66 protein-coding genes (2 of these 66 only partly in view) are annotated in these 56,683 nt (G+C 44.2%); 5 read left to right on the forward strand and 61 right to left on the reverse strand.

The features are described 5' to 3' along the window. The 22 genes from ODZ53_RS00550 to ODZ53_RS00655 all read right to left on the reverse strand — a co-directional run. Positions 1 to 92, reverse strand: partial view of a FliH/SctL family protein gene (locus ODZ53_RS00550; RefSeq protein WP_142496626.1) — the 5' end (the start) only. It extends 727 nt beyond the left edge of the window; the window shows 92 of its 819 coding nt (coding positions 1-92); its start codon is at positions 90 to 92; its stop codon lies off the left edge, out of view. Next, the gene (gene fliG, locus ODZ53_RS00555; protein ID WP_007719331.1) at positions 76 to 1,089 is read right to left on the reverse strand and encodes a flagellar motor switch protein FliG; all 1,014 of its coding nucleotides are present in this window, start codon (positions 1,087 to 1,089) and stop codon (positions 76 to 78) included. Before fliG ends, ODZ53_RS00550 begins: the two co-directional genes overlap by 17 nt. Before the next feature lie 12 nt (positions 1,090 to 1,101). Beyond that, complete coding sequence (gene fliF, locus ODZ53_RS00560) at positions 1,102 to 2,691, reverse strand: flagellar basal-body MS-ring/collar protein FliF (protein ID WP_372675547.1); 1,590 nt, start codon at positions 2,689 to 2,691, stop codon at positions 1,102 to 1,104. Positions 2,692 to 2,721: 30 nt separating this feature from the next. Continuing rightward, entirely contained in the window at positions 2,722 to 3,018 is a 297-nt protein-coding gene (gene fliE, locus ODZ53_RS00565) for a flagellar hook-basal body complex protein FliE (RefSeq protein ID WP_015891759.1), read from the reverse strand. 18 nt (positions 3,019 to 3,036) lie between these two features. Beyond that, on the reverse strand, positions 3,037 to 3,495 hold the full coding sequence (gene flgC, locus ODZ53_RS00570) for a flagellar basal body rod protein FlgC (protein WP_087346853.1): 459 nt from the start codon (positions 3,493 to 3,495) through the stop codon (positions 3,037 to 3,039). Positions 3,496 to 3,497: 2 nt separating this feature from the next. Continuing rightward, positions 3,498 to 3,908, reverse strand: coding sequence for a flagellar basal body rod protein FlgB (flgB, locus tag ODZ53_RS00575; protein ID WP_372675548.1), 411 nt, complete (start codon positions 3,906 to 3,908; stop codon positions 3,498 to 3,500). Positions 3,909 to 4,280: 372 nt separating this feature from the next. Further along, positions 4,281 to 5,060, reverse strand: a complete 780-nt coding sequence (gene codY / locus ODZ53_RS00580) for a GTP-sensing pleiotropic transcriptional regulator CodY (protein WP_015891762.1) — start codon at positions 5,058 to 5,060, stop codon at positions 4,281 to 4,283. Between the two features lie 39 nt (positions 5,061 to 5,099). Continuing rightward, positions 5,100 to 6,497 (reverse strand): ATP-dependent protease ATPase subunit HslU, encoded by a 1,398-nt coding sequence (gene hslU / locus ODZ53_RS00585; protein ID WP_269446203.1) that lies wholly within the window; start codon positions 6,495 to 6,497, stop codon positions 5,100 to 5,102. Between the two features lie 20 nt (positions 6,498 to 6,517). Beyond that, positions 6,518 to 7,060 carry an ATP-dependent protease subunit HslV gene (gene hslV, locus ODZ53_RS00590; RefSeq protein ID WP_015891764.1) on the reverse strand — a complete coding sequence of 181 codons (543 nt, stop codon included), beginning with the start codon at positions 7,058 to 7,060 and terminating at the stop codon, positions 6,518 to 6,520. A gap of 15 nt (positions 7,061 to 7,075) precedes the next feature. Next, entirely contained in the window at positions 7,076 to 8,020 is a 945-nt protein-coding gene (gene xerC / locus ODZ53_RS00595) for a tyrosine recombinase XerC (RefSeq protein WP_172140486.1), read from the reverse strand. A 61-nt stretch (positions 8,021 to 8,081) separates the two neighbouring features. Further along, on the reverse strand, positions 8,082 to 9,395 hold the full coding sequence (gene trmFO / locus ODZ53_RS00600) for an FADH(2)-oxidizing methylenetetrahydrofolate--tRNA-(uracil(54)-C(5))-methyltransferase TrmFO (protein ID WP_015891766.1): 1,314 nt from the start codon (positions 9,393 to 9,395) through the stop codon (positions 8,082 to 8,084). Positions 9,396 to 9,434: 39 nt separating this feature from the next. After that, entirely contained in the window at positions 9,435 to 11,513 is a 2,079-nt protein-coding gene (gene topA / locus ODZ53_RS00605) for a type I DNA topoisomerase (protein ID WP_372675549.1), read from the reverse strand. A gap of 106 nt (positions 11,514 to 11,619) precedes the next feature. Next, complete coding sequence (gene dprA, locus ODZ53_RS00610; protein WP_372675550.1) at positions 11,620 to 12,738, reverse strand: DNA-processing protein DprA; 1,119 nt, start codon at positions 12,736 to 12,738, stop codon at positions 11,620 to 11,622. Positions 12,739 to 12,861: 123 nt separating this feature from the next. Then, positions 12,862 to 13,764: a succinate--CoA ligase subunit alpha gene (gene sucD / locus ODZ53_RS00615; RefSeq protein WP_015891769.1), complete on the reverse strand. Its 903-nt coding sequence runs from the start codon at positions 13,762 to 13,764 to the stop codon at positions 12,862 to 12,864. Between the two features lie 152 nt (positions 13,765 to 13,916). Continuing rightward, entirely contained in the window at positions 13,917 to 15,077 is a 1,161-nt protein-coding gene (sucC, locus tag ODZ53_RS00620; RefSeq protein ID WP_016743310.1) for an ADP-forming succinate--CoA ligase subunit beta, read from the reverse strand. Positions 15,078 to 15,263: 186 nt separating this feature from the next. Continuing rightward, complete coding sequence (locus tag ODZ53_RS00625; RefSeq protein WP_372675551.1) at positions 15,264 to 16,319, reverse strand: hypothetical protein; 1,056 nt, start codon at positions 16,317 to 16,319, stop codon at positions 15,264 to 15,266. A gap of 36 nt (positions 16,320 to 16,355) precedes the next feature. Then, positions 16,356 to 17,249: an AlbA family DNA-binding domain-containing protein gene (locus ODZ53_RS00630; RefSeq protein WP_015891771.1), complete on the reverse strand. Its 894-nt coding sequence runs from the start codon at positions 17,247 to 17,249 to the stop codon at positions 16,356 to 16,358. Positions 17,250 to 17,333: 84 nt separating this feature from the next. Further along, entirely contained in the window at positions 17,334 to 17,672 is a 339-nt protein-coding gene (locus tag ODZ53_RS00635; protein WP_372675552.1) for an SCP2 sterol-binding domain-containing protein, read from the reverse strand. 71 nt (positions 17,673 to 17,743) lie between these two features. Then, on the reverse strand, positions 17,744 to 18,058 hold the full coding sequence (locus ODZ53_RS00640) for a YbjQ family protein (protein WP_372675553.1): 315 nt from the start codon (positions 18,056 to 18,058) through the stop codon (positions 17,744 to 17,746). Between the two features lie 123 nt (positions 18,059 to 18,181). After that, entirely contained in the window at positions 18,182 to 18,994 is an 813-nt protein-coding gene (locus ODZ53_RS00645; protein WP_372675554.1) for a CBS domain-containing protein, read from the reverse strand. Further along, a complete protein-coding gene (locus ODZ53_RS00650; RefSeq protein WP_015891775.1) occupies positions 18,991 to 19,347 on the reverse strand; it encodes a hypothetical protein in 357 nt (118 codons plus the stop codon). Before ODZ53_RS00650 ends, ODZ53_RS00645 begins: the two co-directional genes overlap by 4 nt. Before the next feature lie 29 nt (positions 19,348 to 19,376). Continuing rightward, positions 19,377 to 20,099 (reverse strand): EAL domain-containing protein, encoded by a 723-nt coding sequence (locus ODZ53_RS00655; RefSeq protein WP_173624810.1) that lies wholly within the window; start codon positions 20,097 to 20,099, stop codon positions 19,377 to 19,379. A gap of 491 nt (positions 20,100 to 20,590) precedes the next feature. Here ODZ53_RS00655 and ODZ53_RS00660 point away from each other — a divergent pair, with 491 nt between their 5' ends. Beyond that, positions 20,591 to 20,899 (forward strand): protease inhibitor I42 family protein, encoded by a 309-nt coding sequence (locus ODZ53_RS00660; RefSeq protein WP_015891778.1) that lies wholly within the window; start codon positions 20,591 to 20,593, stop codon positions 20,897 to 20,899. An 876-nt stretch (positions 20,900 to 21,775) separates the two neighbouring features. Here the strand turns inward: ODZ53_RS00660 and ODZ53_RS00665 are convergent. Next, positions 21,776 to 22,339 carry a magnesium chelatase subunit ChlI family protein gene (locus tag ODZ53_RS00665; protein ID WP_373260539.1) on the reverse strand — a complete coding sequence of 188 codons (564 nt, stop codon included), beginning with the start codon at positions 22,337 to 22,339 and terminating at the stop codon, positions 21,776 to 21,778. Here ODZ53_RS00665 and ODZ53_RS29390 point away from each other — a divergent pair. Next, complete coding sequence (locus ODZ53_RS29390) at positions 22,231 to 22,773, forward strand: helix-turn-helix domain-containing protein (protein ID WP_373260538.1); 543 nt, start codon at positions 22,231 to 22,233, stop codon at positions 22,771 to 22,773. The genes ODZ53_RS00665 and ODZ53_RS29390 overlap by 109 nt on opposite strands. A 686-nt stretch (positions 22,774 to 23,459) precedes the next feature. On the opposite strand, the gene ODZ53_RS00680 is transcribed toward ODZ53_RS29390, so the two are convergent. From ODZ53_RS00680 to ODZ53_RS00690, 3 genes are all read right to left on the reverse strand, one after another. Beyond that, positions 23,460 to 24,245: a hypothetical protein gene (locus tag ODZ53_RS00680; protein ID WP_372675555.1), complete on the reverse strand. Its 786-nt coding sequence runs from the start codon at positions 24,243 to 24,245 to the stop codon at positions 23,460 to 23,462. Between the two features lie 504 nt (positions 24,246 to 24,749). Next, positions 24,750 to 25,424, reverse strand: a complete 675-nt coding sequence (locus ODZ53_RS00685; RefSeq protein WP_372675969.1) for an IS3 family transposase — start codon at positions 25,422 to 25,424, stop codon at positions 24,750 to 24,752. A 204-nt stretch (positions 25,425 to 25,628) separates the two neighbouring features. After that, positions 25,629 to 25,925 (reverse strand): transposase, encoded by a 297-nt coding sequence (locus ODZ53_RS00690; protein WP_372675556.1) that lies wholly within the window; start codon positions 25,923 to 25,925, stop codon positions 25,629 to 25,631. A gap of 105 nt (positions 25,926 to 26,030) precedes the next feature. Here ODZ53_RS00690 and ODZ53_RS00695 point away from each other — a divergent pair. Then, a protein-coding gene (locus ODZ53_RS00695; protein ID WP_372675557.1) for an IS3 family transposase occupies positions 26,031 to 27,193 on the forward strand; the annotation gives its coding sequence in 2 pieces (ribosomal slippage) (positions 26,031 to 26,304 and positions 26,304 to 27,193; 1,164 coding nt in all). A gap of 266 nt (positions 27,194 to 27,459) precedes the next feature. Here the strand turns inward: ODZ53_RS00695 and ODZ53_RS00700 are convergent. From ODZ53_RS00700 to ODZ53_RS00710, 3 genes are all read right to left on the reverse strand, one after another. Continuing rightward, the gene (locus tag ODZ53_RS00700) at positions 27,460 to 28,020 is read right to left on the reverse strand and encodes a PsbP-related protein (RefSeq protein ID WP_372675558.1); all 561 of its coding nucleotides are present in this window, start codon (positions 28,018 to 28,020) and stop codon (positions 27,460 to 27,462) included. Positions 28,021 to 28,091: 71 nt separating this feature from the next. Further along, positions 28,092 to 29,591 carry a hypothetical protein gene (locus ODZ53_RS00705; RefSeq protein ID WP_372675559.1) on the reverse strand — a complete coding sequence of 500 codons (1,500 nt, stop codon included), beginning with the start codon at positions 29,589 to 29,591 and terminating at the stop codon, positions 28,092 to 28,094. Between the two features lie 653 nt (positions 29,592 to 30,244). After that, entirely contained in the window at positions 30,245 to 30,760 is a 516-nt protein-coding gene (locus ODZ53_RS00710; RefSeq protein ID WP_372675560.1) for a magnesium chelatase subunit ChlI family protein, read from the reverse strand. Between ODZ53_RS00710 and ODZ53_RS00715 the strand changes: the two genes are divergently transcribed. After that, complete coding sequence (locus tag ODZ53_RS00715) at positions 30,652 to 31,194, forward strand: helix-turn-helix domain-containing protein (RefSeq protein ID WP_372675561.1); 543 nt, start codon at positions 30,652 to 30,654, stop codon at positions 31,192 to 31,194. The two genes, ODZ53_RS00710 and ODZ53_RS00715, sit on opposite strands and share 109 nt — an antisense overlap. Before the next feature lie 178 nt (positions 31,195 to 31,372). Here the strand turns inward: ODZ53_RS00715 and ODZ53_RS00720 are convergent, their stop codons facing one another. The 30 genes from ODZ53_RS00720 to ODZ53_RS00865 all read right to left on the reverse strand — a co-directional run bounded on the left by ODZ53_RS00720 (position 31,373) and on the right by ODZ53_RS00865 (position 55,181). Beyond that, positions 31,373 to 32,047 carry an SOS response-associated peptidase gene (locus ODZ53_RS00720; protein ID WP_372675562.1) on the reverse strand — a complete coding sequence of 225 codons (675 nt, stop codon included), beginning with the start codon at positions 32,045 to 32,047 and terminating at the stop codon, positions 31,373 to 31,375. Positions 32,048 to 32,278: 231 nt separating this feature from the next. Further along, on the reverse strand, positions 32,279 to 33,241 hold the full coding sequence (locus tag ODZ53_RS00725; RefSeq protein ID WP_372675563.1) for a thermonuclease family protein: 963 nt from the start codon (positions 33,239 to 33,241) through the stop codon (positions 32,279 to 32,281). A gap of 34 nt (positions 33,242 to 33,275) precedes the next feature. Beyond that, the gene (locus ODZ53_RS00730) at positions 33,276 to 33,992 is read right to left on the reverse strand and encodes a restriction endonuclease (RefSeq protein ID WP_372675564.1); all 717 of its coding nucleotides are present in this window, start codon (positions 33,990 to 33,992) and stop codon (positions 33,276 to 33,278) included. Between the two features lie 1,045 nt (positions 33,993 to 35,037). Next, a complete protein-coding gene (locus tag ODZ53_RS00735; protein WP_372675565.1) occupies positions 35,038 to 35,655 on the reverse strand; it encodes a hypothetical protein in 618 nt (205 codons plus the stop codon). Between the two features lie 367 nt (positions 35,656 to 36,022). Further along, the gene (locus tag ODZ53_RS00740; RefSeq protein WP_372675566.1) at positions 36,023 to 36,325 is read right to left on the reverse strand and encodes a hypothetical protein; all 303 of its coding nucleotides are present in this window, start codon (positions 36,323 to 36,325) and stop codon (positions 36,023 to 36,025) included. Next, complete coding sequence (locus ODZ53_RS00745) at positions 36,322 to 37,143, reverse strand: N-acetylmuramoyl-L-alanine amidase (protein WP_372675567.1); 822 nt, start codon at positions 37,141 to 37,143, stop codon at positions 36,322 to 36,324. Before ODZ53_RS00745 ends, ODZ53_RS00740 begins: the two co-directional genes overlap by 4 nt. Positions 37,144 to 37,145: 2 nt before the next feature. After that, positions 37,146 to 37,604 carry a phage holin family protein gene (locus tag ODZ53_RS00750; protein WP_372675568.1) on the reverse strand — a complete coding sequence of 153 codons (459 nt, stop codon included), beginning with the start codon at positions 37,602 to 37,604 and terminating at the stop codon, positions 37,146 to 37,148. Between the two features lie 95 nt (positions 37,605 to 37,699). Continuing rightward, the gene (locus tag ODZ53_RS00755; protein WP_372675569.1) at positions 37,700 to 37,837 is read right to left on the reverse strand and encodes an XkdX family protein; all 138 of its coding nucleotides are present in this window, start codon (positions 37,835 to 37,837) and stop codon (positions 37,700 to 37,702) included. Then, positions 37,837 to 38,001 carry an XkdW family protein gene (locus ODZ53_RS00760; protein WP_372675570.1) on the reverse strand — a complete coding sequence of 55 codons (165 nt, stop codon included), beginning with the start codon at positions 37,999 to 38,001 and terminating at the stop codon, positions 37,837 to 37,839. Before ODZ53_RS00760 ends, ODZ53_RS00755 begins: the two co-directional genes overlap by 1 nt. A 29-nt stretch (positions 38,002 to 38,030) precedes the next feature. Next, on the reverse strand, positions 38,031 to 40,310 hold the full coding sequence (locus tag ODZ53_RS00765) for a glycine rich domain-containing protein (protein WP_372675571.1): 2,280 nt from the start codon (positions 40,308 to 40,310) through the stop codon (positions 38,031 to 38,033). Positions 40,311 to 40,365: 55 nt separating this feature from the next. Beyond that, positions 40,366 to 40,638 carry a hypothetical protein gene (locus ODZ53_RS00770; protein WP_372675572.1) on the reverse strand — a complete coding sequence of 91 codons (273 nt, stop codon included), beginning with the start codon at positions 40,636 to 40,638 and terminating at the stop codon, positions 40,366 to 40,368. After that, the gene (locus tag ODZ53_RS00775) at positions 40,639 to 40,956 is read right to left on the reverse strand and encodes a hypothetical protein (protein ID WP_372675573.1); all 318 of its coding nucleotides are present in this window, start codon (positions 40,954 to 40,956) and stop codon (positions 40,639 to 40,641) included. Next, the gene (locus ODZ53_RS00780; protein ID WP_372675574.1) at positions 40,953 to 41,525 is read right to left on the reverse strand and encodes a hypothetical protein; all 573 of its coding nucleotides are present in this window, start codon (positions 41,523 to 41,525) and stop codon (positions 40,953 to 40,955) included. Before ODZ53_RS00780 ends, ODZ53_RS00775 begins: the two co-directional genes overlap by 4 nt. Next, positions 41,522 to 42,337 (reverse strand): baseplate J/gp47 family protein, encoded by an 816-nt coding sequence (locus tag ODZ53_RS00785; RefSeq protein ID WP_372675575.1) that lies wholly within the window; start codon positions 42,335 to 42,337, stop codon positions 41,522 to 41,524. The genes ODZ53_RS00780 and ODZ53_RS00785 overlap by 4 nt, the downstream gene beginning before the upstream one ends. Continuing rightward, positions 42,325 to 42,759 carry a DUF2634 domain-containing protein gene (locus tag ODZ53_RS00790; RefSeq protein ID WP_188066592.1) on the reverse strand — a complete coding sequence of 145 codons (435 nt, stop codon included), beginning with the start codon at positions 42,757 to 42,759 and terminating at the stop codon, positions 42,325 to 42,327. The genes ODZ53_RS00785 and ODZ53_RS00790 overlap by 13 nt, the downstream gene beginning before the upstream one ends. Further along, positions 42,759 to 43,007: a hypothetical protein gene (locus ODZ53_RS00795; RefSeq protein WP_372675576.1), complete on the reverse strand. Its 249-nt coding sequence runs from the start codon at positions 43,005 to 43,007 to the stop codon at positions 42,759 to 42,761. Before ODZ53_RS00795 ends, ODZ53_RS00790 begins: the two co-directional genes overlap by 1 nt. 1 nt (position 43,008) lies before the next feature. Next, a complete protein-coding gene (locus ODZ53_RS00800) occupies positions 43,009 to 43,962 on the reverse strand; it encodes an XkdQ/YqbQ family protein (protein WP_372675577.1) in 954 nt (317 codons plus the stop codon). Positions 43,963 to 43,982: 20 nt separating this feature from the next. After that, on the reverse strand, positions 43,983 to 44,555 hold the full coding sequence (locus ODZ53_RS00805) for a hypothetical protein (protein ID WP_372675578.1): 573 nt from the start codon (positions 44,553 to 44,555) through the stop codon (positions 43,983 to 43,985). Further along, positions 44,552 to 48,241, reverse strand: a complete 3,690-nt coding sequence (locus ODZ53_RS00810) for a hypothetical protein (RefSeq protein ID WP_372675579.1) — start codon at positions 48,239 to 48,241, stop codon at positions 44,552 to 44,554. The genes ODZ53_RS00805 and ODZ53_RS00810 overlap by 4 nt, the downstream gene beginning before the upstream one ends. A gap of 488 nt (positions 48,242 to 48,729) precedes the next feature. Further along, on the reverse strand, positions 48,730 to 49,119 hold the full coding sequence (locus ODZ53_RS00815) for a hypothetical protein (protein WP_372675580.1): 390 nt from the start codon (positions 49,117 to 49,119) through the stop codon (positions 48,730 to 48,732). Positions 49,120 to 49,148: 29 nt separating this feature from the next. Continuing rightward, positions 49,149 to 49,598, reverse strand: a complete 450-nt coding sequence (locus ODZ53_RS00820; protein WP_017251907.1) for a hypothetical protein — start codon at positions 49,596 to 49,598, stop codon at positions 49,149 to 49,151. A 1-nt stretch (position 49,599) separates the two neighbouring features. Further along, a complete protein-coding gene (locus ODZ53_RS00825) occupies positions 49,600 to 50,937 on the reverse strand; it encodes a phage tail sheath subtilisin-like domain-containing protein (protein WP_372675581.1) in 1,338 nt (445 codons plus the stop codon). 2 nt (positions 50,938 to 50,939) lie between these two features. Continuing rightward, positions 50,940 to 51,143, reverse strand: coding sequence for a hypothetical protein (locus tag ODZ53_RS00830; RefSeq protein ID WP_372675582.1), 204 nt, complete (start codon positions 51,141 to 51,143; stop codon positions 50,940 to 50,942). Continuing rightward, a complete protein-coding gene (locus ODZ53_RS00835) occupies positions 51,140 to 51,607 on the reverse strand; it encodes a hypothetical protein (protein WP_372675583.1) in 468 nt (155 codons plus the stop codon). The genes ODZ53_RS00830 and ODZ53_RS00835 overlap by 4 nt, the downstream gene beginning before the upstream one ends. Further along, positions 51,607 to 52,089 carry an HK97 gp10 family phage protein gene (locus tag ODZ53_RS00840; RefSeq protein ID WP_372675584.1) on the reverse strand — a complete coding sequence of 161 codons (483 nt, stop codon included), beginning with the start codon at positions 52,087 to 52,089 and terminating at the stop codon, positions 51,607 to 51,609. Before ODZ53_RS00840 ends, ODZ53_RS00835 begins: the two co-directional genes overlap by 1 nt. Beyond that, entirely contained in the window at positions 52,089 to 52,415 is a 327-nt protein-coding gene (locus ODZ53_RS00845; protein WP_372675585.1) for a hypothetical protein, read from the reverse strand. Before ODZ53_RS00845 ends, ODZ53_RS00840 begins: the two co-directional genes overlap by 1 nt. Then, entirely contained in the window at positions 52,412 to 52,792 is a 381-nt protein-coding gene (locus ODZ53_RS00850; RefSeq protein WP_372675586.1) for a hypothetical protein, read from the reverse strand. Before ODZ53_RS00850 ends, ODZ53_RS00845 begins: the two co-directional genes overlap by 4 nt. Then, positions 52,758 to 52,997, reverse strand: coding sequence for a hypothetical protein (locus ODZ53_RS00855; protein WP_173607348.1), 240 nt, complete (start codon positions 52,995 to 52,997; stop codon positions 52,758 to 52,760). Before ODZ53_RS00855 ends, ODZ53_RS00850 begins: the two co-directional genes overlap by 35 nt. Next, positions 52,997 to 53,932, reverse strand: a complete 936-nt coding sequence (locus tag ODZ53_RS00860; protein ID WP_173607349.1) for a major capsid protein — start codon at positions 53,930 to 53,932, stop codon at positions 52,997 to 52,999. Before ODZ53_RS00860 ends, ODZ53_RS00855 begins: the two co-directional genes overlap by 1 nt. A 13-nt stretch (positions 53,933 to 53,945) precedes the next feature. Next, a complete protein-coding gene (locus ODZ53_RS00865; protein ID WP_372675587.1) occupies positions 53,946 to 55,181 on the reverse strand; it encodes an XkdF-like putative serine protease domain-containing protein in 1,236 nt (411 codons plus the stop codon). A 161-nt stretch (positions 55,182 to 55,342) separates the two neighbouring features. Between ODZ53_RS00865 and ODZ53_RS00870 the strand changes: the two genes are divergently transcribed. Then, the gene (locus tag ODZ53_RS00870; protein ID WP_372675588.1) at positions 55,343 to 55,621 is read left to right on the forward strand and encodes a hypothetical protein; all 279 of its coding nucleotides are present in this window, start codon (positions 55,343 to 55,345) and stop codon (positions 55,619 to 55,621) included. Between the two features lie 70 nt (positions 55,622 to 55,691). Here ODZ53_RS00870 and ODZ53_RS00875 read toward each other — a convergent pair whose 3' ends face one another. Together ODZ53_RS00875 and ODZ53_RS00880 are read right to left on the reverse strand one after the other, a co-directional pair. Then, positions 55,692 to 56,531 (reverse strand): phage minor head protein, encoded by an 840-nt coding sequence (locus ODZ53_RS00875; protein WP_372675589.1) that lies wholly within the window; start codon positions 56,529 to 56,531, stop codon positions 55,692 to 55,694. Beyond that, positions 56,524 to 56,683 carry the 3' portion of a phage portal protein gene (locus ODZ53_RS00880; RefSeq protein WP_372675590.1) on the reverse strand. Its footprint extends 1,271 nt past the window's final position, so 160 of the gene's 1,431 nt are visible here — the last part of the coding sequence; its start codon lies beyond the right edge, outside the window; its stop codon occupies positions 56,524 to 56,526. The genes ODZ53_RS00875 and ODZ53_RS00880 overlap by 8 nt, the downstream gene beginning before the upstream one ends.

Below are 56,683 nucleotides of genomic sequence, written 5' to 3' on the forward strand. Positions count from 1 at the left end.
GTCTTAAGTGGTACAGGCGTTACCGAGAGGAGAAAAGATTCCTCAGAAGGCCGATAATTGGCGCTTTTGATGATCCTAGACAATGATATCATCTCCTCCACCGCGGGCGATGATGATCTCACCAGCCTCCTCTAAGCGACGGATAATTGCAACGATGCGAGATTGTGCCTCTTCGACGTCGCGAAGGCGAACTGGGCCCATAAACTCCATTTCTTCTTTGAAGGTATCCGCCATCCGTTTGGACATGTTCCGGAAAATAACTTCCCGAACTTCTTCGCTGGATACTTTGAGAGAAAGTTGCAGATCGGCATTTTCCACATCGCGGATAACGCGCTGAATCGAACGGTTGTCGAGTGTAGCAATATCTTCGAAGACGAACATACGCTTCTTGATTTCTTCTGCCAGCTCTGGATCTTGAATTTCGAGGGAATCCAGAATCGTGCGTTCGGTTCCACGATCGACCCCGTTGAGTACAGCCACGATCGCTTCGATCCCGCCTGCCTGTGTGTAATCTTGGGTAACAGTGGCAGAGAGCTTTTGCTCCAATACTTGTTCTACTTGAGCGATTACTTCCGGTGAAGTACTATCCATAGTCGCAATTCTTTTCGCAACCTCTGCTTGACGTTCTTGCGGAAGAGCCGACAGGATCATGGCTGCTTGTTGAGCCTCCAGATAAGAAAGCACCAAGGCAATCGTCTGCGGATGCTCATTTTGGATAAAGTTGAGGATTTGACCTGGGTCAGCTTTTCTCGCAAAGTCAAACGGTCGAACTTGAAGGTTTGCCGTCAAGCGATTGATAATATCCATTGCTTTGGTCTCACCCAAAGCTTTTTGCAAGATTTCTTTGGCGTAAGTAATCCCGCCTTGTGCAATTACCTCTTTGGCAACCGCAATCTGGTGAAATTCAGATAAAATTTTATCTTTTTCATCCGTATCCACTTTTCGCACATTGGCGATTTCTAATGTCAGTTGCTCGATCTCATCCTCACGCAAATGCTTGAACACCTGGGCAGAAACTTCCGGCCCGAGTGAAATGAGGAGGATAGCTGCTTTTTGTCGTCCTGACAACTCTTTAGCGCCGCGAGCCATACCATTCACTCCTTAATCTTCTGCTAACCATGTACGAAGCAGAACAACAAACTCATCTGGTTTGCTTCGCGCCAATTTTTCAAGTTGCTTTCTGACCACTACCTGGTCTCCATCTTCTTGGTAAATCAAGTCTGGTATTTCGCCCGCGTTTAACGGTGTCAGCAAATCTGGCAATTCCTCTTCTTCTTGTTGCTGCTTCGCTTGACTGCGTCTGCGATAAACGAGGAAGGCAACAGCAGCAAGTGCCAAGACTGCAATAGCACCAACTGTCCAAAGAACAGCAGGACTCAGCGCACTGGAATCCTCAATCTCAGCTTTTCCTGAGAACTGACGAGGGAGTACAGAAATATGCTTGTCCAACTCAGCATCCGATAAATCAGTAACCTGATCACTTAAAGTGACACGAACAACATTGCGCAACACTTGTTTAATGCTCTCGAGCGTAGCAGCATCCAACGTTCCACCAGCTGGCGGTTCTACGCCAACGTTGATTGTGATGTCTTCGATCTTGTAAGGACTTGATGTAACATTTCGTGTGATGCGATTTACTTCACGGTTAATCGTATCATTCAACTCTTCGTACTGACTGTTACTTCCTTGTGGGTTAGCTCCCGGGTAGTTCGTAACTGCATTGTTATTGGTTCCTGCAATTCCCCCTGGAGGTTGACCTTGTCCAGAGAAGGCTTTTGATAATTTTTGAGAAGAAATGATAAGTCCTTCGTTATTCTCTTTGTCAGGGGCCTCAACGATGTTCTCTACGCGATTTTCTTTGTCAAAGTTCATTTTGAGGAACGTATGGACGATGACTTTATCGCGTCCCATGATTGTACCCAACAAGTTGTACAGGTTTTGTTGAATTTTCTTTTCAACATCTGCTTTGATTGTTTCCTGCTGTTTAAAGCTACTCAATGTTCCTTCGCTTTCATTACCTTCGGAACGTTCTAGTGGATTGGAATACTGGTCTGTAATCGCGATCGCTTCCATCGGCAATTTCGGAACGCTTCGGGAAACAAGCAGATAAAGCGAGTTAATTTGCTTTTGATCAAGCGTTGTTCCAGGTTCAACATCCACGATAACAGAAGCCGTCGCGGTATCTGGAGTCTCCGTTACCCAAACGCTTTCCTGCGGCAACGTAATCATCACTTGTGCTGACCGTACACCTTTTACACGTTCCAGCATCTTGCGTAGCTCTTGTTGCAATGCCTCTTTCTTCATGACATCAAATTGGCGATCCGTCACTCCAAGGGTACTGGAGAAAATTTCTGCATTAATTCCTGCTTGACTCGGAATACCTTGTGCAGCCAAATCGACAATGACATCCTGTGCCATTTTTTCTGGAACCTCGATACTTGTACCATTCCCCGTGATCTGGTATGGGATTTGTGAAGCTTCCAGCTCTTGCTTGATCGTCCCAATTTCTTGTTCACTCAATTTTTGATTGTAAAGTGGTTTGTACACCGGCTGAGAAGCGATGTATATGTATAGGCCTAGAGAGATCAAGAGGAAAAGCGAAATACCGAGAATCATCCATTTTTGTTTCTTGGAGAATTGGTTCCATTTTGACGTAAACCGGTCTTTGTATACTGCTAAACGTTCGTTCATGTTTCACCTCTCAAAGGATACCAACAACGATCAAATCGACATGCGCATGATTTCTTGATAAGACTCAATCATCTTGTTCCTGACCTGCATAGTCATTTGTAGCATCACGGAAGCTTTTTGACCTGCAACAGTCAATTGGTGCACGTCGGTAATTTCTCCCGCTGCAAACTTGTCGGCAAGATTCGACGATTCTACTTGCGCCTGATTCACCTTATCCATGGCATCCGATAGAAACGATGAGAATTCTTGGGAAACTTCAGCTGGGGTTGGCTTGTTCACGCTCGGTGTACGAATTGGCGTTAGTTGGGAGATTGCACTCATTTCCATTCCTTACTGTCACCCGCTTTACTTAATTTCCAATGCTTTTAGCATCATTGCTTTGGAAGCGTTCAGTGCTGTCACATTGGCTTCGTATGATCTTGATGCGGAGATCATGTCCACCATTTCTTTCATCGGGTCGACATTCGGCATCAACAGATATCCGTCTTGATCTGCATCTGGATGAGATGGATCATATACTCGCTTGAACGGAGTATTGTCTTCTTGAATCGCTGTGACCTTCACACCTTGTCCACCCTGACTTCCCGAGACCGTCCCTACGGCTGCTTGCAGGAAGTTATCAAATGTTCCATTTGTTTGAGGTGACAACTCCACCATTTTCCTGCGATATGGCTGCCAGGCCCCATCTACGAAGTTTGCTCGAGTGGTTTCCGCATTCGCAATATTGGAAGAAATCGTATCCAATCGCAAGCGGTTAGCTGTTAAGGCAGAAGCACTTGTGTTAATTCCCTGAAACAAGCTCATCTTTATTTACCTCCACCCTCAATTACACTGCGCAGTTTTTGAAAATGTCCTGCTGTCAATTGCGTTAATCCACTGTACCAAATTTGGTTTTTGGCCAATTCTGTTGTTTCTGCTTCCAAGTCAACATCATTGCCACTGTTCTGAATGAAGTTATTCGGATTGGACACTACCTGTGGTACTGCAACGCCTGCATTACCAAACGGAAGGTGTCTTTGATTGGTCCGATACGCTTCTAACCTGCCGTTTCCCGCTCTTGCGTTCAACTCATCTTGCAAAAAACTCTCGAAGATGACTTGCTGACTTTTGAATTGAGGGGTGTCTATGTTGGCAAGATTGTTTGCGATTGTTCTATGTCGCAATGTTGCAGCGTCGAGTGATCTCTCCAGGACCTGCAGATGGTAACTATCCAGCATTTTTCCTTCTCCCCCAATATGAGTCAATTCTTTTCCCTAAAACCACCTATATTTCCTGTATTTTCGACACCCTAATACGATTCAATCATAGCAAAATCAATTTGGACAAAAAAGCCCCTTTTCATGACGTTTTTCAAAATGATTCAATGGGACTAAATCCCTTATCCTTCCTGTTTTTTTACTGCATTTTACAAGGAAACCATATTCAAACCATTGCAATTGTCGAAGCATGCATTAAAAATCAATATATATTTTATGGTAATAATGTGTCGTTTTTTACTTTTACTAGGACTATAGTCCCATGAGAAAAGGTGCAGCAACCTGAGTTGCTACACCTTTTGTTTACTTTCTTGTAACTTTTCGCAAGGTATATTACGAGGTTTTGAGCTTCTCCAGCTCAGGCAACAGCTTTTCATTCAGTACCTTAATGAAGGTACCTTTCATTCCCAAAGAACGGGATTCGATAACACCCGCACTTTCCAGCTTGCGCAGTGCGTTTACAATGACGGAGCGGGTAATTCCTACGCGATCCGCGATTTTGGAGGCAACAAGCAAGCCTTCTTTGCCTTCGAGCTCTTCAAAAATATGTTCAACTGCTTCCAACTCACTATAAGAGAGGGAACCAATCGCCATTTGTACAACCGCTTTGCTACGCGCTTCTTCTTCGATTGCTTCAGAACGCTCACGCAAGATTTCCATGCCTACTACCGTTGCCCCTACTTCTGCAAGAATCAGGTCGTCATCGACAAATTGATCGTTAATACGACCCAAAATCAGCGTACCAAGACGATCTCCTCCACCCATGATTGGAACAAGCGTGGTCCAACCTGTGCGGAATACTTCTTTCATTTCAACAGGGAAAATCGTGTATGGGCTATCTACATCCAGGTTCGCAGATGTTTCATCTACTTTCAGTAACCCCATGCTGTACTCTTCTGGAAAACGACGATCTTCCAGCATTTTGCGCATACGGCTGTTATCCATCTCTTGGTGAATCGCAAAGCCGAGAAGTTTTCCTTTGCGGCTTACAACATAAGTATTTGCTTCAATAACGTCACTCAAAACTTGGGACATTTCATTGAAGTTCACGGCATGACCCGCGGATTTTTGCAACATGCGGTTAATTCTTCGTGTTTTTGACAGTAGATCCATCTGTATTTCCTCCTAATTATATGTGCTGCCTATCCAATTTTATAAAATATATTGACTCAAGTCTTTGTTCCCCACGATTGTTCCTAATTTCTGTTTAACATAATCGGGGGTAATCTGTACAACTTCCAGGTGGATTTCTGGGGCTTCAAAAGAGAGATCCTCCAGCAGCTTCTCCAATATAGTGTGCAATCGTCTAGCACCAATGTTATCTGTGCTCTGATTGACCTCAGCAGCGAGACGAGCGAGTTCCTGAATGGCTTCCGGTGTAAATTCAACTTGCACACCTTCCGTTTCCAAGAGGGCTACGTACTGCTTAAGCAACGCGTTTTTAGGCTCTGTCAAAATTCGGACAAAATCTTCAACGCGCAAGCTAGTCAGCTCCACCCGAATCGGAAAGCGACCTTGCAATTCTGGAATCAAATCCGATGGTTTTGCCATGTGAAAAGCACCAGCTGCAATAAACAGAACATAATCTGTTTTGACTGGACCATACTTGGTCATGACAGTTGAGCCTTCCACAATGGGTAAAATATCACGCTGGACTCCTTCACGGGATACATCCGGGCCACGCCCATCTTTACCCGCAATCTTGTCAATTTCGTCAATGAAGATAATCCCGTGTTGTTCAGCTCGACGAATTGACTCCTGCGTAACTTCGTCCATATCCACCAGTTTTTGCGCTTCCTGCTGAATTAATACCTTTCGCGCATCTTTTATTCGCAATTTTCGTTTCTTCATCCGCTTAGGCATCAGGCTACCGAGCATATCTTGCATTTGCATCCCCATTTGTTCTGTACCCGGAACCTGGAACATGTCAAACATCGAAGGTGATTGATCTTCGACTTCAATTTCAATCATTTGCTCTTCTAACTGGCCATTCGTCAATTGCCACATGACTTGTCTGCGTTGCTGCTCAATCGATACTTCTTCTTGATCAGTGGTATCTTGTTGCTGTTGCTGCTGTCCACCGAAGAACATCTCCAACGGATTTTTGAATGAGTTCGACTGCTTGCGAGATGGAACGAGTACGTTCACAATGGCTTCATTCGCAAGCTTTTCGGCTTTCTCTTTCACCGACTCTACTTTTTCCTGTTTGACCGTACGGATAGAAGCTTCCACCAGATCACGTACCATCGATTCCACATCTCGTCCTACATAACCGACTTCCGTAAACTTCGTTGCTTCTACCTTAATAAAAGGAGCACCTGTCAGTTTTGCAATCCGACGTGCAATTTCCGTTTTTCCAACACCAGTAGGTCCGATCATCAAGATGTTTTTTGGAACAACCTCGTCAATCATTTGCTCTGGCAAACGACTGCGACGGTAGCGGTTGCGAAGCGCAACAGCAATGGCTTTCTTGGCTTGTGCCTGCCCGACAATGTATTTATCCAAATGCTCTACGATCGTACGCGGGGTTAATTGCTCAAGATTCAGCACAGTAGGTTCCTCCCTTTCGCTCAATTCAACTCATCCACAACAAGATTGTTATTTGTGAACACGCAAATTTCAGCAGCGGTACGAAGCGATGCTTCCGCAATTTCACGTGCGCCGAGATGAGGCGCATATGTTTTCAATGCACGACCTGCTGCAAGGGCAAAGCTACCGCCAGAACCAATTGCAAGAATCCCATCATCAGGCTCAATGATTTCGCCATTTCCGGAAATAAGCAGCAAATGCTCCTTATTGGCAACAATCATCATAGCTTCCAAACGACGCAAAATTTTATCCATGCGCCACTCTTTCGCCAGCTCTACAGCAGCTCGCTGCAGATTGCCGTGATACTCCTCCAGCTTTCCTTCAAACTTCTCAAAAAGCGTAATGGCATCAGCAACAGAGCCAGCGAATCCTGCTAAAACTTCGCCGCGATATAGACGTCTTACTTTTTTGGCACCGTGCTTCATTACCATGCTGTTGCCAAAAGTAACCTGACCATCTCCGGCCATCGCTACAGACCCATTGTGCTGTACAGCAAATATGGTTGTTGCGTGAAACTGTTCCATCACTGATTCCTCCCGTTATGTCGTCCGATTGGCGGAACCTGTATTGCCCGGGTTTGCTCGTGGGTGAGCGGTGTCATATACATGCCGAAGTCGCTCTTTGGTCACATGCGTGTACACCTGTGTCGTCGAAACATTAACGTGCCCCAGTAATTCTTGCACGGTACGCAGATCCGCGCCGCCATTCAACATATGGGTCGCAAACGTATGACGAAAGGTATGAGGTGAAACCCGCAATTGAAGAGCGTACGTTTCTACGTATTTGTCTACAATCCGCCGAACACTACGGTCGGATAACGGTTCTCCCCGATAGTTAACCAGCAAATTGCCGTGTTCTACTTTTCCAGCCAACAGTTTTTCTCTTCCATGTTCTAGGTATTGCCGAAGAACGTCGCAGGCATAACTTCCAACCGGCACATATCGTTCTTTCGCTCCTTTTCCATAAACCAAGGCGACTCCCATGCTCGGATTCACATCACTCACAGATAAAGTGGTGAGCTCCGTAACACGCATGCCGCTTGCATACAACAGTTCAAAAATCAGCCGATCACGAATTCCTAATGGAGTGGTTGTATCAGGCAGATCGAAAAAAGCTTGAACTTCTTGCGGATATAAAAAGGAAGGAAGTTTCTTCTCCATTTTGGGAGTGGAGACTAGTTGAAATGGGTTCTGTTCCAGTTGACCTTCACGCAACAGAAATCGGTACAAGCTACGCAAACTAGATAGCTTGCGGGCAATACTTCGCCGGGAAAGCCCCCTACCAGCCAATTGCGCGAGAAAGGAGCGACCATGCAAATAAGAAACAGCAGCAAATACGGTGATTTGGTGCTGTTCCATAAAGGAGACAAATTCGCTGATATCTGCCACATACTGCTTCACCGTATGAGGAGAGGCGTTTTTTTCAACTCGCAAATAGCGGGTAAACATCTCAATATCCGCAGAATTTTGTTGCGAAAAGTCCATACGGGATGCACCCTCCTCGAAGCACCTATATAGTAACACAGACGAAAATCGGATATCAATGTTAATTGTGTCGTTCTTGTGTAAAATTCTGAATTGTATCTAGCGCCCGCTCAGCGAGCTTTTCATTTTTCAAACGCTTGTCTCGGATTCTTTCTGGCCATTCCGGTACAAGCCCGAAGTTTGCGTTCATCGGTTGGAAATGCTTTGGATCTGCCGTTGTAATATAACGAGCCATACTGCCCATAATTGTTTCTGGCGGAAGCTCGATCAATTCTTCCCCTTTTGCGAGTCGTGCTGCATTTATCCCCGCAAGCAAGCCAGATGCTGCTGACTCTACATATCCTTCTACACCAGTCATTTGACCAGCAAAGAAAAGTGTTTCCCGATCTTTATACTGATACGTAGGCTTCAACAGCTTTGGCGAATTGATAAAGGTGTTTCGGTGCATGACACCATAACGAACGATTTCACAGTTTTCTAACCCAGGAATGAGTGAAAAGACTCTTTTTTGATCCGGCCATTTCAGATGGGTCTGGAAGCCTACGATGTTATACAATGTCGCCGCACTATTGTCCTGACGAAGTTGAACAACTGCATAAGACTTTTTACCTGTCCGTGGATCAACCAAACCCACAGGCTTCATGGGACCAAATGTCATGGTTTTGTGCCCACGCTTTGCCAATACTTCAATCGGCATGCAGCCTTCGAAGAAGATCTCCTTTTCAAACTCCTTCAATGGAACAGTTTCCGCAGAGATCAACGCATCATAGAAGCGATTGAACTCCTCTTCTGTCATCGGGCAGTTCAGATAGGCTGCTTCACCTTTATCATATCTGGAAGCAACAAATACCTTGTTCATATCGATCGAGTCTTTCTCGATAATGGGTGCTGCTGCATCATAGAAGTACAGATATTCTTCACCCGTCAGCTCTTTTAACTTTGTAGACAAAGCTGGAGAAGTAAGTGGCCCGGTGGCAATTACGACAATCCCATCAGGAATTTCGGTAATCTCTTCCGAAACGACCTCAACTAAGGGATGATTACGAACGGCATCTGTAACATGAGCAGCGAATTCGTGTCTGTCTACGGCAAGCGCGCCTCCAGCTGGAACCGCGCAACGATCTGCCGAATCGATAATGACAGAGTTCAGTCGACGCATTTCTTCCTTTAATACACCCACTGCATTCGTCAACGTGTTAGCACGCAATGAATTACTGCATACCAACTCTGCAAATTTATCAGTATGATGTGCAGGCGTTTGTGTCTTCGGTCTCATTTCATACAGCTTTACTTTTACACCCGCCTGCGCGATTTGCCATGCTGCCTCACTACCAGCGAGACCAGCGCCCACTACTGTAATTGTTGGTTGTGACATGCTGTTAATCCTCCAAACTACAAAATCGAATCAGGCTGCTTAGGAGTCTGCCTCTTCTTGGTAATCACACTTGGTGCAAACTATGCTAACTCCTTGCTTCTTGCGCTTTTTCTCCACGAGCATGCTGGAGCATTTTGGACAAGGTCTGGCAATCGGTTTGTCCCACGATACAAAATCGCATTCCGGATATTGATTGCAACCGTAAAAAATACGGCTCTTTTTAGATTTACGTTCGATAATCTCTCCGGTTTCACACTGCGGACATTTTACGCCGATTTCTTTTACAATCGGCTTCGTATTACGGCAATCCGGGAATCCGGAACAAGCTAAAAACTTGCCAAATCGACCAAGCTTATAAACCATCACACGGCCACAATGCTCACATGTTTCATCCGATTCTTCGACTTTCAGCTCTACTTCCTTCATTTCTTCTTCTGCAACAACTACGCGCTTCGCAAAGTCTTGATAAAAATCGTCCAGCACCTGCACCCAATTGGTGGTTCCTGCTTCGATGTTATCCAAGCCCGATTCCATATGCGCAGTGAATTCTACGTTGAGAATCTCCGGGAAGAACTCCTCGACAAGCGTGATCACAATCTCGCCCAACTCGGTTGGGACAAACCGCTTCTCCTCTAATGCCACGTAGCCCCGCTTTTGAATGGTCTCTAAAGTAGGCGCATAGGTAGATGGACGTCCAATCCCCATCTCTTCCATCGATTTAAGCATGCGCGCTTCGGAGAATCGTGGTGGTGGCTGTGTAAAGTGCTGACTCGGCTCGATTTCTTTCTGATCGAGGATTTGTCCTTCTTCAATGGGCGGAAGGAAGCCTTCTTCCTCTGTGCCATCATCGTTTCCTTCAATATATACCTTCATAAATCCAGGGAACTTCACTTTTGATCCCGTTGCTCTGAAGGTAACTCCACCTGCGTCAATATCTACGCTCATCGTATCAAGAACAGCAGATGACATTTGACTGGCAAGGAAACGCTCCCAGATTAATCGATACAAACGCAACTGATCTCTTGACAAGTATTCCTTTATTTCATCCGGTGTACGCATCACACCAGTTGGACGGATTGCTTCGTGAGCATCTTGAGCATTTTCGTTTTTCGCCTGATTGCGTGGCTCAGATAACACATAGTCTGGACCGTATTTCTCAAGTATGTAATCCCTTGCTTCGTTCTGTGCAGTTACAGATAGGCGAGTAGAGTCCGTACGCATATAGGTAATCAAACCAACTGCGCCTTCTTTATTGCCAACGTCGATCCCCTCATAGAGCTCTTGAGCAATTCGCATGGTCTTAGAAGTGCGGAAGTTCAGCTTACGCGCTGCCTCTTGCTGTAAAGAACTCGTGATAAAAGGAGGTGCAGGATTGCGCTTGCGCTCACGCTTGGTTACCTTTTGTACCACATATGGTTTGTTCTTCATTCGTTTCAATACCGCTGCTACATCATCTTCCGAATGAAGCTCCACCTTTTCATCGCCATAACCATAGAACTTCGCGTTAATTTCTTTTCCGTCGCTAATTAATGTACTTGCAATTGTCCAATACTCTTCCGGGATAAACTCTTGGATCTCCCGCTCACGATCCATGATAAGCTTTACCGCAACTGATTGAACACGTCCAGCACTCAAGCCTTTTCGAACCTTTTTCCATAGAATTGGACTAATATTGTAGCCAACGAGTCTGTCGAGAATACGACGTGCCTGTTGAGCATTTACCAAGTCCATGTTTATGTGTCGTGGATGCTTGAACGCTTCTTTAATGGCATCTTTGGTAATCTCATTAAATACCACACGAAGCGGCTGATTCATATCGAGACCCAGGTATTGCGCCAAATGCCAAGCAATTGCCTCCCCTTCGCGATCCGGGTCGGCTGCGAGATACACTTTTTTTACTTTTTTAGCGGCATCTTTTAAGCCCTTCAATACATCGCCTTTGCCGCGAATGGTTATGTATTTGGGTTCAAAATTATGTGTAACGTCTACACCCATTTGACTTTTCGGCAAATCGCGTACATGTCCGATAGACGCTTTCACGATATATTTACTACCCAGGTATTTTCCAATGGTTTTGGCCTTCGTAGGGGATTCTACGATTACTAGCGTATCAGCCATTTTTTTCCTCCCCTTTTAGTAAGGAATCTTCCCTATTATTAAATACCCTCATCCGGTTTGTCAAACACTTGTGCCTCTAGGCATTGCCAAAAAGCTAGCGGATATGCTATCTCCGTGCAAAATAACCGCCAGGAAGTGCCACAATGGCTCCTTTTGCTTCCAAACGAATGACCAACTGATGAAGCATCTTGCGTTGGTCTTTTTCCAAGCTGCTCATTAACTCATCCAAATGAATCCCATCATAGGTTACAGCTTCCACAATCGCTTTTTCTTCATTAGATAAGGGAATAACATCGGTTGCATTGCTTTTTTTGACCTGCTGCATTTGCTTGGCTTCTGGAAGATGAGGTTTGATTTCATCCCATATATCGTTACTGCACGTTACTAGCTTTGCACCTTGTTTGATCAAGTTATGCGGCCCGGCACTCATCAATGAAAAAATAGGACCAGGAATCGCAAAAACTTCTTTGCCCTGCTCAAGTGCACAGTCTGCCGTAATCAAGGATCCGCTTTTTTCTGCTGCTTCCACCACTAATACACCGATAGAAAGACCACTTATGATACGATTTCGCTCTGGAAACAATCCAGAAATAGGTGGAATATGAGGAGGATACTCGCTGAGGAGTAGGCCAAAAGATTCAATTTCGCGATAAAGTTCTCGATGTCGAGAAGGATAAACGTGATTCATTCCGCAACCGAGCACGCCTATAGTCTTACCACCTGCTTTCAAGGTAGCTTGGTGAGCCTCCGCATCAATTCCATACGCTACCCCTGAGACAATGACAAGACCTGCTTGTACCAGTTCTCGGACAAAAAAGCTACAGCTCGCTCTTCCATATGGTGTCGGTTTGCGCGAACCAACGACGCCAATCGACAATTTATCCAATAATGTGTGGTCGCCACGATAAAACAACGTCCATGGAAAATCGGGGATATTGCGGAGCGAAGCAGGATAAGCATCGTCAAAAGGACATAAGAAGCGCGTTCCCTCTTCTTCACGCTTTTCCAGTAGTGCCATAGCAGGAGCTTCATTGCTTTGCTGGTCAACCTGCCCAGTGATCAAGGAAGTCAATCTGAGCTCACGTGCCAGTTCATGCCAGTTTTCGATGGCAATCTGAAAAGAACCTGTGATTTCAAAGATTTCTCGGATTTTCCTTCTTCCCAAACCTGAAACCATCGTTAACACATATACCCAGTCTCTCTCGTCGAGCTTCGCCTTTTCCACTCCAAAATCCTCCTTCATCCCGATCACAATTGCTTTTGAAAGTTATTCTATCGAAAGAAAGAGGCTACTTCAAAAATAAAAAAGTGGACAAGCCTAAAGCCTGTCCACTTCTGTCTTATCTGCTTACTTGCCCATTACTTTCTCGAGCATACCGCGCTCTTTCAGCAATTCAACAAGTGTTTCACCGATAACTGCAGGTGTTTTCGCTACGCGAATACCACATTCTTCGAGCTTCGCGATTTTCTCAGCAGCTGTACCTTTACCGCCAGAGATGATCGCACCAGCGTGGCCCATACGTTTTCCTTCAGGAGCAGTTTGTCCTCCGATGAAGCCTACAACTGGTTTTTTCATGTTAGCAGCGATCCACTCTGCTGCTTCTTCTTCCGCAGTACCACCGATTTCACCCAGCATGATAACAGCTTCTGTGTCTGGATCTTCGTTGAACATTTTCAGTACGTCGATGAACTCCATACCTTTTACTGGGTCTCCACCGATACCTACAGCTGTGGATTGACCAAGGCCGCGAGTAGAAGTTTGGTGAACTGCTTCATAAGTCAAGGTACCGGAGCGAGATACGATACCCACTTTACCTGGAACGTGGATGTAACCAGGCATGATACCGATTTTGCACTCACCTGGAGTGATTACGCCAGGGCAGTTAGGACCTACGAGAAGGGTTTTCTTGCCTTCCATGTAGCGCTTAACTTTCACCATGTCCAAAACTGGGATACCTTCAGTAATGCAGATTACCAGATCCAGTTCAGCGTCAACTGCTTCCATGATCGCATCAGCAGCGAAAGGAGGAGCAACGTAGATAACAGATGCAGTTGCACCAGTTGCTTCAACCGCTTCTTTTACTGTGTTGAAAATTGGAATACCGTCAACTTCGGTTCCACCTTTACCAGGTGTTACACCGCCCACCATTTGTGTACCGTATTCAACGGCTCCGCGAGTGTGGAACAGACCAGTTGCACCCGTAATCCCTTGCGTAATTACTTTTGTATTTTTATTAACGAGAATACTCATCGCGTAATTTTCCCACCTTTTTTAACGTGTAGGAATTTATAAGCTCAGCTTATAAATTTCCGGAGCGCATGAAAACTTTCCGAAGAGTCGCGGTCGCTCAGCACTGAGTTTACATCGATAGATGTTTTCTTAACGTATCTACTCGAAATATCTTACTTCACCAAGGATACGATTTTCTCAGCGCCATCCGCCATAGATTCTGCAGCTACAATGTTCAAACCGGACTCATTAAGGATTTTCTTACCCAAATCTACGTTTGTACCTTCGAGACGTACAACGAGAGGTTTGTCCAATTTGATTTGTTTTGCTGCATTCACTACGCCGTTTGCGATAACGTCGCATTTCATGATGCCGCCAAAGATGTTGACGAAAATACCTTTTACTTTTTCGTCACGGAGAATAATTTTAAACGCTTCCGTTACTTTCTCTTCAGTAGCTCCGCCACCAACGTCAAGGAAGTTAGCTGGGTCTCCACCGTAGAATTTCACGATGTCCATTGTTGCCATCGCCAGACCTGCACCGTTTACCATGCAACCGATGTTACCATCAAGTGCGATGTAGGACAGATCGAACTTGGAAGCTTCGATTTCTTTCTCATCTTCTTCATCCAAATCGCGCAGAGCTACGATGTCAGGGTGACGATAGAGAGCGTTGCTGTCGAAGTTCAGTTTTGCATCCAGTGCCATTACTTCACCGTCGCCAGTTACAACCAGTGGGTTGATTTCAGCGATAGAAGCATCTTTATCAACGAAAGCTTGGTACAAGCTCATCATGAACTTGGCAGCTTTGTTAATCAATTCTTTTGGAATGTTGATTGCGTAAGCCAGGCGACGAGCTTGGAAGCCATTCAGACCTGTTACTGGATCAACTACTTCTTTGAAGATTTTTTCTGGAGTGTTTGCTGCTACTTCCTCGATGTCCATACCGCCTTCTTCGGAAGCCATCATTACAACACTTCCAGTAGCACGGTCAACAACTACACCAACGTAGTATTCTTTCTTGATGTCGCAGCCTTGCTCGATCAGAAGGCGCTTAACTTCTTTACCTTCTGGTCCTGTTTGATGAGTAACGAGTACTTTGCCAAGGATCTCGCTGGCATATGTACGAACTTCATCAAGATTTTTTGCAACCTTTACACCGCCAGCCTTACCACGGCCACCAGCGTGAATTTGCGCTTTTACTACGTTTACTTGGGTGCCCAGTTCTTTTGCTGCTTCAACAGCTTCTTCCACTGTGAAAGCTACGCGTCCTTCAGGAACTTTTACACCGTACTGCTTAAGTATCTCTTTACCTTGATACTCATGAATGTTCATTCTCCATCCTCCTATGGCAGATAAAGATCGGCAGGCTTTTAGACCGGTTCAAAGACGTATGTCTTCTTCCGGTCATAACCTCCACTATCAGTGCAACGTAACTATTCTACGACAAAAACTGCAAAAGTGGTAGTAATATGTTCGTTTTATCGTGACCAGAAATGCGAAACTTCATGAGGAAATTCCTCATTTTCGTAGAGATTGAAACAATTTCCACACGTTTTCAGCGAGTTCATCATGAATGTACCAAGTTTGTTCATACTTAAAATAACGTGGATATAGTTCAATTCTCTGCTCTTTATCATTCACCAAAAAATGAAGTTCATATTGTTTTTTGCCCGGTTCTTTTGGTGGAACAATTAGTGGATCTGCATTTTTTAAAAATCGGACAGATTGATGGGCAATTCCTTGCTCGATCGTTGTTTGGGTGACATCCAACTTTGTATCTTGGACGTTCATTTCGCCATTTGCAGTGATGCGAATCCGTGTAGATTTAAATAACGGGTCAATCCTGTCATCCTTACGATTGCTTGGCGGCATCCATTCCGTTAACCGCGAAAAGAGGCTACCATCTACGTGAAAGAAAAACGTTTCTCTCCCAAAGGGAACTGCAATCAGCGTCGGCGTTAAAATGGCCACTTCGACCGGCTTATCAGCAAAATTCATTCTCATCCGATAGTTCGGGTAGAGTGGATACTGCTTGTTGCGACTGTCCACTTCTGGGACAGCCGATCCCATTACTTTCCTGATGTATTCTGCTTCTGATTCGTTCAACACGCGCGCCTGCCCAAGGTCCTCTGCAGCTAAACGCACGCTTTGAATTTTTTGTGAGAGCACGCCTTTGCCAGTTAACTTGTTTACCCACTGATAAAAATAGCTGGCACCCGCTCCACGATACGTGTGTCCCCCAAACTCACTTGCCGACTCACCCACCGTCACGACAAGTGGAGCCTGCTGTGTCCGATAAAGGACGAGCGTAAAACGTACATCTTCTTGCTTTAAAGGCTCGGATGATATTTGTAAATCTTGTCCCTGTCCGGACAGTTCTTGCAAAAACAATCGCAAGTCCAATAATACTTCCTGACCATCCGTTGACATCACTGTTACTTTTTCAACCGTACCAAGCTCTGTCTCGATATGATCTTTCATGTCATCAGAAACCTTGCCAGACTGTGCACAGCCAGTGATGAACAAGCTACTCACCATCATAACCAGTAGACACGTACGTAAAGACGATATCACGCAGTAACCCTCCTCGTGTATTCCTGTAAGATAACGCTACAGAAGTCCCAATCGACGGCTGATCTCACTGCCTAGCTTTCGTTTCACGTAAATTTCACCAATTTGGTGCGGATCTTTCACGATAACGGAGCGATTATTCGTACGAATTACCACATACTTTTCATTATTTTTATCCAAACCACAGATCAAATCAGATGAGGCTTCTACAAAGATAGCTACCACTGTTTTCCCATCTATTTTTTTCAACGAAATTTTTGGAAATGGGGTCACAAAGGGTGACGTCTTATCTTGGATGTATTGCGTAATAGCTAGAATGTATTTGTCCGGGTCTCCGTACTGCTCGATCTCATGATCAATCCCGCACACTGTCCCCTCATCTGTAATGCCTAAAAATAAATTCCCATTGTTTGAATTCGCAAACGCCACAATAGACTTAATAATTCCCGTCTTCGAATAAAGAAAGTCGCGTTTGAATTCAATCATGTCGTTCTCACCAAGCTTTGTTGCCGTTACAGGATCATCAATTCGGCCTAAATAGCGAAAACGACTGATGGCGCCTAAGCGATAGACATACTCTTCAAATATATCAGCAGGTAGAGAAAGGTCTTCTATGCTTGCATCTGTGTTTTGCCACAATTTATATGTTTGCGGAGCAAAGCACATGTCAAACAATACGTTTCCACCGAGCGAGCGTATGTTCATACCAATGGAAGCAGGCATGGTCTTCCCCGGCTGATATGGGGCATCTGTTTCCACTTCCAATACTCCTGAATGAATTAAATAATCGAAATAATGACGCGGTAATCGTACATCATGCTTTAATATCTGACGTTCTGGCTTGCGTCGTCTGATTTCTTGGTAAAAATCAAAACGCACAGATTGTTCTTCCAGTTGGCTTACCATCGCAATCAATGAACAAATATGGCGCATGTTTCCCCTCGTTTTGTGTTAGAGTAGGTGTCATTGTTTGGTCATATTTTAACGCAACTTTTTAAGAATTGACTAGTTTTTTTGTTATTTTTGCAATTGATAGTGATGCAATATTGTTTGTAATTTAAACGAAAGTCCCATTTGTCCGCTAATTTTCAGCTTGCCCGTTACCAAAGCAACTGTGGGATTCAAGCGTCCCTCTACGAGCTTAATAAAATCTTTATCAGATAACTCCAGCGTGCAGCCCGCTTCCCTTGTCACATCCATCGTATAGTCCGCTTGATTATCGGCAAAAACCACCTCGTAGGTGCCCCCCTCTTTTCCACTTAGGACAAAATGGTAAACCGCATGTAATCCAGCGATCCCTTGTGGCTGGGTGTTTATTCTATTCGATAAATCCTGAAGAGTTTTTTGTACCTGCATGCTCACTTCTCCTTGCTTGCTATGTATAAGAACCGCTTTCGGTAAAAAAAGAAAGCCGGGTGTTTACCGGCTTACTTTACACGGACAGCTGTGCCTGTGGCAATAACCATCATCATACCTTCCCGCAATGTTTCGAAGTCGAGATCAATCCCAATCACTGCGTTTGCACCTAATGCCCGTGCTTTTTCTTTCATTTCACGCAAGGCCAGTTCACGACCTTCTGCGAGCTTACTCTCATACGACCCACTTCTGCCTCCGATGATGTCCGTAATTCCTGCGAGAAAGTCACGGACTACGTTTGCACCCATGATTACCTCTCCGCTGACGATATCCAAATACTCTACTACTTCTTTTCCTTGGATCATGCTGGTAGTAGTTACGATCATGTCATTGCCTCCTCATGTTGCTCTATTCACAATATATATTACGTACCATAAAATAATCGGTTGCAAAGAAAGATCTAAACCTGTCCAAAAGTGTATGCGCATTACTTGCAAACTATACTTTTCCTATCCCATTGTAGAAGTAAGTGTTTTGGATAATTTTGCAGCTGAGGAGCCTAAACTTGCTTCAGCGATTAATTCCCGCCAGGACCTAGCGAAGAAGTCTGGTGTTTGGTACCCATTCACATGGCCAACAGCTGCAGATACAAAAACATCGAGAACGTTTGTTGGACGTGTAATAAGCGAAATGTATTCCTGAATCTGTTCATCCGAAATCGTAGAGATCAAAACAAACTCGTCCCCTGCATAACGACATAAGTAATCCCCCTGTTCTTCAGCCAAAGAAGAGAGAACCGATGAATAGGTGCGGATGACATCATCCCCGAATGGATGACCATGCAGCTTATTAATTCGGCCAAAGTCGTTCAAATCGATGAAAAGCAAATGGAAAGGTTTACGCTCCTTTAAAAAATTTTCCCCAATAAACTGGATGTAGGGAGCGCGATACAAACCCGATAATGGGTCTCGATATTCTGCTATTTTCATCTCTACGATTTCTTTTGTGATGAATCCGATCAGTTGATCCTCTTGCATGACCAAAGCCAGACCATTTTGTTCTTGATGAAGGGCGTGATAGGCCTCCCAAACATTGTGATTGGCAGACAGGTAGAACGGCTGACTGCTCATGGCATCGGCAACGATTCGGTTAGGATGAGCGGAGAGCACGTCTCTTGTCGTAACCATTCCCAGCACCTCTCCGTGATCCATGACAACTAACGAATCAACTTGAGATTCGTTCATTCGCTCCGCCGCATAAGAGACACTTTTGTCAGAGGTGATGGTACAAATCGTCGTCGTCATGATGTCGGAGATGTTCATAATAGATCCACCTCTCGTTGAACAGACAATGCTATTTTTAATTCAGATCGTAGAACCATGGAGTCGCTAATCATGCGCTCTGCCTCTTCCAAAATGATTTTCATTAATAATTTTTCATCAATCATTTGCAAAAGGGTATTTCTTAACAAGACTGCCTCAATCTTCGGATGATTCATCTTTATTAAGGTAAACTGCTCTGGGGAAAGTGCATCCGCCATTCTCCTTACAGCCTCAGGACCAATTGGTGCTTTCCGTCCGATGATCAACAGATCCTGCATCGGAGGGACTTCAAACTCGGATATTTTTAAGGAAAGCGTTGCTTTCCGGGAATATACGTTGTTATCACTAGCCATAAAAATTCCTCCAATTCTGCATTGCCCTCTTATTCGTTCGGCAAACTGCCTGGTCTACCAAACAAGTATCCCTGGCCGATTGCAACGCCCAATAAAGAAGCACAAGCAAAATCCTCTTCTTCTTCAACTCCTTCGAGAATGAGTTGAGGTGCATCTTTGCAAAAATCGACAAACAATTTTACAGTCTTTTGCTTTTCTAATGAACTCGAGAGTTCTTGCGAAAAAAAGCGGTCAATCTTAATGTAATCAGGCGAGATATCTTCAATTTTACCGAATATGTTTGCGCCATCTCCGACATCATCCAACGCAATTAGGAACCCCAACTTTTTCAGTTCAGCTATACGTCGTGTAAAAATGGGTTCGCTCCAGCATTCTCCTTCCATAATGGATTCATTGATCTCCAAAACGATTTGGGTTAAAAAGGGACGGAAGGAACGAGCAATCTTTTGAATGAAGCCAGGAAATGTGTCTTCTATTATGGTAGAAGGAAAAATATTCACGAATAAAAGCTCGTTTTTGTGTTCAATCGACGAATGAAAAAAAGTCAAGAGCGCATAATGCAGGGAATGGGCGTCGAGTTCTGGCAGCATTTTGTTTTCCTTCGCCGAAGAAAACAATGCCTCTGGATGGATCCCCGCTTTATTGCGAAGTAATACTTCATACCCTATCCTACTTTTCTCAGGAAGTTGACATATTGGCTGAAATGCGTGGTAGTACTCTTTTTTCTTAAATAATTCTGCAATGCTCTCCATCAATTTTCCTTTCCCTTTCCTAGCAAGTATGAACACAAAGAAAAAGCTTCTTCCATGCCAAGGTATTCTACGCCATGGAAGTGCTGGGAAATGTACCTACATGCACGAGCAAAAGAAATTCTACTCTCTGTGGATATTTCTAGTCATTACACCAACTAGGTAATAAAGATTACAAATATCTGCAGACATTTCGACAATATATGTCTTTGTCCCTACTTATTCGCCAGCATTATGCATATTCCTTTCCAGATCATACTAATTGTTTCAAATTAATTAGGAACATTGTACGTATAATGGCTATTTTTTATCGTTATATTTTCGCAAAATGATAGATGTATCAAGTAATTCCACAACTTGTAAACGTACGGAATCACTTGAAATTCATGCAAATAAATTTTTTATGCTTGTTCCGTCGTGAGCAGCTATCGAGTCTTTTTCATATGGTATGAAAAATGGGTATCGTCTTCATTTAAAGGGAGGAAAGAAGGCCAGTGGTCAAGACCTCAACGTACACACTGCAAGTGCAGGAAGGCCACTTGTTTACGATTACGCTAGTGGCAAATCCCTCTACAGGCTACCAGTGGGACTTGTCTAATCCAGTGGATGCTCGCTTTTTATCGTTGCATGCGAATCATTTTGTTCCTCCATCATCGCCAGCACGTATTGGGCAAGAGGGGCATCAAGTGATGTCCTTTCAGGCTTTGCGGCGAGGAATGACGTCGATTTCAGTGAAGTATTGCCGGCCTTGGGATAATGGGGAATGTGGGGAGTTTGTGTTTTATGTTGTTACGATTGTGTAGGGGTAGGTTTCAAAAGTATTTACTGTTATTTACTTTTTAGTGAAGTGGTTAGTCTGTATGTGGTGTGTTTATTTACTGGCGCATGCAGACTAACCAATTTTCCTCGAATACTTGACTAATTGGCATTTGGACAGGCGTTGACATCTTTGCAGCGTGACCATGCAGCAAAGAAAACTGTGCATCGTGACAACAATAGTCGACGAACCAAAATCGAGGGAACCGAGAAGGAGCATGGTCAGCCTACTGATTCAAACTGCGCATTGCATATTGAAAATCACCCATACATATTTGGTGTAATTTGGATGAAGTGAATAATATGGGATTCATTGCTTTATCTGCATTGTTCCTTAACCCTATTCTGGCTATTTTGTTCTTCGTTACTTTACATTTAAGAAAATTATCAACAATAAGCATTATAGGAAATGCAGTCTTTGGCTCATTAATGATCTTGTGGATCTTTTTTTCATATGGATTGTTTATTATGGCAAGATAATTGAATCAACAGCTGGAAGAATTGCCTTTTATTTTTCCATCTCTTTTGTTTAGGAAATAGGCAAATTCTACTGAATGCCAATCGAATCGCATCCGCATCATATCCGGATTCTACATATGGGAGCAACCTAACAGAAAGCCTTCCACAAAAAAGTATTGAATCAAGATTCTTAGATGACGAAATAGCTTCATTAACAATCGTCTAGGTAATTAATCCCAGCAACATTTTGTCTCAAAAATGTTGTACTAGTAAATTTTATTGCCACCTTAGGATCTATTTTTATTCATTTACTCTACTTGATTATTGAATACTGTCTCGCTTTATTATGTTATTAACTTTAGTCCCCTCTTTTAAAGAATGGTTTACTTAATCCCCTACTTGTTTTATCCCTTTATCCGATACTGTGTTCTGCATTGATCATATCTCCGCTCCATTAAAAGTAGCCCTCGGTCCAAAGCTCTGTAGCGAATTGCTTCTGTTACATGTGCAGCATCTACACGGGACGCCCCATCTAAATCTGCAATTGTCCTCGCTACCTTTACAATTCTATCGTACGCTCTTGCACTTAAACCTAATGTCTCGAAGGCAAGCTGCAACATCTCCTGTCCTTCCTTATCTAGTTGCGCAAATTGGCGCAGCTCTTCTCCATTCATCACACTGTTTAAAGGAAATCCAGGACGATATTGGTATCTTTCGCAGTGAACAGCTCTCGCTTGTACTACTCGAAGTTGAAAGTCTTTTGAGGATTTCTCTGCTTTTCTGTTGTGAATAAGTTGAACGGGTACTCTCGGCACCTCGATGTGCAGATCGATGCGGTCTAGCAAGGGACCCGAGAGCTTTGAGCGGTATTTGTAGCTTTGTTGATGAGAGCATGAGCAGGTTTGCTTCTCTCGAGTACCGAAGAATCCGCACGGACAAGGTTGAAGATAATACCCTTGGAATATCATTTAAAAAGGAAACACCCTTTTCTCCATTTATTGACATGATAGATGATAGTCCTGGTGGTCGCCTTAGAGCAGCACGTACAACAAAACAGATGTACTTGGTTGATCTTGCCGCTGCCACAGGATTGTGTACAAGGACAATTGGATTAGCAGAAGCTAATAAATTGAAAGTATCGCCACCTAGCCTAAGACGACTTTCCAAAGTGCTTGGTGTCTCAGTTGCTTTTCTCGGTTGTTTTGAGAAACTGCCGGAATCAACTTTAGAGCAACGTATTATTAAAGCGCGCTTGTACTATGGGTACACCAAGAGAGAATTTTCTGCGCTTATAGGAATAAGTGAACGCACTCTATACGAATGGGAACATGATCGCAAGATTCCACCCCCGACGCCCTTAAATGACCTATCGAAGTATTTGGCTGTATTAATGAAGGAATAGAATAAAGACGGTCCTTACTTTAATAACTGATCATCTACTGCTCGAAAAGATTAAGTAGCATTCAGTAAGATTCAATGCTTCAAAGTGATGGAATATAGCAACTAACACGGCGAGGCACCTCCTATAAAACAGGTAGGTGCCTCGTACATTTATTGACGCTCTTCTATTCTGAAAGAATAAAGTCAACGAATACTGGCGATCGTAGCATGCCACTCTTTGTCCAGTTTCGCATTTTAACGCGCGTTTAATCTGAGGCTGAATGTAATGTAAACATTCTCCCGATCCTTGCCTGTGATGATTGATTTTGCAACAATTGCGTGCGTCCCATAAGTCTTTACCTCGGCCGTCAATGTACGCCATTTTCTTATGGTTAGAGTGTCCGCAACCGCTCGGTCCAGGATAGCTTTACGTTCCATAAGAGTCAATCCTCAAAGGTCAGCTCCATCATAATGTAGCATAATACAACATATAATATTGGTATTGGCCCAAAAAGTTGGTATGCTCCCACCAAGAGTTGATATATCCTTTAAAAGTTCCTCCTGAAGCCACTAAATCCGTTTTTCTGGAGGTACCTCTCTAAACGCTAATTACTCATAATAGCGAAAAACGCCCGAATTTGAGGATTCGAGCGTTACTTTACATAATAACTATATTGTCACCCAATCTTCCTGTTTTGGAGGAACTTTTTAATTCGTTGTTACATTAAGTTGAAGTAATGCAGAAGATTCTCCGGACTTATCCATTGTTACTTTATAATCAAACTGACCACTACCGATGTCCTTATTAACAGGGATCATTGTCATGTTGTGTTTTACATCAGTTCGGAGGTCGTCATTACCAAAATCGTAGTTATAATACGCAGCCCAAGCGGTTTGTGTAATTTTTGAGTTATCCGAGTTGTATTTATAATTAGGGAACGATTGACCATTTTTATACCAGTGTGTATCAAACTCCGAAGGATTGGCTGCCCATGTGTTAAAGGTACTACTCGAACACTCCAACAAGCCGTCATTATCTTCACTCCAGGACATCGAAATTTTGGATGCAGCGGTTTCAATTCGAACTGGATCTTCTGTTGAAGCTCTCAGCCATCCCTTGTAGTAATTTTTAGCAGCGAGAAGTTGGTTTTCAGAAGAACCTACTTCGTCATTAGATAATTCCTCTTCTGATTCTTCTTCCATCAACTCTTCTTCACTTGGTTTGTAATCTAATGGTTTTGTTATGTAAGTTCCATTTTCTGTATCAATTTGAATTTGATAAGCCTCAATTATCCCGTCTGCTGTAGCTCTTCCTTCAATAGAGACTTGACCTTCTCCATCTCCGGTTTCACGATACTCTACTTTTTTTAAGATGATTTTACTTCTTGATTCAGCATCCAATTTCATGACTTTGTTCTCTTTACCAAGAGCAGTAAATGCGGTTAAAAAAGAAAGTGATAAGACTACTGGAACTACTATCCACTTTTTTGACATTTGATTCCCTCTCCATATTCACTATTTTTTTACATTCTAGTAATATATTATAATATATATCTTGGAAAAGAGAAGGAGTATTTACATTTTTTGAAAAGAGGGTGAGCAACGTGAAATCTAGTTCTATGTTTAGTCTATCGCTGATATGTGGTTTGCTTGCTTCTGTAGGAACAATTATTCTTTGGTACATTTTGCTTTACGACAAACCAACTGTCTCTGTATTTACCGCACTTTGTTTGTTACTTCCCGCGATATTTGGTTTAATTACCTCGTTCCTAAAACAACCGCTTATCATTATTTCTTTTGTGGTCTCCTTACCTCTAAGTCTTTACTTATTGTTGTCAGGAGATATGTTTACTTTATTTTTTGTTTCCTCAATTTTGTATTTAATATCTGCAGCTTTTAAATGGAAAATATCAAAGGTAAATTGGAACTAATGAAAATAAGAGAGTCCCTCGAGATGAACTGACCCCTGTCAAGTAGACAGGAAATAAAAAAGACACTCTAAGCAACCCGAGTTCGGAATTCATACGGACTCAGGTTGTTTAATTTGTGCTGAAAACGCTCACGGTTGTAAAAATGGATGTAATGTTTGACTTCACGTTTCACTTCGTCAACTGTACGGAACGTACAGCGGTTAAAGCACTCGGATTTAAAATGGCTAAAGAAGTTCTCCATACATGCATTGTCCCAGCAGTTTCCCTTTCGGGACATACTGGCTACCATCTTGTATTTCTTAATCAAGTTGTTATATGGACGGGATGTGTATTGGAACCCTTGATCACTATGGAGCAGGATTCCTCGAACATTTCGTTTCTTTTTAGCCTTTTTGAGAGTATCTATAACGAGCTTCAAATCGTTTCTTCGGCTTATCTGATAAGCGATGATCTCGTTGTTATATAGATCTTTAATGACGGATAGATACAGTCTTTGTCCATTAAAAATCAGATAAGTAATGTCGGTGACCCATTTCTCACTTGGCTTCCCTGCATGGAAATTCCTGTTCAGAAGATTGTCTGAGATTACGTACGCTTCTTTTTTGCCGTAATAAGGCCTTTTCTTGCGAATAATCGCTTGAAGCCCCATAACCTTCATTAATCGATGAATACGTTTGCGGTTTATATGCTGTTCATATTTCTTCTCGATCCATACTTTAATCCGACGATACCCATAGATTATGAAAACACTCTGCGATCTTCTCCTTTACCTGCTCATCTTCAAGCTGCTTTGGAGAGGTGATGGCTTGCCTTTTCATCCATCTGTAATATCCACTTCTGGAGACTTCGGCTAGATCGCATAAAAGCAGAATGCTATATCCTTGATTAGCTAAATCATTGACGATAGCAAACCTTTTGCTTTCAGGTACAGAATCCATTCCACCTTTCACATCTGCAAGAGCTTTTTTAACAATGCGTTTTCCGCTTCTAATCTCTTGATTTTAGTCTCAGGATCCTCCGGATTCGTTCTGGGTATACCTATACTAGGCCCTTTTGCTTTTCCTCGTTTCTCTTCAAGACCCGTCATTCCTTCCGTTTGATAATGTGCAACCCACCGACGCACTACAGAAGTTTCGATACCTAATTCTTTTGCTACGGTTTTATAACCCATTCCATCTCTCAAATATAAATCCACTGCTTTTTTCTTAAAGGCAGCGTCAAAAGTTCTTCTGATTTTTCCCATGAGAAAATCCCCCCATAATAGACTGAAGTGACCCAGTAAATTGAGACAAGGAAAAAGCACCTCCTGAATCGTATTCCAAATATGATTCTAAGGAGGTGCTTCTTTATGGGCACAAGAGTGCATTACCCAGAAGAAGTAAAATGGCAAGTGGTAAAGATGAAGCAAGCAGGCATTTCAAATAAAGAGATTTTAGAACAGTTAGCGATCAGGGACGTAAAGCAAATTAAGACCTGGATGAAGTGGTACCGGAATGGTGAAACACATCGATTTTCCCAACCTGTAGGCAAGCAATATAAGTATGGAAAAAGTTGTTCAGATCACTTAGATGGGATAGCGCAAAGGGATTTAAAAATTCGCCAATTGGAGTTGCAAATTGAAGTCTTAAAAAAGTATCAGGAACTACAGAGGGGGTGGAAAAATCAAAATTAATTGAGGTTGTAGAGAGCTTTCGGGGAAGAACCTCTACCGCGGATGTCCTTAAACTGTTTGGTGTGCCACGGGCGACCTACTATCGTTGGAGAGCCAAACTTAAAAATAAGGAAACAGAACTTGATTCTTTAATTGAGCAGCTGTGCCAAAAATATCGCTATCGTTTCGGCCATAGAAAGATACGTGCCTTACTGGATCGTAATCATAACATATATGTAAATCGTAAGACGGTCCAAAAGATTATGCAAAAGAAAAACCTTCAATGCCGTATCAAGCCAAAGCGTAAGTCGTTCATCAACGGGGAAACGAAGATCATTGTAGCAAATGAACTTAACCGACAATTTACTGCTTCTAAACCAAATGAAAAGTGGGTAACGGATATTACGTATTTACCTTACGGTCAAAACATGTTGTATTTATCTACGATCATGGATTTATATAACAACGAGATCATTGCTTACAGAATAAGTGACCGACAAGATGTTTCTTTGGTGCTGGAGACCTTAGAGGAAGCAATAGATACTAGAGAGGCAGCTGGTGTCCTTCTCCATAGCGATCAAGGATCAGTTTATACTTCATACGCATTTCAAAACAAAGCAAAAGAAAAAAGCATTACCACGAGCATGTCCCGAAAGGGAAATTGCCATGATAATGCCGTCATTGAATCCTTCCACTCCTCGCTAAAGTCGGAAGAATTCGCCTCTCCAAAAAGAGAGATCCTAACAAACCTAATGGTAATGGAAAAAGTGGCAAATTACATCTGTTTTTATAACCAAGATCGAATTCAGGAAAAATTGAACTACCTATCTCCATACGAGTATGGGAAACAGGTAGCCTAGGTGCTTTTTCAACGTCTCATTAATTAGGGTCAGTCCAGACAGAGTAAGGTGCTTACTTTTTTCTGTCCACTATGAGGGGATCATATCCGAAGGGCTCTTTTGTTTGATGAAAGGAAGCAGCTCGCTACCCTTTTTATGACAGGGTGAGGTTCTCAAATGATATCATTACCGACGACTTTACTTAACATATCTCGAAGGGTCTAAAGTAAATACCCATTAAAATTTGGGAGAAACATATTTTTACTACCTGATGGATTAAAAATATTTCAATTGATGATGTTAAAAGAATTTATTATTTTATCAGTTGTTGAGGAATATTTGTCAAGCTCTCCATCTAAGCAGGTAAATCCTAGTACATACCCCATATTGCCTTTAAATACAACAGTCATTTGATGCGATAAATCTACATTATCTCGCTTTTCTCTTAAAAGGATCTGAAGAGCTGGAAGCTCATTTATTGTTAAGTCGGAAGTATTAAGAACTTCAATACCAGGTGTCTGCTTCTTAATAGTCTCAATCATTCCATCTCTATAGTTTTCCATAGGAGATGTAGCTTCCTCTGGCAATGTAAACGCCTTTACAGTTATATTTTCTGTATAAACGTCTTGTTCACTCTCTTTTGGCGAGTTAAATAGAACATTTACATTTTTCCGCGTTGTGTCAACAATCCAGTCTTTTGGATATGAAATAGTGAATTTATTAGTTTTATCTTCGTATTTTATGAATTCAGTCGTCTCAACTGGTTTATTAGTTTGGGAACAGCCTGACATCAAAGTCACCACAAAAATGATTTGTATTAAGATTCTCAGATGACGTGGTACTCTCATATTATTCCTCCAGTTAGTCATATCTTTGTTTAAAACTTTTTTCAAATCGAAGGTGCAATGTTGCATTCATTTTATCTTATAGTACCACCTTGGGTTCTATATGCGTTAGCTCGTTCACGAGCTGCGTCTTGAGCCTTTTTGTCCTTGTTTTTTTCTGCCTCTCTATAATTATTTTTTTCTTTTAGTATTTTATCATTCAATTCTTTAATACGATCTATAGTTGTCTCTATACTTGACATGCCACCTTTTTCTCGTGCATCTTTGGCAACTGCTTTTGCTTTTTCCTTTCCATCTTTATCACCTACTCGGTTAGCGGCTTCCCAAGCTACCTTTGCTTTTAGAATACGATCATTTTGAAACGCCACATTATTCATATATTTATCAATTGTTTGTTTTTCTTTGTATGGAAAGTCACTATAAGTTTTTTTGTTACTTAGATTTATATACTCATTAATTTTTTTACCCGACTCCTTAACTCGACTTTTTTCTTTCTCAACATATTCGGCTAATCCTGGTGATACTCCAATCTTTGAATCTGCAAGTGAAATTACATAACCTGTAGTTAATCCAGCCATTATTGCCGTAGTTTTTTTATTCTCTGGTGTTAGTCGCATATAAGCTGGTGTTACTGCAATTGCATTCACCAATGCCGATGAACCTAGTTCAGATATTATAGCCCCTGTAGCAGCCTCTGTAACAGATTGCGCAATCGATTTATCACTCCCAAACTTGGTATCACCTTTAGAGATATTAGCTGCGGCATCGTAATAAACATCAGCTGTTGATACCCCTAGTCCAATAATTTTCGATATTGGTCCTGGAAGGGACGAATTACCTAATAAGGCTTGTCCGCCAGTTTCAACTGAGGTAGTCACCACTGTTCCAGCTATAGCGCTAATTGCAGCTTCACTGCCTGCCTCCCCCCACGTCTTTCCAGTATTAGGTGGAATCGGCGGACCATGCATTACTCCTTTGTTATTTGATGTTTGAGCTTGTTTAGGCACCATAGCTGCTAAATTTCTTGCCGCATCACTAACGTCAACTCTATCTGCACTAGTTTTTTGTACGGATGTCTTTGCTGCGTTGGTATTACTTTGTTGGGTACTATTAGTCTTCGGTGGAATCGGCGGACCATGCATTACTCCTTTGTTATTTGATGTTTGAGCTTGTTTAGGCACCATAGCTGCTAAATTTCTTGCCGCATCACTAACGTCAACTCTATCTGCACTAGTTTTTTGTACGGATGTCTTTGCTACGTTGGTATTACTTTGTTGGGTACTATTAGTCTTCGGTGGAATGGGTGGACCATGCATTGTTCCCGTGTTATTTGATGTTTGAGCTTGTTTAGGCACCGTAGCTGCTAAATTTCTTGCCGCTTCACTAATGTCAACTCTATCTACACTAGTTTTTTGTACGGATGATTTCGATAAGTTTGTATTGCTTTGTTGAGCGCTACTAGAAGTTATAGACGATTTTTTTGCTTCTGCTTGGGCTTTTGCCTCTAAAGCTTGACGGCGTTCTAATCTTGCATCTCTTCTGTCTTCATTACGTTCGCTACGAGATAATCCCATAAATGCCTCCAAATACTTATAATTTAGCTTCAATATATTACTATCAATCTTATATCTTGATAAAGTTTAATGTTTCGACATTATTTCACTTAATTCGACAAAATGTTTTTGATTCTAATGAATTTCATATGATAAATACTCACCTATATCATTCGACAAAACATTTCTAACGAAGTTATAAATTACGAAAACTCTATGACAAATAAAGTATGTGAGCAATTCCATGAAGTTATGGATTTAGAAAAATAAAGTAACAAAAACAACCCGCTCAGATTTATCACTAGGCGAGTTGTTTGCTGCTTTTCCATCTCTTTTGCTTAGGAAATGATCAATTTCAACCGAATTCCATTCGAATCGCATCCGCATCATATCCGGATTCTACATTTGGGAGCAACCTAACAGAAAGCTCATCACAAAAAGCATTGAATCAAGATTCTTAGATGACGACATGCTTCATTAACAATCCTCCAGGTAATTAATTCCGGCTATTACAGTAATTTTGCCTCAAAGATGTTGCACTAGTAAATTTAATTACCACCTTGGGATCTACTTTTATTCGTTACTCTGCTTGATTTTTGAATACTATCTCGCTTTAACTTGTTTTATCCCTTAATCAGATACTGTGTTCTGCATTGGTCATAAGTCGGGCTCCATTAAAAAAGTAGCCCTCGGTCCAAGGCTCTGTAGCGAATTGCTTCTGCTACATGTGCAGCATCTACACGATAAGCCCCATCTAAATCTGCAATTGTCCTCGCCACTTTCACAATTCTATCGTATGCTCTTGCACTCAAACCTAATGTCTCGAAGGCAAGCTGCAGCATCTCCTGTCCTTCCGTATCCAGCTGGGCGAATTGTCGAAGCTCTTCACCATTCATCACACTGTTAAAAGGACATCCAGTACGATTGTGGTATCTTTCGCATTGAACAGCCCTCGCCTGTTCTACTCGACGTTGAATGTCTTTTGAGGACTCCTCTGCTTTTCTGTTGTGAAGAAGTTGAACGGGTACTCTCGGCACCTCGATGTGCAGATCGATGCGGTCTAGCAAGGGACCTGAGAGCTTTGAGCGGTATTTGTAGATTTGTTGAGGAGAGCAAGAGCAGGTTTGCTTCTCTCGAGTACCAAAGAATCCACAAGGGCAAGGTTGAAGATAATACCCTTGGAATATCATTTAAAAAGGAAACACCGTACTCCCCTTTTATGGACATCGAAGATGATAGTCCTGGTGGCCGTCTTAGAGCAGCACGTACAGCAAAGCAGATGTACTTGATCGATCTTGCCGCTGCAACAGGTTTGTGTACAAGAACAATTGGATTTGCAGAAGCAAATAAATTAAAAATTTCGCCTCCTAGCCTAAGACGACTTTCCAAAGTTCTTGGTGTCTCAGTTGCTTTTCTCGGTTGTTTTGAGAAACTGCCGGAATCAACTTTTGGGCAACGTATTATTAAAGCACGCTTGTACTATGGGTACACAAAGAGAGAATTTGCTGTGCTTTTAGGAATAAGTGAGCGCACTCTATACGAATGGGAACATGACCGCAAGATTCCACCCCCGGCGCCCTTAAATGACCTATCGAAGTATTTGGATATATTAATGAAGGAATAATATTTAGATTGCAATTTTTTTGCTTTGAACATATATGTTCGATAAGGACTTTAACAAAGGACCATTTACCGCTCGCAAAGATTTTGTAGCATTCAGCGAGATTCAATCGTTTGAAGTTATGGAATATACCAAATAACACGGCGAGGCACCTCCTTTAAACCAGGAAGGTGCCTCTTTTTTATTGATTAGCAATCTCTTCGATACATTCTGGTATGTCGTTTTTCGGACTGCCAACCATTGCTGGAACAGGGTAGGCTTTCATCTCTTCGTGATCATATGGTACTAGCAACGATTGTAACAAATCAGCATCGAACTTTTCACGATCAAGCCAGATTGCTTCGTCCTGTTCATTCAAGATAACAGGCATCCGGTCATGAATATCAGCCACAACTTCATTAGGCTTGGTCGTGATGATCGTACAGGAGTGCAGCTTATCTCCTTCTGGACTTGTCCAGGTATCGTATAAGCCAGCGAATGCAAACGGTTCGCCTGTCTTCATCATGATACGCATCGGCCGCTTTTCCTTTCCGACCTTCTTCCATTCGTAAAAGCCATCCGCCGGGATGATGCAGCGCTTTCGGGCAAAAAGATTTTTAAATGCGGGTTTCTCCCGTAATGTCTCCGATTTCGCATTGATCATCTTGTATCCAACTTTTTCGTCTTTGGACCAGAATGGAACCAATCCCCATTTTAGCTGACCGATCCGTCGCTTACCTTGATCGGAAATAATAGCAGGGATTAATTGACCCGGTGCGATATTGTATCGTGGCTGCATATCAAAAGGTATAACCTCAATTTGAAACCTTGCATTCCACAGCTCCAAGTTTGTCACCAGCGTAAAACGTCCGCACATACGCTCACCTCTTAGTACAATCATAGCCGAATGACTACTTGGTAAACCAGCTCTAAGCAGTAGAATGAAATCAACAAATACTGGTGATCGCAGCATGCCGCTCTTTGTCCAATTCCGCATTTTGACGCGTGCTTTAATTTGAGGCTGAATGTAAACCTAATCGCGATTCTCGCCAGTGACAATTGATTTTGATACGCCATAGAATACCTCTCAAATGAGAAGGCTTAAATCTTACTTTTCACAAGCAACTCCGTCTTTGTCACGATCTAACTTCTCTCTGTACCCAGGCTCACCTCTGTAAAGAGGAGCTGCGCCTGCTGCTTTTGCCTCACTGCAGTTAGCATAATACACTTCCTGTACTGGCTGCTGGGGTTGGGGATTAGGCTTCGGTGAAGTTTGGGTAGCCACTATGTTTTTACTGGGCTCCGGTTCGTTCTTTTTTACAACATCCGAATGGTACCCATCCTCTTGGGCGTAGTTTTCAATTGACCAAATTCCAACTCCGGCTTTTTGAGCTTGTTCTTGAATTTTACGGTACTGTTCAACATATTTGACGTTAGGTACGTACACATACGCGACGCGTGCCAACCCCTTTTCCAGCAATTGCTCTTGAACCGATTTACCATCTACATAAATGTAGTAGAGAAGTCGTCCATATTTGTCAGGACCATTATTTACATCCTGTTCAAGCTCCACAGTCTTTTCAGTAAGGAGTTGCTTCGTGAAGTCGCTCGCTTCTTTACCAAATGGTTGTACCCCGTATTTAGGGTGCTTCGTTTCAGGAGTATCGACTAGAAGAAAACGTACAGTCTCTTCTTTGTCGTCTATTTTTACTTTGATAGTATCTCCATCCACCACTTCCAGGACCTTTGCTTGAATCCGTTGTGCATTCTGTGTAGTATTTACATCGGTAGCCGAAGCCGAAACTCCCTGCTGATCTGTCGTTACAGTTTGAGAGGAACTAACGGCCTCTGTTTTCGGTGAATTTACTGCTGCAGATGTTACATTGGCCGATTCAGTTGTATTACTTGGTTTTGGTTTATTATTGGTATCTCTGCCAGCTATCCCAATGATTAATGCTAATATGGCCCATGCTGCCCCTACACGCTTACCAATTTTCCCTAGTCGTTTCCAATCAACAAATACCATTATGTAAGGTACAAAAATCCATCCTAATATCTTTATAAATTTCAAAATAAGCCCCCCTAATATCCCGACGTATTAGATTTTACCGAACAGCTTTAATGTTTCTGCATTTCGGATACCCTTTACAGCCATAGAATTCACCTTTTGCCCCTTTTCTCAAAACCATCTGGTTGCCACACTTGTCGCAGATATGTGTTTTCGATTGGAATTGTGCGATCACCTTTTTAGGGTCTGGTTTTGCTGTAGGGTTCATCAGGAGAATCATTTCAATAAGCTTCTCCCGATTTATTAATCTTACTTTGTTTGAAGTAGCTAGATTTCTTGCAGCATCTGTGTAATCACGATTACTTACTACCCACGCTTCATGTGCCTTGTAATGAGCAATCGAAGCCTGCGCCTGTTGTACCGCTTCAATCCCCACATTTTTACTATAGCGCTTTGCTTGTACTGCAATTTTCTTTCCAGCTTTTTGAATGATAAGATCTGCCCCGTAGTCGCCTGCAGCTCTTGTTACTTCCACTTTATACCCTTGAGTACGAAATAGCAGTCCGAGGTATTGTTCAAATTGGAGACCATCCATAGTATCAATTTCGCGGATTCCAGATCTCCGTAACCGTTCCTCTCTCTTAGCACTTTGTGCAATCGTTATCCAAAGTGCTATTCCCATTACAGCAGCAAAAGCAATTCCACCTATGATAAATGAATTTGTATAGTAATATGCCCCGCCAAATGCAAATAAAGAAAGCAATCCGACCAACTGGCTTATCGGGTCATCTCCCTTTTTCCTTCTTCGTGCCAAAAGTACAGTCCCCTTTCAAAAATAGTTCTTTCAGCATATCTATTCCCCATTTTCTAACAAACGAAACAATTATACACAAATATACAAAATAACAAAAACCCACCCTTCTTTTTGAATAGGCGGGGAGGTTCTCTGTTGTAATCCTTAGCTACATACTATGCACGCCCATTCGCTTGCTGCTTGGCGTCGTATAAATAATTGTTAAGGCGAACTTGACATTCAGCTTTCAAATGCGACACGTTATAGAGACATTCTTCTTGTCGGCCACGGACAGTTACAACTACAGAGTATAGAAAACTATCAGTTGTCTTGTTCATATGGGGTATATTCACCAACTGTAGTCAGTCCTATCTCAAACTCTGCTCGCTAAATCTCCGGAAGTGTAAAGTTCTGTAAGTAAGTGTATGTTACACATTATCACCTTACTTTTAATACATATAGAAAAGCCCTCCTTGGACGTATCCGAAGGAGCGCTTCGTCTGTTTTTACCCATTATTCCTGTTTCTGCTTAATACATGAGGATTGTCCAAATGATAAGCCGAGTCGTTAAAGTATTAAAAGCATTATAGTTTGATTTTCCCGGTTTCTTTCAGTAATTTAACTAAAAGAATAAGGGAATAAGTAATTATTAGCAGCGAACTACCTAATCCCGTTAGGCTGCTATAAATTAACTCGTCTACTCTTGTTTCCAATTCTAATGATGATTCTAGGATAATTGACCACCAACGAAATATAATGATTTGAACAACAGTATTGAGGATCAGTATGGAGATTCTTCGTTCTAACGACAAGAAAACCATAAATAGTGCAAACAATACGCCAGAATACTGTATAAACCGAGTAAACTCCCCTTTATTTAGTACTACCGGAATATCTGCGCCCATAAGAAAATGAAGAAATAGTTGAATGCTACTTCCAATTAATAGCACAACGAATATTAACCAATTAAGAAAAGCTAGCATACTTCCCCTCCTTTATGGTTATTTCTCTTTCGTTCTTCGAATAAAAACATACTTTACGCATGATTTCTTCCATCACTAAATCACTAGTCTAAAGCCTTTTTTACTGCATTTTGGACCCACTTAGGTAGGTCAGCCATTTCATCCCATATTATCCTATTGCTATCTTTGCCACTCTCCCCCATGTCTATTTTTTTTGTACGTTCAATGACTTCTTCTAATCCTTCAGAGATTACATCTGGAATTAAAAAATCAACTTTCTTAAGCGCTTTTGCTATTTCCCCTGGATAGATATGACCGATTATTTCCCAGGTTAGAGAGTCAGATGAAATATCCAATCGCTTATTGTATTCCATCCTATAATCACTTCTAATTTGATCTGCGATCTTCTCAGCATTATTTATATCTTCTCTAATAGCATTTCTAAGCTGCCTATCATTATCTAAATGTATCACACCTTTTTCCATCGTCCATGTAATTAAATTATCACCTATCTTAAGCGTTCCAGGTTCACGTTTACTTGAACGAGCTGCTAAAAGTTGTTGTGCCTCAGAAGATATTTGAACTGTGTCAGCGTCAGTTGCATTGTTTTTTAAACCTTGGGTTACTGTTTCTTTTGGTTGAGCCACGGCAGCATTTTTAGCTGTATACATTTCTTGAATGTTTTTTGATGAAAGACCACTTTGAGATACACTAATAGACATTAAATTACTACCCCTTTACAAAGCATGTTTTTAATCCCACCATTTACATCTTGAAGTTTATATGGGATTTATTACTAATTCTATAGTATTTCAATTTCTTTGTAAATTATTTTTTTCTGATTGAAAAATACTTATTTATACATCTTCAATATTGGTTACAATGTATATTACATAAATTGTAAAGTAGACCCTCTAGTGAATCTCGTAGAGAGAGGGTATGTCCAAGGTTTATCTATATAACTTCAGCATTGTTCGAAGAGACGTATGATAAGCTTCTTTCACCTTATCGCCAGCACTTGCTAGCCATCAGACGACGCTTAGAGCGCTTTTCCTTTTACATCTTTTATTTAGTTTTTTCTTATATTTTCTATGTACGTTCGCGCAAATAGCGATACATTTGTTTTACCAATAACGCCCACGCAGCCTTTCCTCCCACGAGAGCAAAACCGTTTCTTATTCGTGCTGGGAGTGAATCATATTTTTCAACTAGTTCCTGCTCTTTCGTAAATATAAATTTTTCAAACTCTGGATATTTGCTTTCGATATGCGCCATAAACGCATATACCCGAGGGAAAAAGTCAGCAGCCATGAGACCGCCAATAAAAAGGAGCAGAGCCATCAGCCAGCCCCACTCCACGAAAAAGCTTACCACTTGATCGAACATCATCATTTACTAACACTTCCTTTCATCATCCGAACCGTTTTTGTTGCTTGATCCCATTCGATTTGAAGACCCAGGGCAGTAGCCAGCTCACGCGCAGGGGCATAAGCCGAACCTGAAATGACTTTCTCATTTAGGTCCTTACCGTTAACACGAACATCCTTTGTTTGTTCAATCCACTCCACCTTCCCACCGGCAGCATTGGCTACCGCACGGACTGGCAGCATTGAAACACCTTCCTGTAGGAAACCAGCCACTGATAACAACGATCCATTCAGGCTGATTGCAACCGGGACTTGCTGTGGTTTGTCCGGTTTGTCCACAGGCTTCTGTAAATACTGTGAGTAATCCGACCGAAATTTGCCCATCGGGAATGCAGGACAGTTTTTCCACGCATAGCCGGGGTACTCCTGGTGACCAAACACCTGCTTCATGGATGGAATCTGTACCTGCAAGTGCTGGATCAGGCGATTGGCGGCATCAAGTTGCTCAGGCGTCGGTTTCTGTGTCCGGAAGTCCCCGACAAGGCATATGCCTAACGCATGACGGTTGCTGTTACCGACATGGTAGGAGATTGCCTCTGGATCGTTACACCAGTAAATCGTTCCGTCTTTTTGAATTACAAAATGATAGGCAATGCCCGGCCAGCCGTTCGTGCCTACATGATATCTCGCGAATGCTTCCGGCGATCCGCTTTTTGTAGCTGAATGATGCATAGCTGCCGATCGGATGTCAGTCAGCTTACGCAGTCCATACCTTAGTGTTTTGTGGCGCGGTAAAGAGGCGCGAACGTCGACCACGCACGCACCTTGAATAGTCATATTCATTTTTATTTTTGCTCCTTTCTTGCGGCTCTCTCAGCCTTTGCTTTGATTTCTGATCCGACCAAGTTAACAATCGATTTCGGAACAGGCCAACCAGCTCGGTGAGCATTTGCTGTGAGACTGTTCCATGTGTGATAGAGTAGACCGAATGTGACTCCATAAAACAGAAATCCGGGCGTGCCCATCACCCGATCCAGCAAATTTGCTACGGCAGGCAGTGCAAAAAGAAATAGCGACCGTGGGATTCGGGATAGGCCATAATCAGACGAGTAGGTATGGTCCTTTTTCGCCGCGGAAATACCGGTTATCCAATCGAGTGAAATCATAAGAAAAAGCACGATTAAAATATCAAACCGACCCGTTCCATAGAGGTACTGAAATATCGGGGTAAGAAACACTCCCACGGTTGCTGCTATCCCGTTTGCTGGCGTCACTACATTCTCTAAACTCTGTAAAAACTTCATCAGCCCATCTTCCTCCTCACCCCCTGGGGGCACAAAAATAGCCCCGCTAGGAACGAGGCTGGCTCAAGGTCTTGTTGAAATAAAAAATCACCAACCTAGAATGCTTGGTTAGTGATTTGCTTGAATTCCTCCGGGGAGATTTCTCCAAATAGATTTTCTGTTGTTTTTACAGCCAGCCGCAGCTTCTCTGCTGTAATCCACTTCATGCTAAATGCAAGTGCCCAGAATGCCATTAGTTACCACCCCCTTTCAATTGGATTAGTTCAAGCTTAACCATGGCAAGCTGCTCCCCCATCGTTTGGATTAGCGCTTCTTTTTGGATATTACTAGTTTTGAGTGAGGAGAGCTCCTGACCAATCGTCATAACTGGATCTGTTTGTTGCTGTTCTCTAATCACCGAAATAGCCTCTTTATTTTGCATCTTCATTAATCGAACGCACCCCCATAACCATTTACAAGTATACGTTCCTTAGCTGTTCCTTTGTCGATTGTCACCCATAGATTAATAGCCCAATCGGGAGCCGTTTTATTCTTATTGGTAAACAAATAGCCTCGGTTGACCTTGACGGCATTTGTGCAGTCTTCCCATGTTGGAACAGCATCCAAGTAGTTATTACACACTTTCACACTTTCGATAGACGAACCTTCTGGCAAGTATCGCTCAAGTGTCACTAATACACGTAATGGCATGCCGTCTAACGTGAAATCAGCTTGAATATCTGGATTTCCGAACTCTAGCATAAATTCGATATGGGTCTCTTTTCGGATGAAAGTGTATATCCTCTCAGATAACATTCCCACTCCATCTGTGGCAACTATTTTGATTTGATGCTGCACGTCCAATTCCAATCGAATCCAAGAGTCATGACTAATTTCAACTGTGTATTGCTGTCCGGCTACACCCGCAAACGACCTGATTTGTTTCCCGTCCAAATACTCGCTAAAAGTAAACGTGTTGCCTTCTGGATCAGTGGCGGAATAGTTTACTGTTGGAGGTTGCAGGAAGACGCCCAGGTCTTTATTCTCGCCGTCGATCACAGGTGGACGGTTCCAGACAACCCTAAACTTGCGAGTGGCTTCTCCGCTCCTCCCGCCTTGGTCATCTTCTGCCCAAACTGTCAAAGTGTGATCGGTATTCTCTGCCAAATCAACTCCAACAAGGTCTGTGCTTCCATCCCATAGTCGTTTGTTTCTGTAGGTCAGGGTTTTGACAAACGAAATAGGCGTGCTACCGTTGGATACACCGGATTGCAACGCCCTGACAGGACCGTTATTTAATTTGTATTTGGCAGTGACTACATTTCCGGAATCAGAGTCAGTTGCATTTCCCTCAATTTTGTAATGGCTACCTTCTGATAATGTCTGATTGTCAGAAGAAGACGTCAAGCTGAGTGTCGGTGTTTTGTTAACCGTGAAGTTTATCGTCTGTTGTGATTGATTACCTGCATTATCCGTTGCAGTTACAATCAGCGTTTTGGCTCCTGAGGTCGTTATCGCTGTTCCAGATGTATATGCTGCTCCATTGAGAGTGGCAGTCACTGTCATAAGACCAGAGCCGCCTGCATCGGTTGCTGAGAATGTTGGCGTAACCGAATTTTGATACACTGCCCCGTTCACAATGCCAGAAATAGTAATTACAGGAGCTGTTTTGTCTACAGTAATTGTGCCCGTATAACTAATCGAGGCTACCCCACCTGCCCCATCATTGGCGGTGACTACTATATTTCTATAAACTCCTTGTGAAATATTGTCACTGTTGACACCCCAAGTGAGCATCCATGATTGTGAAGATATATCACCCGTTACTGTATCTGTCTTTGTTTTTCCATCGAGGGTAGCGCTAATGGTGATGGTATCTCTATTAGTGTCTGTTACTGTTCCTGACAGTGTGATGATGCTACGTCCTATGGCTGGTGATGCTGTGATATCTGCATTATTAATCGTGAGTGTTGGTGGGCTGTTTAAGATGGTAATTACAACTTGACCATCCCCTTCGCGTTGTCCTGCTACTGTCGTGGAGTTAGCAAGTGTTCCGGTATAAGATGAACCACCGCCTCCGCCGACACCACCACCGCCTCCGCCTCCGTAGTAACCACCTCCACCTCCACCCCCGCCAGCGCTTAAATAGCTTAAACGACGACCAGGACCACCTACACCTAGGGTGCCTTTGCCACCTTCTCCATTTCCGCCTGATGTTTGTGTTGCGCCACTTCCTGAAGAATTAGCGGAATCTCCACCTGTTATCCCCCCACCGTCACCTCCTGCATTACCAGTTGTTCCACCACCGCCGCCCCCACCTGCTGCAACCAAGATACGGTTATTAAGTGTAGTTCCTCCTTTGCGAACATCTGTAGCTCCGCCGCCACTTCCGCCTCCTTCATATAAGGTTCCGCCAGTTCCCCCATCTCCTCCACCGTTATAACCCCCAGGTGTAATTCCGCCAGAAGTCATAGCTGCAAGATTGCCCTTTCCACCAACCACTATGGTGAGAACTTCGCCAGCAGTTACGTTAATATCTCCAGCGGCATATCCACCTTTGCCACCTGGTACTCTCCCATCTGACATACCTAAGCCACCAGAAGCTCCCCAAGCCTCTAATTTTATTTTTGTAACGTTAGGAGGGACTTGCCATGTCTCAAGCGATCCAGAAAACGTAAAGGTATACGTCTTCCTTCCTTGCGCATCAGTTCCAACAATAGGAGCCATTTATTCTCCCTCCTTCCGCAAATGTCCATTATCGACAGTCTTCCTCATTCTGAAATTACACCTCCAACCGACTCTGAACCTCGTTATAGTAGCCCCGAATCACCCTGATAAAGTTGATAGTAGACAGGTCATCGTTGAAATTGTTGTGTACGAATCCGTCAGGCAAAGTGGATTCGATTGTATTCACTCGGACTTTTAAGTTCGAGATATCCGCGCTGAGCACAGCGAGTTCTGCGTGAGCATCTGCAATCCCACGCTCCCAACGGTTAATGTCGTGTTCGGTCACAGGATCGTCTTGCTTCCAATCCGTCTTTGCTACATAGGACACTTACACCCCTCCTCTCGCTTCGATAGCAAAGGTCAGATTTACAAACTGCGCCCCGTTCATTTCAATGGTTCCTTTTTTCTCAGCAACCACGGCTCCGGTACGCGTTCGCAACTTCACATTCGTAATGACTGGCACGCTGGCGACATGTTGGGTAGATATTTGTAATGCAATTCCGTCTTGTATGCCCGCAATCGCATGAGAAGCAATCTCCGCAGCCTGTACAGGCACTGAAACTGAGCCATTTATCAAAATGTCGCCGCCCGATACCCTATCTAGCAGATCATTCCGGACGGTTTGCAGATAACTTGGCAGGATCATTTCACGACCTCCTCATAGCGTTTAATGGGTGTCATTCCTACTCGAAACTCAAAGACCTTGCGGTACTCCTTTATCCCGACAACCAGGACGTCTCGCAGCTCGATTTTTTCGGACACCACAGGTTCAAAGGCGACCCCATTACAATGTACTGGTCTGATCCTCTCAACAGCTTGAACAGCGTTCTTTGAATCAAATCGGTCCTCAATCGGGTAAACGTACCGAATCACCTTTTTGCCGTAATCCTCGACCATCTGGACATGCTTGAATGACGAGGAACTCAAACCAATTTCACGCAGCACGCTTGGAGTAAATCCAAGATACGACCAGTGCTTTTGCTGGATATTCTTTCGCCGTTCCTCAATGCTCAGCAATTGCTTTCTCCCGAAGTAAATCCAATCCCAGACATCCAACCCCCAGGTAGCTGACCATGGACAAAACTGCTGCAGGAGGTCTTCGCGCTGAACGTTGAAAGCATCGACCGCTGTTGCTGATCCTTCGAAATGGTACTCTGCCACATCATTCTCATACCATTGCGGCGGTAGCATCCGTCTATAGCGCTCAGGTATCATGTTGTCACCGCCATGGTTAGTGTCGATACAGAATCAGCCGGAACCGTTAAATTCAGCTCGCCGCCGTTCAGGGTGTAGCTCGTGAAGTCGATAACGCCGTCTACGAAAAAGAGCGCCCCGATCTGCTGGTACACGATCTGAGAACGCCCTTTTAGGTAGGTTTTGATTTGTGTGGTAATTTGGTCTTTGACCTTCTCGAATTCCGCATCAGGCCGCAAGACAAGTTTTACAGCGATAGTCACCGGATAAACGTTCGCTGGCAGTACCTGCAAGTCATGCAAGGCCCTTCGTTTGTCTTCCAGTTTCGTCCGTACACTCGTAGCCAGTTCCAGCCCTGCGGGGTTGCCTGTCAGGTCTGTGATATATACGTCGATAGATAGGTCATGCCGCGCCTTCTCGATAGCAACTGCTCCGCCTACCCCGTCAACATTTCGTGCCCACCGCTCGTAGTCTTGGCGTCTGCCGTCGCCCTCTTCAGTACGAGCTCGATCAATTAAGCGCTGCCGATATGCGTCGTCTGTCTCCGCCTCATTGCGAGATAAACCGAAGAATACACCTGTGGCATCCAAAAACTCTCCGTCTGCCCAAGGCAGGAACCGCTGGAGGAACCCGTACTCCAATAGCTGTTGTTGATCGCTTATCTCCTCTGCAATCGGGTATCCGAGGTCATAAAAGATTTCTCCCTCTTCTGTCGCTGGTGGCGTGTCTCCGCGCAACTGTGCGATGGCCAACATCCGGTTAGCCATACGCTGATAGATTTGATCAGGCGTCTCACGTAGAATGGGCATGGTCGGTTTTTCTATCGTTGCCATGCATTCACCTCCAATCGGGTTTTGCCCCTTATGCCTTCAATTTCGAGTGAAAAAACCAATCGGTTCTCCTCAAACTTTATTCCGAACACTTCCACATGCTCAATCTCACCATGAGCCTCAAGCGCTTCTTGTACCTGTGTCTTTATAGTTGGCAACGAAATCACTGAGCGCATTCTCCCCACTTCAAAGAGGAAATCCACACCATACTGTTCCGAATAAATCTCATACCGGAAACGACGCGTATTCAGGATTTTCTTTGCAGTCTCCTCCAGGTACTCCGCGTAAGTAGTCGTCCTCAAATACCGACCATCCGGTCCTTGCATTAGTTGTTTTGTGGTCCAGTCAAATTTATATGTCCATGGAATAGGGTCGTCCACAGACTGAATGAGTTGTGTCTCATCACCTTCCAGAGTGGGAAACATCACTCCACCACCCCAATGAGGAGATATTGACCGTTCGTGCAGGAAATTAAAGCAACCATTTTCCCTATATCCTCTTGGCGTAATTGGGCTGAGCGCAGGGTAACAATTTCATCCCGTTCCAACGGTGTTGGGTCTTCATCAAGCTTTACAGCCAAGGGCGAGAGCGACAAAAGCTTGCCAAATTCCCCTTGTGTATTCACTATGCCGTCCTGTGTCAGCCCTCTCAGTTTTGCAATAGCTGCATGCATACTAAGCCCTCCTTTCCAGTTGCAAGTCCATCGAATATTGACCGCCCTTCCATCTGGCGTTGCAGTTTGTCACAATCCAATCGGTTACTGTTTTTTTGTCCTTTTCCATGATCTTGATGAGCCAGCCCGCGCGCAGTCTTGCAGCGTTATTATCTTCATGTCTGACAGTGATTGTGCGTGTTTTTGGTATCTTCGATAACTCGGAGAGTTGCTTCGAAGCAAGGGAAGATATGTTTTTCTCTTCTCCCGCATCGATCATCTTTTGCATTCTACCGATTTGCTTGATCAATCCCGCGTTCTCTTTGGTGACGCTAGATGCTAGGCTATCCCCTTTGTATTTCTCAACGGTGACCACCGTATAGACTTCCTCAATACTCTCCCCTGTGGAACTTTTCTCTAACATGCTCGCCTGAAACATAGGGACAACTTTGTTCCCGCCTTCTGGTAGTACCGTCAGTTTGTCGCGTAAATGCTGAATGAAGTATCTCTTTCCTGTCTTTTCATAAGCCTTCTCCGTTAGAGACGTAAACAAGGACGCGTAAGACTGAGAAGAGAGGCGTTCCTTGATGTCAAAACCAAAGGCAGGACAACTAAACTGGATACCCGTTGCCTTCACAATGCGCTCTAACTCCCTTCCAGCATCGCCATTCAGCTTGATCCGTGAAGTCTCGTTCTTTTGCAAGTACCAGCTCAACTCGTAGGCGGTGGCAGAGAGGTCGCTTGTCTTATCGTCTCGTTCAAACCGGACGATCGGACCATGAAAAAACTGCATCGACTCCTTCGGTTCTAAGCCCGAAAAAAGCATCAAAAAACCCGCCGATTGTAAGGGCGGGGCTTGGCGTATGTTGATATCGGCATTTTGTGCGATTTGTCCTCGTGATGAGGTCCAAGATAGTTCCAGCGTCGCCTTTGTAAGATCGACCCTTGATGCATCTTGACCATAGATTACTTTCATGCTGCGCCCTCACCCCTTGTCTACGGAGTAAATCCGGTTAATTTTTGGTTGATCCGTTGTTTTTGTTGTTCCTGGACAACAGGTTCAATGAGAGACACCTTCTTTTTTGCTTTCTTTCCTGTTGTATTTGCACGCTTGCTCGTTTGTTTGGTGATGACTTTGCTTGGTTGTAATACCTGTTTGGAATTTGACCAAGAAACAAAATCCGATTTGATATAAATAGGAAACTCAATCGTCCCTCTAAAGCTCCCATTGATCCCGGAGAATTTGCCTTCACATGGTCCGATGAGCACATTCCATGCCAAATTAAGCTCGTCAATGGTCAACAAAACTTCGGCATGCGACAGTCGATCCAAGCCAACAAGCCACTCCCTCGGCCCCTGATATCCTTCAACCTCCACCAGTGGATTTTCAGGGTCTCCCGGAAGCAAAAATTCAAATGCGATAGATTTTGCTTTTCTGCCCGTGTAACGGTTTAATGAGTCCAACGTGATGGACGTTGTTGCCTCTACATCACTCCCGTAACCCTTGAACTGTACTTCTCCGGGAGTAACTGGAAAGGTCAGCCTGTATTTGCCTTGTAGACGTATCATGCGGCACCCCCGTTCGTTTCCACTGCATCAACGATCAATTTTTCCACCGACTGTGATAGCTGGTTCATAACTGGGGGTGACTTCAACAAGGCGATGAACTTCTCTTGGTTGATATCGCCGGAGATATGGAGATGGATTTGGATAGGTGCGTCAGCTTTTACATGTATGATTTTCGCTTGGTTGGAACCAAATGAAGAACGCAACGGCCCGACCATACCGCCATTTGCATATGGAGTTACCCCGAGTTTCCTTGTGGTATGACCCAGTAACTCCAGCGCGCGTTTTCTTCTACCGGCTGAAAGAGGAATGATCACTTCTGGCCCGGCTTCACCGACGAGTCCCAAATGCGGTTTGTTGATCATTCCACCGTTGGCATACTTCTTCCCCCAGCCAAATAAGTTCGAGAGACCAGCACCCACACCAAGGATGTTGTCTTTCGCAGATTGCACCTTGTTCCCCAGCCAATTTCTCGTATTTGCGTAGCCGTTTCCAATCATGCTGCCTATGCTATCAATAGCCCCGTCAATCGGTTCTTGGTACTTGTCATAAAGGGTTGTAGCTAACCATTCGCCACTTACCGTACCTGCCAATCCGCCAAGAGCTCCACCAGCCATTGTTCCTGCTCCCGGAGCCGCCAAGGACCCAAGTGCTGCTCCAGCTATGACCCCACCCAACACGCCGCCTCCCATACCGCCGATCACTTTCATGATCGTCCGGTTCCTTTCTTGCTTATTATCTGCGTTAGCTATGTCCCATACGTCCATGGCATAACCGATAGGCTTTACTGCCTTGCCAATCACTTTCATCACCTTGCCAAACTTGAAGTCTAAATTTCTCGTACGGTGTGCGTCTGCTCGTAACCGCATAGCATCGTCGATACTCGTTGCTGACGACATGCTGGCATGGTAGTTATTCCAGCGCCGTTTGATCATCGTTTTGAAAGAGTTGCTCGTGCCTTCGACTACTCCTGCTGCATAACCGATCGGATCGTTATTGTCGTCAATGAATCCCTTAACGGTTGCGACACGGTTTTCCCATTTGTTCGTATCAATTCCCAGCCGCGCCCCAACTTGCTTCCACAATTCATAGGCTCGATTCTTTCTACCAGATGAAAGCGGTATGATTGCCTCAGGTCCAGCTTCACCGACCAACCCAAGGTGGGGCCTGTCGATTACCCCGCCGTTTGCATATGGCTTCGCTTTGGCTGTCGTCTGGCCAAGAGTAAAGCCGCTGGTCAAATCTTGGAACGTGCTTGTGATACCAGTTTCGATGGTGTTAGGAAGATTGGCAAACCACGCTTGTATATCATCCAAAAACTGATCAAACATCTTTTTTGCTTGATCCAACCACACCTTAACTGCATCAGGCAACCCACTCAGCCAGAGCACAAAGGAATCTTTGATCTCCAATCCTTTTGTATAAAGACCAGTTGCTAACTCCCCAGCTTTTTGCCACCCCATGTCGCGTAGTTGGCTGAACTTTTCGCTACCATATCCGACGATGTAACCAAGGGAAGCAACAAATCCGTCTGGCATGTTACCCCAAAATCGGTCAAACTCTTGCTTTGCTGGTGCGAGAAATCCATCTATCTTCGAGGATATTCCAGATGCGTACTGACTAATCGCCCCCATTCCATCTTCGGCGGCATCAAACAGCCACTTTCCGAATGCTTCCCCACCGATAGCTCCACCGATTGCACCTACAATGCCTCCGACAAATGTACCGAGGGGGCCAGCTCCCACACTACCCAGTGCAGCACCAGCTAAGGCACCTCCCCCGACTCCTCCTAGCCACCCGCCAATTGAACCCCACAGGTTCTTGCTATTTCCTTCGGTAGCCGCTGTAGCAGCCACGTCAACTGCCCCTAACAATGCGCCAATCACGGGCACCTTCTTCATCACTTTCGATAGCATAGAGAATCTTGAGCCCATAGCCCCAGCTCTCGATGCAATATCGGATGCAGACTCCCCGACCGTACCACCAGCGCGTCGAATTACTCCCCTTCGAAGGTCTTCTCGCCTTATCGTTCTCCGGTGCCTATTTCTCCGGTTTCCTGTCTCTCCGGTTCCACCACCACCCGCTGCGTCACCAACATCTGGTGCAAATTGTCCTGCTGCTACAAACCATAAAGCCCTTCCCGCAGCAACGGCGGCTGCTTTCAAACCCCACAGCCCTGCTGCTATCCCTACTCCGACGACGCTTAGCGTGGCAAGTGCTCCTCCTGAAGACATGCCGTCTAGTTTCTCTTTGAACCACTTAACTTTGGCAGATAGGAATTCCATGGCTGGGGCAAGGTCTTGTCCAACAACGACACCCAGCTCAATAAATTCGTTAATTAAGGTGTTTTTTGCCTGTTGAAAGCCTTTAAGTGGATTGCTGTCCTTGTAGACTTGGAAGCTTTTGTCCAGCTCGCCTTTTAATTTGTATTGATCATGTTGGCTTTGACTGATACCCCCGGCTTTACGTAAGAGCTCAGCGAATGCCTTTGTGCCTAGGTCTTCTCCCGGCCCCGAACCAATCTCATTGAGTAGCTGTTGAAGTACTTCTTCGTCTTTGATCGAGCCGAAAGTCTGCATAAGCATGCCGACAGCGCTTTGTCTTTTGGCAGTATCCCCCGAAGATATTAGCTTTTGTACCGTCTTCGCTTCCTCTTCTGCTTGCTTCTGCGCTTCTTTTGAATCGATACCCATGGATTCGTATGCGGTCTTTAAAGCATTTGTTAGGTCGCCTTCGTTGTACAACTTCAGTGTCGTTTCCTTCAGTGCATCAAAGCCTTTATCGATAGACCACAGGCCGTTCATCTCTTCCATCAAGGCGGCGAGCTTCTCAGGTGTATCCAAAAACTTCGTGACCTGCACGCTGTACTCAATCAGGCTATCTAATGCCTCACTTCGAATGTCCGTAGTGTTCTTGGCGACCCGTGCAAGAGAATCGCCGAATCGTCCAGTGTCCTTAATGTCTTTCCATGCGTTTTGCATGGCGAACATCGTCTTTTGGTACTCTTCGACACCACCCATGTCTGGCCGAATTGCATTTAGCTTCAATGCTTGCTGAGACATTAAATAGGCGCTTGCTTGATCCAAGCCAGCCTTGCCTGAATAGCGCTCTGAATCGGTAAGCAAGTCTGAGACGGTCGCTCGATCTACGCTTTTATTTAGGCTAGTCAGCTCGGTCACTTGTTTTCTGTATCTGGCCATTTCTTCTTTAGTGGCCCCAATCACAGCTCTACGCGCTTCGGCTTCAGCAGAAGCCACGATTTGGTCGAATAACCCGATTCCACCGACCACTCCAGCTCCAGCAGTTGCACCCGTCACAGCAGCCGTCAAAATGACTTCGGCTTTCGTGCCGTTGAGGTCCCTTACTTCATTTCTTACCCTTGCGATTTCTCGCTCTGCTTGATTATCTGCGGTGATCCTTGGTCTTGCTCTGGTACTGCTCAATGATCGTAACTCGGTTTCAAGGCGCTCTATTTCGCGTCGCATACCCTGTATTTCTTGTCGAAAAGCTTGTTCGCTCTGCTCAGCTGCCCGTCGTACATTTCGCAACTCATCCGCAACATCTTGCGTGGACTGATCCAAGTGTCCGAGTTCTCTCCTAGCTACACGTGAGGCCCGGACAATGTTTAAAAGTTCCGGTGAAATTCGGTTCCGTGCGCCAAGTACCGCTGTTACGCCTAGACGGTTCATTCGATCCACCTCCAGCCTGAAAAACGAAAAAGACGCCCATCAAATAGGCGTCTGACGTCTCGTATTCATATTAGTAAGAGTCCTATCCATGCTGTAAAACCACTGACTGCCTCGAGAATAACCATCAACATTATCCCCACTCCAAATTTCTTCAAGAACCTCCACTCTTTCGGTGCCTGCTTTATGATAGCGAAAGGCCCTACAACCATAAAAAACAATCCTGTCAAAAATAGCAATACTCCAATGAGCGACAACACATGAACCCCTCCCGAGAATCTTCTCTCCCCAATGACATGATGTCATGTCGCTCGGGAAAGAAGGAGGCACAAGCTGTCATTCTTCCCCGTCTCCTGCCTCTAGTCTTTCACAAGCGAACAAAAAAAGTTTCTGCATATATGGGTCTACTTCATACTCTACGACTTCCGATGGCAAGCGGTTTCGTGATAGCCAGATTCTTGCAAGCAAATTTGCCTCGCTATCGGTTCGTATTAGTTTTTTAGGTCTTCAATAGCCTCTTCTTCCGTTTTTGGCGTATCTTTTGATAGTTCTTCAACTGCTCCGACTAACGCCTTGTACCCGTCTGGATTATGTTTAAACAGACGAGCAGGCATGTCATACTTGTCTGTCGCCTTATATGCCTTGAGCAGCTCTTTATCGTTCCAAGGAAATGCGTGTTCTGTAGCTTTTACGATACGAGCATCACTGTATCGGAATGTATCAAAGTCCCCATCTTTTTCTGCCAGCTTGATGCATGCCCGGTTTTCCATGAGATTCAGTTTTCGAACCGACCATTCGTCGCCATCGATTATAACCGTCGTGGTTACGTGCTCTACTGCTTCATTTGCCTTTGCCAGATATTTTTGCAACAGATTACTCATACTGTTCACTCTCCTGCTTGATTTTTATTTTAGTCCTCGTATTCCGAGAACTTCTCAAGGAAGTCCGGTTTATCGTTGGTTTTCCCTCGCAATTCATAGGTGCCTTTGTCATTTCCTTCTGCTTTCGCCTCAAAGATCGTCAGTTCTTCTGGAACCAATCGGATATTAGTAAGCCGAACCCGCTCTTTGAAGTCATTCTCTTTATCCCATTGCTCACCAATCAACATAGGGATAATAGGCGTCTTCCCTTGCGTGATCTTGTCGATGATAAAGTATTTCAGATCAGCGTTTTGGGCTGTGAGGATCATTGTCACCTCAACATGATAAGAGACGATATCTTCCGTCTCACCTTTCCGCAAGCGGTGAACAGGTTCTACTTGCGTTTTAAATACCGCTTTTGCTTCCAAGACCCCCTGAAAAGGGTCTCCGTCCTCATCATAAACCTGGGTGTTTTTTAGGTATAAGTTATGAGCTGCCAATCTAGTTCACCTCCCAGTCGATTTCGAAGTATTCAATGGCATCCAAAGGACGAGCAGACAAGAGGAAGCCACGGCGATCCCCGATACCGTTCTTTTTATCCGTAAATGTCCAGCCAGTATCAATCGCGCCTTGCCGCTCACGCTCTTCCAAATAGAGCTTGCAGCCACCTACGAAGACGGCTCCGCCCAGGTCGTTATTGCTCAGCTTGCCTTTGTACTTTTTACCCACAGCATTCATGTCGTTTACGATCTGATCCATGGTCATGCTGACGCGAATTTTGCCGTAGTCCTCCCGCTCATTTGGCCCGATTACAGACAGCGTGTTGACAGCACTTTCGATGATATAAACGTCACCGTCTCGAGTGGCAATTAGCGTTCCAGAACCAAGTGCACCTATGATATCCCCGTGGCCCCAATCCTTTAACGCTTTTTTCAACGGAACAATGACTCCGGTCAAAGACTGATTGGCTGGGGTTGCCGCTAACATTCCAGCCAGCCATGCCGCCCATTGTAGGCTGCTGTATGACTTCCCGTTGTTGTGAGTTCCCGCAATAGCGCAATTGACCACATAGCGAGCATTCATGGAAACAGAACGCTCGATGTGCTTCGTCATGTTTTCGTCATCTGCTTCCTTACCCGCGATAACCAACGTGCTGAGCTTCTTACTGAGTGCGCGACGATCCTTAATGAACTGCTTGGCTGAAATCGTAATCGCTGGATCGTCAAAAGGAAGATACATGGTATCGAAATCAGCACCAGAAACAGCGGCAAACAGCTTTGTAGCGTCTGTTGAAGTTAACCCTGTGTTACCAGTAGTTCCTCCGGTCAAGGCTGTCTCTGTAACATCAGTAATCGCAATATCCCCCGTTTTGGTTGCTCGAACATAGAGGGATTGGGATGTTTTTGCGACAAGCTCGGCAGCATCTGCAAAAGAGAATTTCTCGATTTTGATCGGCCCTTTGATTTGGATCTCCTTTTTCCCCGGTTCAGCCGTGGATGGGGAAATTGAAATTTTTAATTCATTGCCACGAAGCCCTGGATAAAGCGACTCGATCTTGATTGCATCCGCCTGTGTATACTCGGCTTTCTTTGCATTTCCATTTGTGATTCGGTACGCGAGAATCGTGGCTCCGCCTTCTGCTGCTAACTCAATGGTATCTACTTCTCCAAAGGTTTCTGCGACACGTTCGTCATAGCTGGTTATCTTGATCAACGTATCAGGAGCTCCCCACTCAGCTTGATAGGGAACCAAGGCAACGCCGCTTTTGGGCACGATACGTTCCTTCGCTTTTGTGATTAGTTCGACCATCGTACCTGGCCGTTCTCGTTGAATCGTCATCTTTACACACCGCCCCTATATTTTGTTAACCGACGAGCAACGTCTTTCTCGGTCAACGTGTGATGATCGGAGACATCAAAAAGAGCGCCAGCAAGTTCGTACCTTTCGGCTCCAAGCTGTGGTGCTCTTTCAATCCACTCCGTTTTCAGTAGTTTCGGCTCGGCTTTAGCAGCCTGCCGCTCTCGCGGTTCTTGCTGAGTTGTCACGATTTCCAATCCTCCTCGATTTCGAAAGTGTGAACTCTCGGCATATCGGTTATAGGAATCGGGACGGTATATTCAAAGCGAAAAGTAATCTCTGTCCGGTCTTTTTTGTCAGACCGAACCCGAAATGTCGTGTTGTCGATGTTGATATACAGCCCGTCCGTCTTCCCGCGATAACTGTACCGCTCACGCCTTAATAATTGTCGGAGTGGCTCGGTAAAAATCGGTTCATAAACCTCTTGGCCTCCCTTTATCACTTTTTTGTGATGCAACACAATCCCCGCATCGGATATGATTTGGTATGACGTCAGTGTATTGCCACGTTCTGAAACCTCTTGGGTCTGAATGAACGCCACAGGTGGTTTAAAATTCCCCGATAGCCACACATCCAAGCTGTGCAGGATAGCGAGGGAAGGGAATGCCTCATTGATTAAATCGATAATGCATGACAAAGCGCGGTTCTCCATCACCTCACCATCCTTTCCAGCTCAGTTTGTAACATCCGTTCGAGCAGGGCCTTCATACCGCCTTGGAAATCTCTCAAGGCGATATCAAAATATTTGCGGCCGATAAAACTACGAGGCTTGACCATGAAGCCACCTTTCGCAGATGGGTCATAGATGAACTTACCCACTCCATTCCAATACCCCGGAACGAAATACGACTTGTCGATCGTATAGCCTTCATTGAGGTACTCTGCATAGGTCAGATTGGAGCCGACTTCCAGCGACAATGTGTTCCGGTCTCCATCGAACTGCCAAACGTTATTCTGATCGCCTTGCGTGAAAGAGTTCCACAAGGTCCCTGTATCTATCAGGTCTTGGCTGTCGAGCTCGTCAATAACATGGTTGAGTAGTTCTTCCCCCAACTGGTAATAGATGCGCTGCATGATGTCAGGTAGTTCCCTGTTAAATTGCCTCATGCGATCCTCAAACTGGCGAAAATCCATTACTCGGCACCCCGTTTATTCTGGATCGCTGTCACCGCAAGGAAACGTCTCCCTTGCTTGGCATCTACCACGACAAACTCACCGTGTTGAAGCAGTTCCAACCGATCATCTTTTCGTATATCCTGACCCAATAAGAAGGAGAGCGTCGCTTTATAATCCCATTCCACCGGATCGGCATTTGTTGGACGTTGCCACGATGACTCCACGCCTCGTACACAGCCCATAACTGTCTGTGGGGGTAACTCGGTAGGGAAAACTATGTTGCGCTCACCCTGAACCGTTTCTGTACGTTTCAGAACGATCTGATCATTCATGCGGTGGTTCATAAGATCATCGCCTTAACGTTGCCCCCATCAGTCGCTTCTGCTGTGAAAGACATCCACTGACGAAGCAAAGAATCGACCAGCGAGCTTCCTGTTGTGACAGTAGCCCTTTCGACCGACCAGGAGTAACCTTGATCGCTTTCGGACATGATGCCCCGCGCCTCCGCACCCAACACCTCATCATTGTCTGTCAGTGCCATCGCCTCAACTAAACGGAAGTGAGCCACTTCGAGTCGGGTATCTTCGTCCACAAACGGCCTTGATGTGAAAAGCTCGATCCTTACCTTGGCTTCACTGATAAGATAGGAAAGCCGCTCAGGTGTCTTGTCCTGAACGGCTCGTGTGCTACTCTGCTGCTTGACCTTCTCCGACGTCAGCATCTAATGACCCTCCTTCTGGTGAGGAAGTATTTGTGGTCCCCTTTTGCTGACTGCTTGGCTTCTCTGACTCATAAATCTTAAAGTCATCAAGTGTTTTTAATTTATCCAACACTTTCTTATCCTTAACCTCAACTGGCTTGTCCTTTTGAAAACGAAAGCCGTAAGTCTGGAGTGAGGCATTCTCCCCAATGTATGTGACGAGCATTAAAACTCAACTCCTTCAACGTAGGCAACCGCTGCAGGTTCCTCGAAGATCGGGTCAAAGTCAGAATGGATGGCGTAGAATCGTTTGTCAGCATAGATTGCTTCCTTACCTTCAGTCGTCTTTCGGATTTGCATGTCGTAGGTGTGAACCATGACAAAATTCGGCTGGTACGTGAACATGATTGCTCCCTCAGGCATGTGTGTGACTTCCTCCACATCATAGGAGTTGATCTTCTTCACGCCACCAGTAATCTGCAACTGGATGGATGCGCTCGTATCCTTCTCCGACAATCGTTGAAGACGCTCTGAGTAGGTATTCGGATGCATGAAATATTTGAATACACCTGCTGAGCGCTGGCGAGTTGGAATAGCACGTTCCAGTTCAAAGAGAATACCAGCTTTCTCCGCAGGAGTAATCGTCGCCCAGTCAATAAAGTTCCCTTTTGATTTGGCTAATTTCAACCATCCGTCATTGATCTTCAAGAAATCATAATCTGGATTGGTGTTCGGTGTAGCTGTGTCACCGTTGAAGCCCAGGTCCTGCATGTTATCGCCATAATTCAATGTCATATGTCGCAGAATAATTTCTTCAGCATTTTGCCCTCGTACTCGTTGTGTCTGACGAATAAATTCTTCGGTAATTTCGAATGGGAGAATCACAGGAGTAACAGAGTAAGGAACCTGCGGGAAATCAGGTTTTTTTGTATTGGTAGCCATGACGTCTTCTACTTTAGATCGCAGATTACGGCCCGTTACTCCAATTTTATCAATGGTGCCTTGGGCTGAGGTGCGAGTTTCATGACGGATTCCTTTGAGAAAGTCCGTGGAATCGTAAGCCATGTTAATGAGCTTGTCGACTTGTTTGTAATTTAGCGCAGAAGTGTCCAGCGACGTTGTTGTCGCGGCTTTTGTGATGATCTGTCCGTTTGTTCTCATGTGAACGCCCTCCTTACAACAGTCCACTAAAGGAACTATCGTCATCATTTTTTTGGATTGGGTCTGTACCAGGCTGTTGCTGACTGGAACCTCTCGCATTTTTAATCAGTTGAACCTCGTTCCCCAAGGTTTCCACTTGCTTTGTAATAGGCTCTAATGCCTTCGTAATTGCTTCAGTCAATGCAGATGTTTCTGGATCGGTTTGTTGCCCCTCATTACCAGCGCCCCCTTCTGCCTTCTTCAACTCGGCAACTTCGGATTGCAAATCAGTCAATTGTTTAGTAATTGGAGACATGGCCGCCACTACTGCTTTTTGAATATCTTCTGTTTTCACGTCTTCTTCCTCCTCATTCTCCGCCTGATCATCTACCTCGGCCAGCAGGTCGGTAATTGTGGTATGTGCTTGTTTCAATTTGTCCAAGCGAGCTGCCGACAGCTTTTTTCCCGCCTTAGCAATCTGTTCAGGCGGTTTCCCCAGCGCCTTCGCGATGTCATTCGCTCCAAGAATCTCTTGCAGGATGTCTGCGAAGTCTTGAATCGCTTCTCTAGCCTTCTCAGGATCACTTTCAAACTCGTAACGATCCGTCTGCCAATTGTAGCGCTGAACCGTACTCGAAAAAGAGTGCCACGCAGTCCAGAAATCGTTTGACTGTTTGTCCCGTTCATACTTGTCTTTTACTTGGCCTTTGACGATGCGGGTCAATGCTTTGGCGATGGAATGCAAAAGCCCCTTCTCTACCGTTTCATCGTCGGTATCCGAAGAGGCTTTCTCAATTTTTTCGCGTTTACCAACTCCCCACATAGAGAAGCCAGTAATCTCGCCCTTTTCAATTTGCTCCCATGTGTCTGCATTCGTCACCTTAACGCCAGCCACCCAGGAACCTTTCTTGATCTCTTGTTCACCAAGCTCCATATCTACAGGCGCAATGTACGATTCCACCACGTACCCTTTGTCTACATCTAAATCGTGCTGCTTATCAATGTTGTATGTGTTCTGGCGCTCCATGAAACCATGAGCAGCCTTCTCGATTTCTTCGGCTGTCATCTGATCTTCATGTGCATCTTCGGTATCCGGCTCATAAACAACGCCATAAACAATCTGCTTTGCTTTGTCTGCCTTAGCTATGCGGATATCTTTCTGTAACGGCTCTTTTCCCTCTTCCTTGATGATGGCGAATGACCTGCCATTAGCGCCCTTATCCACCAAAGAAATATGAGTTATTCTTGCGTCTTTAAGTGCGTATGTCACGTTTTTCACCTCCTTTCATGAATTATTGTTTAAAACTGAAGTACCACATATTTATCACCTTCCTTAAATTTGGTAAGATTATCTTTATCACTAGTATGTGAGGTGATATGCGATGAAGGAGATGAATTACGGTCATTAACTTCCCAGTTAGGAGGTTAATGATGAGTAGGAGTTACAAAAAAACACCCGTTTGTAAAGATGAAGCTACTCGTTTTACGAAACGCTTAGCGAGTAAAGCAGTTCGCCGTTACAAAGATACATTATCTAATGGTAAGCATTATCGAAAAGTCTTTTGCTCTTGGATCATATGTGATTATCGTTTTTACGAGCCGCTTCAAAAAGCCATTCATGATTGGGAAAAATCACCGTATGAATGGGCTAAGAAAATGACTAAAAAAGACCTTATCAACTCATGGTCAAAAGCCCATTATAGAAAGTAATTGAATTACACGTTGTAAAGGGAAGTTACAACGGAGAAAACTAGCAGATTCGTGTCTGCTAGTTTTTTATTTAAAAAACAGCCTGCATAGTACAACGGCAATTTACGATTTGTTTGGCGCTTCCTGACGGATCGCCTGGATGCATCATCTTTACTTTCGCCATTCCTTTGCCTATCAAGAATGGCTTTTCAATGTCTACCGTCTGACCGTTTGCCTCTTTGTGATCCTTACGCGTCCGCTTGTTGTTCGCCGCGCGCCATCGCTTTTTCTTCACCAGCCCTGACTGCTTCCAGCCCTCCAGCTTGCCGCCGTTTGCTGCCGCAGTGGAAAGCGTTCGGGAAACAGTAACCGCCCTGGTCATGTTGAAAGGCCCCTCTTCTCCATTGGCAGCTTGCTTGCTTACCTCTTTGACCATTGCTGCCCGTTCTGCTGGAGTCTCGCCAGCTTCAATCGCTTTCTGGAACGATCGAATCATACGATCAGCCGATGTCTCATTCATGTCAGGTACGAGCTTTTTCAGCTTTGTAGCAAACGCGACAGCAGCCTTGTTCTCCTGCTCCCATTTTGTATCTGCGCTGATGTTGATTACTTCCGACTCACCCGCCAGATGGAATAGGGGCATGAAAGCATCATGAACAGCCTGCTCAAACTGTTCTTGAAAGAAGTCACCTGTCTGAACCAGCAAAATCACTTTCAAGAGCTCATCGGCATCTGTAATAAGCTCGTCGCTCAACTCTTGGATAGCTTCATCTAGCGCCTTACCCTGCAACTCAAGGAGGTCAGCAATTGACTCTTCACCTTCCTTGTACAGCTTCTCAAGCAATGCGCGTTCGGCGTAGGTAAGGTCAAGGCTATCAAGAAAGTCATCATCATCTGCCTTGGCAATCAAGTATAGGCACTGGTCACACATGCTGCCGTTCCCTCGTTTCACGAAGCAGACGCTTAGCTATGGTCGCCATTTGCTCTTGCGGATCAGATGTGCCAAGTGGTTCTTGGGAGAATGTACTGCCCAAGCTAGCAATCGGCGAATCGAGGTACTCCTCGGTATACATCGATTCATCA

Source organism: Brevibacillus sp. BD137 (assembly GCF_041644655.1).
GTDB classification, from domain to species: domain Bacteria; phylum Bacillota; class Bacilli; order Brevibacillales; family Brevibacillaceae; genus Brevibacillus; species Brevibacillus brevis_D.

Bases quoted from the DNA above. Each gene is read 5' to 3' on its own strand.
- fliG (WP_007719331.1), bottom strand. From the start codon at position 1,089: ATGGCTCGCGGCGCTAAAGAGTTGTCAGGACGACAAAAAGCAGCTATC.
- fliF (WP_372675547.1), bottom strand. From the start codon at position 2,691: ATGAACGAACGTTTAGCAGTATACAAAGACCGGTTTACGTCAAAATGG.
- fliE (WP_015891759.1), bottom strand. From the start codon at position 3,018: ATGGAAATGAGTGCAATCTCCCAACTAACGCCAATTCGTACACCGAGC.
- flgC (WP_087346853.1), bottom strand. From the start codon at position 3,495: ATGAGCTTGTTTCAGGGAATTAACACAAGTGCTTCTGCCTTAACAGCT.
- flgB (WP_372675548.1), bottom strand. From the start codon at position 3,908: ATGCTGGATAGTTACCATCTGCAGGTCCTGGAGAGATCACTCGACGCT.
- codY (WP_015891762.1), bottom strand. From the start codon at position 5,060: ATGGATCTACTGTCAAAAACACGAAGAATTAACCGCATGTTGCAAAAA.
- hslV (WP_015891764.1), bottom strand. From the start codon at position 7,060: ATGGAACAGTTTCACGCAACAACCATATTTGCTGTACAGCACAATGGG.
- xerC (WP_172140486.1), bottom strand. From the start codon at position 8,020: ATGGACTTTTCGCAACAAAATTCTGCGGATATTGAGATGTTTACCCGC.
- trmFO (WP_015891766.1), bottom strand. From the start codon at position 9,395: ATGTCACAACCAACAATTACAGTAGTGGGCGCTGGTCTCGCTGGTAGT.
- topA (WP_372675549.1), bottom strand. From the start codon at position 11,513: ATGGCTGATACGCTAGTAATCGTAGAATCCCCTACGAAGGCCAAAACC.
- sucD (WP_015891769.1), bottom strand. From the start codon at position 13,764: ATGAGTATTCTCGTTAATAAAAATACAAAAGTAATTACGCAAGGGATT.
- sucC (WP_016743310.1), bottom strand. From the start codon at position 15,077: ATGAACATTCATGAGTATCAAGGTAAAGAGATACTTAAGCAGTACGGT.
- ODZ53_RS00630 (WP_015891771.1), bottom strand. From the start codon at position 17,249: ATGCGCCATATTTGTTCATTGATTGCGATGGTAAGCCAACTGGAAGAA.
- ODZ53_RS00635 (WP_372675552.1), bottom strand. From the start codon at position 17,672: ATGCAGGTACAAAAAACTCTTCAGGATTTATCGAATAGAATAAACACC.
- ODZ53_RS00640 (WP_372675553.1), bottom strand. From the start codon at position 18,058: ATGATCGTAACTACTACCAGCATGATCCAAGGAAAAGAAGTAGTAGAG.
- ODZ53_RS00645 (WP_372675554.1), bottom strand. From the start codon at position 18,994: ATGAACATCTCCGACATCATGACGACGACGATTTGTACCATCACCTCT.
- ODZ53_RS00650 (WP_015891775.1), bottom strand. From the start codon at position 19,347: ATGGCTAGTGATAACAACGTATATTCCCGGAAAGCAACGCTTTCCTTA.
- ODZ53_RS00655 (WP_173624810.1), bottom strand. From the start codon at position 20,099: ATGGAGAGCATTGCAGAATTATTTAAGAAAAAAGAGTACTACCACGCA.
- ODZ53_RS00665 (WP_373260539.1), bottom strand. From the start codon at position 22,339: ATGATATTCCAAGGGTATTATCTTCAACCTTGTCCGTGCGGATTCTTC.
- ODZ53_RS00680 (WP_372675555.1), bottom strand. From the start codon at position 24,245: ATGTCAAAAAAGTGGATAGTAGTTCCAGTAGTCTTATCACTTTCTTTT.
- ODZ53_RS00690 (WP_372675556.1), bottom strand. From the start codon at position 25,925: ATGGGAAAAATCAGAAGAACTTTTGACGCTGCCTTTAAGAAAAAAGCA.
- ODZ53_RS00700 (WP_372675558.1), bottom strand. From the start codon at position 28,020: ATGAGAGTACCACGTCATCTGAGAATCTTAATACAAATCATTTTTGTG.
- ODZ53_RS00705 (WP_372675559.1), bottom strand. From the start codon at position 29,591: ATGGGATTATCTCGTAGCGAACGTAATGAAGACAGAAGAGATGCAAGA.
- ODZ53_RS00710 (WP_372675560.1), bottom strand. From the start codon at position 30,760: ATGATATTCCAAGGGTATTATCTTCAACCTTGCCCTTGTGGATTCTTT.
- ODZ53_RS00720 (WP_372675562.1), bottom strand. From the start codon at position 32,047: ATGTGCGGACGTTTTACGCTGGTGACAAACTTGGAGCTGTGGAATGCA.
- ODZ53_RS00735 (WP_372675565.1), bottom strand. From the start codon at position 35,655: ATGTCTATTAGTGTATCTCAAAGTGGTCTTTCATCAAAAAACATTCAA.
- ODZ53_RS00740 (WP_372675566.1), bottom strand. From the start codon at position 36,325: ATGATGATGTTCGATCAAGTGGTAAGCTTTTTCGTGGAGTGGGGCTGG.
- ODZ53_RS00745 (WP_372675567.1), bottom strand. From the start codon at position 37,143: ATGAATATGACTATTCAAGGTGCGTGCGTGGTCGACGTTCGCGCCTCT.
- ODZ53_RS00750 (WP_372675568.1), bottom strand. From the start codon at position 37,604: ATGAAGTTTTTACAGAGTTTAGAGAATGTAGTGACGCCAGCAAACGGG.
- ODZ53_RS00755 (WP_372675569.1), bottom strand. From the start codon at position 37,837: ATGGCATTCTGGGCACTTGCATTTAGCATGAAGTGGATTACAGCAGAG.
- ODZ53_RS00765 (WP_372675571.1), bottom strand. From the start codon at position 40,310: ATGGCTCCTATTGTTGGAACTGATGCGCAAGGAAGGAAGACGTATACC.
- ODZ53_RS00775 (WP_372675573.1), bottom strand. From the start codon at position 40,956: ATGATCCTGCCAAGTTATCTGCAAACCGTCCGGAATGATCTGCTAGAT.
- ODZ53_RS00780 (WP_372675574.1), bottom strand. From the start codon at position 41,525: ATGATACCTGAGCGCTATAGACGGATGCTACCGCCGCAATGGTATGAG.
- ODZ53_RS00785 (WP_372675575.1), bottom strand. From the start codon at position 42,337: ATGGCAACGATAGAAAAACCGACCATGCCCATTCTACGTGAGACGCCT.
- ODZ53_RS00790 (WP_188066592.1), bottom strand. From the start codon at position 42,759: ATGTTTCCCACTCTGGAAGGTGATGAGACACAACTCATTCAGTCTGTG.
- ODZ53_RS00795 (WP_372675576.1), bottom strand. From the start codon at position 43,007: ATGCATGCAGCTATTGCAAAACTGAGAGGGCTGACACAGGACGGCATA.
- ODZ53_RS00800 (WP_372675577.1), bottom strand. From the start codon at position 43,962: ATGAAAGTAATCTATGGTCAAGATGCATCAAGGGTCGATCTTACAAAG.
- ODZ53_RS00805 (WP_372675578.1), bottom strand. From the start codon at position 44,555: ATGATACGTCTACAAGGCAAATACAGGCTGACCTTTCCAGTTACTCCC.
- ODZ53_RS00810 (WP_372675579.1), bottom strand. From the start codon at position 48,241: ATGAACCGTCTAGGCGTAACAGCGGTACTTGGCGCACGGAACCGAATT.
- ODZ53_RS00815 (WP_372675580.1), bottom strand. From the start codon at position 49,119: ATGAGTAATCTGTTGCAAAAATATCTGGCAAAGGCAAATGAAGCAGTA.
- ODZ53_RS00825 (WP_372675581.1), bottom strand. From the start codon at position 50,937: ATGACGATTCAACGAGAACGGCCAGGTACGATGGTCGAACTAATCACA.
- ODZ53_RS00835 (WP_372675583.1), bottom strand. From the start codon at position 51,607: ATGGAGAACCGCGCTTTGTCATGCATTATCGATTTAATCAATGAGGCA.
- ODZ53_RS00840 (WP_372675584.1), bottom strand. From the start codon at position 52,089: ATGGATTTTCGCCAGTTTGAGGATCGCATGAGGCAATTTAACAGGGAA.
- ODZ53_RS00845 (WP_372675585.1), bottom strand. From the start codon at position 52,415: ATGAACCACCGCATGAATGATCAGATCGTTCTGAAACGTACAGAAACG.
- ODZ53_RS00850 (WP_372675586.1), bottom strand. From the start codon at position 52,792: ATGCTGACGTCGGAGAAGGTCAAGCAGCAGAGTAGCACACGAGCCGTT.
- ODZ53_RS00855 (WP_173607348.1), bottom strand. From the start codon at position 52,997: ATGCTCGTCACATACATTGGGGAGAATGCCTCACTCCAGACTTACGGC.
- ODZ53_RS00860 (WP_173607349.1), bottom strand. From the start codon at position 53,932: ATGAGAACAAACGGACAGATCATCACAAAAGCCGCGACAACAACGTCG.
- ODZ53_RS00870 (WP_372675588.1), top strand. From the start codon at position 55,343: ATGAGTAGGAGTTACAAAAAAACACCCGTTTGTAAAGATGAAGCTACT.
- ODZ53_RS00875 (WP_372675589.1), bottom strand. From the start codon at position 56,531: ATGTGTGACCAGTGCCTATACTTGATTGCCAAGGCAGATGATGATGAC.